The 57,671-nt window shown below is 58.1% G+C and carries 42 protein-coding genes (2 of these 42 cut by a window edge); 13 read left to right on the top strand and 29 right to left on the bottom strand.

All coding sequences use genetic code 11. The features are described 5' to 3' along the window. Positions 1–204: the beginning of a tRNA dihydrouridine(20/20a) synthase DusA gene (gene dusA / locus ABD815_RS12830; protein WP_344847648.1), read on the bottom strand. Its footprint begins 783 nt before the window's first position; the window shows 204 of its 987 coding nt (coding positions 1–204); the start codon lies at positions 202–204; the stop codon falls past the left edge of the window. A gap of 276 nt (positions 205–480) precedes the next feature. On the opposite strand from dusA, the gene ABD815_RS12825 reads away from it, so the two are divergent. Both ABD815_RS12825 and ABD815_RS12820 read left to right on the top strand, forming a co-directional pair. Beyond that, a complete protein-coding gene (locus ABD815_RS12825; RefSeq protein ID WP_344847647.1) occupies positions 481–1,752 on the top strand; it encodes a tyrosine-type recombinase/integrase in 1,272 nt (423 codons plus the stop codon). A 127-nt stretch (positions 1,753–1,879) separates the two neighbouring features. Then, positions 1,880–2,170 (top strand): pyocin activator PrtN family protein, encoded by a 291-nt coding sequence (locus ABD815_RS12820; RefSeq protein ID WP_344847645.1) that lies wholly within the window; start codon positions 1,880–1,882, stop codon positions 2,168–2,170. A 92-nt stretch (positions 2,171–2,262) separates the two neighbouring features. Here the strand turns inward: ABD815_RS12820 and ABD815_RS12815 are convergent, their stop codons facing one another. From ABD815_RS12815 to ABD815_RS12770, 10 genes are all read right to left on the bottom strand, one after another. Next, positions 2,263–5,352, bottom strand: coding sequence for a type I restriction endonuclease subunit R (locus ABD815_RS12815; protein ID WP_344847644.1), 3,090 nt, complete (start codon positions 5,350–5,352; stop codon positions 2,263–2,265). Next, on the bottom strand, positions 5,352–6,488 hold the full coding sequence (locus tag ABD815_RS12810) for a DUF4268 domain-containing protein (protein WP_344847642.1): 1,137 nt from the start codon (positions 6,486–6,488) through the stop codon (positions 5,352–5,354). The genes ABD815_RS12815 and ABD815_RS12810 overlap by 1 nt, the downstream gene beginning before the upstream one ends. Beyond that, positions 6,488–7,234 (bottom strand): hypothetical protein, encoded by a 747-nt coding sequence (locus ABD815_RS12805; RefSeq protein WP_344847640.1) that lies wholly within the window; start codon positions 7,232–7,234, stop codon positions 6,488–6,490. Before ABD815_RS12805 ends, ABD815_RS12810 begins: the two co-directional genes overlap by 1 nt. Then, positions 7,231–8,487, bottom strand: coding sequence for a restriction endonuclease subunit S (locus ABD815_RS12800; protein ID WP_344847638.1), 1,257 nt, complete (start codon positions 8,485–8,487; stop codon positions 7,231–7,233). Before ABD815_RS12800 ends, ABD815_RS12805 begins: the two co-directional genes overlap by 4 nt. Beyond that, on the bottom strand, positions 8,487–10,007 hold the full coding sequence (locus tag ABD815_RS12795; protein ID WP_344847637.1) for a type I restriction-modification system subunit M: 1,521 nt from the start codon (positions 10,005–10,007) through the stop codon (positions 8,487–8,489). Before ABD815_RS12795 ends, ABD815_RS12800 begins: the two co-directional genes overlap by 1 nt. Before the next feature lie 460 nt (positions 10,008–10,467). After that, on the bottom strand, positions 10,468–11,523 hold the full coding sequence (locus ABD815_RS12790; RefSeq protein ID WP_344847635.1) for an AAA family ATPase: 1,056 nt from the start codon (positions 11,521–11,523) through the stop codon (positions 10,468–10,470). Positions 11,524–11,964: 441 nt separating this feature from the next. Continuing rightward, on the bottom strand, positions 11,965–15,183 hold the full coding sequence (locus ABD815_RS12785) for a DEAD/DEAH box helicase (RefSeq protein ID WP_344847633.1): 3,219 nt from the start codon (positions 15,181–15,183) through the stop codon (positions 11,965–11,967). Next, the gene (locus tag ABD815_RS12780; RefSeq protein ID WP_344847631.1) at positions 15,180–16,493 is read right to left on the bottom strand and encodes an EH signature domain-containing protein; all 1,314 of its coding nucleotides are present in this window, start codon (positions 16,491–16,493) and stop codon (positions 15,180–15,182) included. Before ABD815_RS12780 ends, ABD815_RS12785 begins: the two co-directional genes overlap by 4 nt. Then, entirely contained in the window at positions 16,490–17,485 is a 996-nt protein-coding gene (locus ABD815_RS12775) for an OmpA family protein (protein ID WP_344847629.1), read from the bottom strand. The genes ABD815_RS12780 and ABD815_RS12775 overlap by 4 nt, the downstream gene beginning before the upstream one ends. Before the next feature lie 56 nt (positions 17,486–17,541). Next, the gene (locus ABD815_RS12770; protein ID WP_344847627.1) at positions 17,542–19,029 is read right to left on the bottom strand and encodes a hypothetical protein; all 1,488 of its coding nucleotides are present in this window, start codon (positions 19,027–19,029) and stop codon (positions 17,542–17,544) included. A 218-nt stretch (positions 19,030–19,247) separates the two neighbouring features. Between ABD815_RS12770 and ABD815_RS12765 the strand changes: the two genes are divergently transcribed. The 8 genes from ABD815_RS12765 to mprF all read left to right on the top strand — a co-directional run bounded on the left by ABD815_RS12765 (position 19,248) and on the right by mprF (position 30,016). After that, positions 19,248–19,784: a hypothetical protein gene (locus ABD815_RS12765; protein WP_344847625.1), complete on the top strand. Its 537-nt coding sequence runs from the start codon at positions 19,248–19,250 to the stop codon at positions 19,782–19,784. 288 nt (positions 19,785–20,072) lie between these two features. Beyond that, complete coding sequence (locus tag ABD815_RS12760) at positions 20,073–21,836, top strand: hypothetical protein (protein WP_344847623.1); 1,764 nt, start codon at positions 20,073–20,075, stop codon at positions 21,834–21,836. Then, entirely contained in the window at positions 21,833–23,215 is a 1,383-nt protein-coding gene (locus tag ABD815_RS12755) for a hypothetical protein (protein WP_344847621.1), read from the top strand. The genes ABD815_RS12760 and ABD815_RS12755 overlap by 4 nt, the downstream gene beginning before the upstream one ends. Positions 23,216–23,405: 190 nt before the next feature. Next, complete coding sequence (locus tag ABD815_RS12750) at positions 23,406–23,783, top strand: FAD binding domain-containing protein (protein WP_344847620.1); 378 nt, start codon at positions 23,406–23,408, stop codon at positions 23,781–23,783. A 79-nt stretch (positions 23,784–23,862) separates the two neighbouring features. Next, positions 23,863–24,279, top strand: a complete 417-nt coding sequence (locus ABD815_RS12745) for a hypothetical protein (RefSeq protein ID WP_344847618.1) — start codon at positions 23,863–23,865, stop codon at positions 24,277–24,279. Positions 24,280–24,752: 473 nt separating this feature from the next. Continuing rightward, positions 24,753–26,171 carry a cytochrome ubiquinol oxidase subunit I gene (locus ABD815_RS12740; RefSeq protein WP_344847616.1) on the top strand — a complete coding sequence of 473 codons (1,419 nt, stop codon included), beginning with the start codon at positions 24,753–24,755 and terminating at the stop codon, positions 26,169–26,171. Positions 26,172–26,174: 3 nt separating this feature from the next. Continuing rightward, a complete protein-coding gene (gene cydB / locus ABD815_RS12735) occupies positions 26,175–27,179 on the top strand; it encodes a cytochrome d ubiquinol oxidase subunit II (RefSeq protein WP_344847614.1) in 1,005 nt (334 codons plus the stop codon). Positions 27,180–27,394: 215 nt separating this feature from the next. Continuing rightward, positions 27,395–30,016 (top strand): bifunctional lysylphosphatidylglycerol flippase/synthetase MprF, encoded by a 2,622-nt coding sequence (mprF, locus tag ABD815_RS12730; protein WP_344847612.1) that lies wholly within the window; start codon positions 27,395–27,397, stop codon positions 30,014–30,016. Here mprF and ABD815_RS12725 read toward each other — a convergent pair. The 4 genes from ABD815_RS12725 to ABD815_RS12710 all read right to left on the bottom strand — a co-directional run bounded on the left by ABD815_RS12725 (position 30,005) and on the right by ABD815_RS12710 (position 39,354). Next, positions 30,005–32,515, bottom strand: coding sequence for a heavy metal translocating P-type ATPase (locus tag ABD815_RS12725; protein WP_344847610.1), 2,511 nt, complete (start codon positions 32,513–32,515; stop codon positions 30,005–30,007). The two genes, mprF and ABD815_RS12725, sit on opposite strands and share 12 nt — an antisense overlap. A gap of 113 nt (positions 32,516–32,628) precedes the next feature. After that, entirely contained in the window at positions 32,629–33,522 is an 894-nt protein-coding gene (locus ABD815_RS12720; RefSeq protein ID WP_344847608.1) for a transglutaminase family protein, read from the bottom strand. Between the two features lie 11 nt (positions 33,523–33,533). Next, on the bottom strand, positions 33,534–35,921 hold the full coding sequence (locus ABD815_RS12715; RefSeq protein WP_344847607.1) for a circularly permuted type 2 ATP-grasp protein: 2,388 nt from the start codon (positions 35,919–35,921) through the stop codon (positions 33,534–33,536). A 22-nt stretch (positions 35,922–35,943) separates the two neighbouring features. Further along, complete coding sequence (locus ABD815_RS12710; protein WP_344847605.1) at positions 35,944–39,354, bottom strand: transglutaminase family protein; 3,411 nt, start codon at positions 39,352–39,354, stop codon at positions 35,944–35,946. A gap of 252 nt (positions 39,355–39,606) precedes the next feature. On the opposite strand from ABD815_RS12710, the gene ABD815_RS12705 reads away from it, so the two are divergent. After that, on the top strand, positions 39,607–40,581 hold the full coding sequence (locus tag ABD815_RS12705) for a glycosyl transferase family protein (RefSeq protein WP_344847603.1): 975 nt from the start codon (positions 39,607–39,609) through the stop codon (positions 40,579–40,581). On the opposite strand, the gene ade is transcribed toward ABD815_RS12705, so the two are convergent. The 11 genes from ade to uxaC all read right to left on the bottom strand — a co-directional run bounded on the left by ade (position 40,578) and on the right by uxaC (position 52,342). Then, positions 40,578–42,272 (bottom strand): adenine deaminase, encoded by a 1,695-nt coding sequence (gene ade, locus ABD815_RS12700; RefSeq protein WP_344847602.1) that lies wholly within the window; start codon positions 42,270–42,272, stop codon positions 40,578–40,580. The two genes, ABD815_RS12705 and ade, sit on opposite strands and share 4 nt — an antisense overlap. A gap of 8 nt (positions 42,273–42,280) precedes the next feature. Next, positions 42,281–43,246 carry an NAD(P)-dependent oxidoreductase gene (locus ABD815_RS12695; protein WP_344848645.1) on the bottom strand — a complete coding sequence of 322 codons (966 nt, stop codon included), beginning with the start codon at positions 43,244–43,246 and terminating at the stop codon, positions 42,281–42,283. Between the two features lie 177 nt (positions 43,247–43,423). Further along, positions 43,424–44,620: a mannonate dehydratase gene (uxuA, locus tag ABD815_RS12690; protein WP_344847601.1), complete on the bottom strand. Its 1,197-nt coding sequence runs from the start codon at positions 44,618–44,620 to the stop codon at positions 43,424–43,426. Then, positions 44,613–46,061, bottom strand: a complete 1,449-nt coding sequence (locus ABD815_RS12685; RefSeq protein WP_344847599.1) for a mannitol dehydrogenase family protein — start codon at positions 46,059–46,061, stop codon at positions 44,613–44,615. Before ABD815_RS12685 ends, uxuA begins: the two co-directional genes overlap by 8 nt. 25 nt (positions 46,062–46,086) lie before the next feature. After that, positions 46,087–46,830 (bottom strand): 2-dehydro-3-deoxy-D-gluconate 5-dehydrogenase KduD, encoded by a 744-nt coding sequence (gene kduD, locus ABD815_RS12680; protein ID WP_425549860.1) that lies wholly within the window; start codon positions 46,828–46,830, stop codon positions 46,087–46,089. Next, positions 46,830–47,657, bottom strand: a complete 828-nt coding sequence (gene kduI, locus ABD815_RS12675) for a 5-dehydro-4-deoxy-D-glucuronate isomerase (RefSeq protein ID WP_344847597.1) — start codon at positions 47,655–47,657, stop codon at positions 46,830–46,832. The genes kduD and kduI overlap by 1 nt, the downstream gene beginning before the upstream one ends. 12 nt (positions 47,658–47,669) lie before the next feature. Further along, positions 47,670–47,987 (bottom strand): cupin domain-containing protein, encoded by a 318-nt coding sequence (locus ABD815_RS12670; protein ID WP_344847595.1) that lies wholly within the window; start codon positions 47,985–47,987, stop codon positions 47,670–47,672. An 8-nt stretch (positions 47,988–47,995) separates the two neighbouring features. Then, positions 47,996–49,309, bottom strand: coding sequence for a TRAP transporter large permease (locus ABD815_RS12665; protein ID WP_344847593.1), 1,314 nt, complete (start codon positions 49,307–49,309; stop codon positions 47,996–47,998). Beyond that, positions 49,309–49,827 carry a TRAP transporter small permease gene (locus ABD815_RS12660; RefSeq protein WP_344847592.1) on the bottom strand — a complete coding sequence of 173 codons (519 nt, stop codon included), beginning with the start codon at positions 49,825–49,827 and terminating at the stop codon, positions 49,309–49,311. Before ABD815_RS12660 ends, ABD815_RS12665 begins: the two co-directional genes overlap by 1 nt. 87 nt (positions 49,828–49,914) lie before the next feature. Further along, positions 49,915–50,895 carry a TRAP transporter substrate-binding protein gene (locus tag ABD815_RS12655; protein WP_344847590.1) on the bottom strand — a complete coding sequence of 327 codons (981 nt, stop codon included), beginning with the start codon at positions 50,893–50,895 and terminating at the stop codon, positions 49,915–49,917. 37 nt (positions 50,896–50,932) lie between these two features. Further along, positions 50,933–52,342, bottom strand: a complete 1,410-nt coding sequence (gene uxaC / locus ABD815_RS12650) for a glucuronate isomerase (RefSeq protein ID WP_344847588.1) — start codon at positions 52,340–52,342, stop codon at positions 50,933–50,935. 272 nt (positions 52,343–52,614) lie between these two features. On the opposite strand from uxaC, the gene ABD815_RS12645 reads away from it, so the two are divergent. Together ABD815_RS12645 and ABD815_RS12640 are read left to right on the top strand one after the other, a co-directional pair. Next, entirely contained in the window at positions 52,615–53,328 is a 714-nt protein-coding gene (locus tag ABD815_RS12645; RefSeq protein WP_344847586.1) for a GntR family transcriptional regulator, read from the top strand. Next, positions 53,325–54,230, top strand: a complete 906-nt coding sequence (locus ABD815_RS12640) for a sugar kinase (protein ID WP_344847585.1) — start codon at positions 53,325–53,327, stop codon at positions 54,228–54,230. Before ABD815_RS12645 ends, ABD815_RS12640 begins: the two co-directional genes overlap by 4 nt. A gap of 6 nt (positions 54,231–54,236) precedes the next feature. Here ABD815_RS12640 and ABD815_RS12635 read toward each other — a convergent pair whose 3' ends face one another. From ABD815_RS12635 to xylB, 3 genes are all read right to left on the bottom strand, one after another. After that, on the bottom strand, positions 54,237–54,905 hold the full coding sequence (locus ABD815_RS12635; protein ID WP_344847583.1) for a Rossmann-fold NAD(P)-binding domain-containing protein: 669 nt from the start codon (positions 54,903–54,905) through the stop codon (positions 54,237–54,239). Between the two features lie 131 nt (positions 54,906–55,036). Continuing rightward, positions 55,037–56,341 carry a xylose isomerase gene (xylA, locus tag ABD815_RS12630; RefSeq protein WP_344847581.1) on the bottom strand — a complete coding sequence of 435 codons (1,305 nt, stop codon included), beginning with the start codon at positions 56,339–56,341 and terminating at the stop codon, positions 55,037–55,039. Further along, positions 56,338–57,671, bottom strand: partial view of a xylulokinase gene (xylB, locus tag ABD815_RS12625; RefSeq protein WP_344847579.1) — the 3' portion only. Its footprint extends 106 nt past the window's final position; the window shows 1,334 of its 1,440 coding nt (coding positions 107–1,440); the start codon falls outside the window, past its right edge; the stop codon is at positions 56,338–56,340. Before xylB ends, xylA begins: the two co-directional genes overlap by 4 nt.

Raw genomic sequence — 57,671 nt, 5'->3', positions numbered from 1 at the left:
TTGAAGCGCAACAGGGTGTTCCTCGGGCGAGTAGTCGAGCAGATGCAGCGCGCCACCGCGCACAAGAGCCGGCGCCGTCACCATTTCTGTATAGAGCAGCGTATGCCGGCTCAGGACACGATGAAAATACCGACAATGGCGGTCGGTCCAATCCATCATGGGTGCCACACTTAAACGCGCAGCTTTTTGTGCGTTATTTTTCAAAGTGTTAGCTCAATTTTCCTGTAAATTTCGTGTAGCGCGATTTCCCGGGTTTCCACCGGATTTTCGGGGGTTTTCGGGGGTTTTCGATTCTGGCGTGCTACCGTGTAACACATCTTGGCAACACGAACAGCGTCCAGATTGGCAGCCCTTGCGCTGTCGAGATCCCCCTTCCCATTCGCTCGAAAACGGACACGGAAATCGGCCATCAAACCTCATTTTTCTTCTGATAGTTTGAACCGACTTCCCGATTATCAACAGCAAGATGGGAAGAAAACCATGACAGATATCGACGATAGCACGTTTAGAACGCTCGCAGAAATCAAGGCCGAGAGGGCCAAGTCTGCATTCGGCACCATGCCACAAGTCAAACAGCCAGTGGCAGATGCAAACTTTTTGAAAGCCACTCCACAGGCGCAGCCTGAAGTGAAAAAGTCTAAAGCAAAAAAGAAGATCGTGGTGGGTGAAAGTGACAAGTTCGACGAACCAAATATGACGCGACGCATCAGCAAATCAGGATGCGTCACCTACATGGTTCAGATCAGGCGTCGTGTGAACGGCAAACAATATAGCCTCAGCAAAACCTTTCGGCATCTCGGGAACGCCAAGAAGTTGCGTAACAAGAGGCTCTTGGAAATCGAAGTTGATGGGTTTCCAATTCAGATCGTCACCGAGACAACAATTGCAGACGTCATTCAAGATCGGCTTACACGCGGCAAACAAGTCGGGCGCTCTGCCATCCAGAACCTAAAATTTATTCGCGACAGCGAATTTGGAGACACCAAAGTTTCTACGCTTACTCAAGCGCAACTATACGACTTTTCAGACTTACTACTTGCCGGCGAGCGAAGCCCACAAACCGTCGCTGGTTACATGGTCCATCTGGCGGCAACTTTGAAATGGGCAAAGCGCAGAGGCGCGCTCATCCCTATCGCCGTTGTGATCGATGCCATGGAAGTGATGTGGGAAGACGAATTACTGGCGCGATCAGAGGAAAGGGATCGTCGCCCAGACCTCGGAGAGCTCGACAAGATCCTGAAAGCGATCGTTGCAAATAAGCGCCAAAAGATCCCTGTAGCAACTATTATGGTATTTGCGATCTTTTCCGCGCGGCGTCTCGGGGAGATCTGCAGATTGCGCTGGGAAGATTTAAAGGTCTCGGAAAGCAAGATTTGGGTGAGAGAGATGAAGCATCCTCGCAAGAAAAAGAAGAACAATGTTTGGTGTGACCTGCCACCAGAAGCATTGCAGATTATTCTTTCGATGCCGCGGACTTCTGAATTTATCTTTCCCTACAATCCTCGTTCCGTGGGAGCCGCGTTCCGGCGGCATCGCGACAAAGTAGGCGTGATCGACTTGCGCTTTCATGATCTTCGCCACGACGCAATTAGCCGCCTCAGTGAGATGGGAATACTCCAGAGTTTCGTAGCCAAAACCTCGGGGCACAAAGGTGAATCCTGCTTGGAGCGTTACACTCATGTTGAAAAAGTCGGCGACAAATACGCGGATTGGCCATGGCTGGCAGTTATTCTCAATATGAACGGGTTTTAGACCTTTTGACCTTGGTGGTCGCAACAAATGCTTGCGGCCACCCTCCCCACCAAAAATGCAATCAAACCCCTTTTCCGCAGATTGAGCGCCAAACTCATCTCTTCTTCACAAGCAAAAGGAGACACCCATGAAAACCATCGACATGCTGCTGGCCCACTTTGGCGGAAACCCAATTATCCCTTTGGAAACTGCGGCAAATTTTCTTCAGTATAAGCCAGACACTCTCAAGCAAAAAATCGACAATGGCGAAATTCGAATTCCCTACTTCAGTATCGAAGAAGACGGTCAAAAAGCTCGGCCAAGCCAAAAGGCGCAAAAATTCTTATACCTGACCGAAATTGCGGCCGTCATAGATCGCAAGCGCATCGCGTCTCGCGAAAACTCCGAAAGCGTTTGGGAAGAAGCGGATGCAGCATAGTCAGCGCATCGTCCTCGTTATAGATCTTGACCTCGGTATTCTCGGGGTCACACTTTTCTCGCTCTCTTCATAGCGCTTTGCAAACCGGCCGCTCAAGAAACAGCCGTCGCCAATGCTTCGGCTTGCCGCAAAACGGTTTTCACAGCGTCCATTGCGAGGTCTGGAGGAAAACCATGCCGTTGCAGGATTTTCTTAACGGTCACCCGCATCTTTGCCCTAACATTGTCCCGTCGCCACCAATCGGTGCCGGAATTTTTTCGAACAGTGTCAACGAGTTCTGTCGCAATGACCCGCAGTTCTTCATTGCTCATTATTTCGACGGCGCTGTCATTTAGGGCCAATGCATCATAAAATGCGCGCTCTTCCTGACTAAGTCCATCTTCTGGTTCATCCCGCAGGTCTTTTGCTATTTCGATGAGTTCTTGCAGGACCTGAAGCGCATCAACGCTTCGGTTGTGGTAATTTGCTATCGCCTGCTCGAGGCGCGACGAAAATTCCTCCTTCCGAACAACATTTGTTCTGGTCCTTGAGGTAATCTCACCATTCAAAAGCTTCTTGAGTGCCTCGACTGCCAGGTTCCGGTGCTTCATGTTCTGAATCTCAATCATGAACGCATCAGACAATACACTGATATCAGGTCTATCGAACCCACAAGCCTCAAGGATATCTACGACTTCCGTGGAAGCGACGGCTCTATTCACAAGTTGCTGGATCGCGAAATCTGGCGAGCCTGATTTATTCGCCCCATTCCCGGCTCCGACTTTTTCCAAGCCAGAACGAACCGCAGAAAAGAACGCAACTTCTTCGGTATGTGCTTTTGCCTGAGTGCTTCCTGATGCCAATTTGAAGGCTTTGACCAAGCTGGCAACAGCATCGTTGAACCGTTTGACGGCACCTGAGCCATCTCCTGCGTCACGTTCCTTTTGTAAGATGTGATCCAAAGCCGCTGGCAACACTTTTAGCCGCTCGGCGGGTGTGCCCCCAAGAGAGCTCGAATAGTCAAATCCGTGAAATTGTGAACGTGCAACATCCAACGTATCCAAGAATGCCGCGACAGCTTCTGCCTCGCTAATGCCTGTCTGTTTTTGATCCGATTGAGAGTAATGCGCCAGAGCGTTCTTCAGGTCTGCAGCGATGCCGATATAGTCAACAATTAGACCTGCAGGCTTGTTCTGGAACACTCGGTTCACTCGAGCAATGGCTTGCATTAACCCATGTCCTTTCATGGGTTTATCCACATAAAGCGTGTGCATGCATGGGGCGTCGAAACCCGTAAGCCACATGTCCCGCACAATAACGATCTTCAACGGATCTTCGGGATCTTTAGCGCGGTTCCTGATCACTTCCTGGCGCGTCTTGGATCGGACATGGGGTCGGAATTCGGCCGGATCTGTGGCATTTCCAGTCATGATGACCTTTACCGCACCGCGGTCATCGGTATCGCTATGCCAATCAGGGCGAGCCGCAACGATGCGTTCATAAACTTCGACGCAGATGCGGCGGCTCATGCAGACGATCATGGCCTTCCCGTCGATCGCCTCTATGCGCGCGTCAAAGTGGCTGAGAATGTCTTCGACAACAGTATCCAGACGTTTCTCAGCCCCAACCAGTGCTTCCACGCGCGACCATTTTTTTGCAACTGCGGCAGCGTGGCTGTCTTCCAGAGTATCGGTTGCTTCATCAAACTCTTCATCAAGCTCCTCGCTTAGATCTTCGTCCAGTTCGATCTTTGCGACTCTGGCTTCGTAATAGATCGGAACAGTGGCACCGTCTTCCACAGCCTGCGCGATATCGTAGACATCAATGTATTCCCCGAACACACTTCTGGTATTTGCACCGACAAGTTCAACAGGCGTCCCCGTGAACGCCACATAAACCGCATTAGGAAGCGCCTGACGGAGCTGATAGGCCAAACCGTGTTGAACTTCGCCCGTGTCTTTTTTCAGCTTAGCCTCGAAGCCATATTGGGTGCGGTGTGCCTCATCAACCATTACGATCACGTTGGAGCGCGACGTGAGTTCCGGGAACACCTCGCCCTTTTCAGGGCGGAATTTCTGGATGGTCGAAAAGACGATTCCCCCAACCTCACGATTCAAAAGCGCCTTTAGATCGGAAATGCTTTCAGCCTGAACCGGTTCTTCTCCAAGCAGATCCTTGCAGCGACCGAAAGTTCCGAACAATTGATTGTCCAGATCATTCCGGTCAGTCAGGACAAGTAAAGTTGGATTTTCAAGCCCAGAGTGGTGCATCATCCGCCCGGCAAGAAAGGTCATCAAAAGCGACTTGCCACTGCCCTGAGTGTGCCAGATCACCCCACCTTTGCCATCAGTGCCCCTCGCTCCCAATACCGTATCGACAGCTTTGCGCACTGCGTGGAACTGGTGATAGCCGGCAATCTTCTTGATTGGCCCCTTGCCTTCGTCCTCGAACACCACGAACCATCGCAACATGTCCAAAAGCATCTCTGGAGTTAGCAACCCCTGTGTCAACGTCTGCAATGCAAGGGTCGAATTCTCCGCAACGATCGTTTCACCATCCACAGTTCGCCACCGCATGAAACGGTCCAGACCTGCCGACAAAGAGCCGTAGCGCGCGTTGAACCCGTCAGAGATCACGGTCAAAAGGGTTGTCCGGAAAAGGTCAGGAATGTCTTCCTTATAAGTATCGATCTGCCGATACGCCGCGTCGATGTCCGCACCTTCTGTGCCTTTCAGCTCAACGACAACCAACGGCAACCCGTTCAAGAACAGAACGACATCCGGAATGCGTGGGTTTTTTCCTACCACGTCGACCTGATTGATGGCGCGCCAGTCGTTGTTTTCATTCGACCAATCAACAAGCTGCACCCGAGCGTTCCGCTCTTCCCCGTCCGCGAAATAGGTCAGTGGCACTCCATTGACGATCAGATCATGCAGCCGGCGGTTCTCCTGAACTACATCCGTTGCGAACACCACGTCATGAACGCGCGCAGCTGCCTCCTGAATTGCTGTATCAGGGAGTTCAGGGTTCAACCGTTTGAGAGCGTCAAAGAAAACCGGAAGCAGAAAAGTCTCGCGAAAGCTGGTGCGCATCGGCTTGCGCATTTCCGGTGAGATTTCAGCGCCGTGATGCAAGGCATACCCGAGCTCCCCCAGATCCTCCATGAACACCACTTCAAGGTCCGCTTCACTTGCCCAGGCCATCAGATCAGATTCTCCCCGGACTTGAGGCCTTGGTTCAGCTCAGCCAACGGTCCTCTTAGCGCACGCTCCCATTTCTGTATGTGCTCAACATGCCAAGCAACGTATTCAGGCCAGCCTTCGCGGTTATACCCTTCGCACGGGCGCCCAAACTGCAGGCGACTGGCTTTCTTGTTGTCCAGACGCAGCCACTCGATCTCATGGCCGAAAGCAGCTTCGATCTCGTCCTTTTTCTCAATCAACCGATCGAACAACCACTTGTTTTCGGCGGCATCTGCCCGACCGAAGGTGAATTCAACCCTGATCTCGGATTTAGCAAAGATCAGCGCATAGGGGCATGAGCGCAGCCCTGAACCAGCGCTCAGCCAGTGGTCCTTTCCCGGGCTGATGTTCTGATACAGCGTATCACCCGCCTCTTTCAGCGCATCGAGCGTCATCTCCCAGTAGTCGCGCCGCAATTTGTGGCGGCTCTTCTGCTCGCCTTGAGCCCCGCGTGCCTCAGTCTCTTTCTCTGCCATTCCGATCATGAAGTCCGCAGCCTCAGGCGTAGGGATCACGGGCTGTATGTCGACAAATAGCTCATCTCCAAACACATAGGGCACGACCTTAAAGCAGCGCGCGTCGATCCGGTGTTCACGCAACCACAGAACAGTCGCCGTCACCTCTTTGCGGAAATGGGCAGCGATGAACATCAAACGCTGATCGTTGCCGGGGTTCAGCACGACCTCGTCCAGCTCCTCAACCTCCAGAAACTCGCAAATCAGCCCGGCGGCGTTCCCGCCCCCGCAGTAACGCTCCAGATATTGCTGATAGATGTCGATGATCTGTGTCTTGGTCAGACTTGAAACATAGGCCGTATATTTCAACGCCTGCCACGCCACATCTCGGCCGCTGTCATCCAGCTTGTTCTCGATCACGACCAGTTGCCCGTCCTTGTCGAGCGCCAGCAGATCAAGCCGTTCGCGGGTATCCGCGAAGCCGTCGAATTCCTTCTGAATGATCAACAGCTCTTCACCCAAAGCATCCGGCTGATTGGCCAGCCACTCCTGCAAGTGCTCCCGCTCACGCAGGTTGAGGTCGGCAAAGCGCTTTTCTTCAAGCTTCTTAAGGCGGTTTTCAGATCGGTTTACTTGGAACATTAGACTGCAGTGCCTCCGCTTGCAGCGCCTTGGCCAGGGGACTCCATTTCATTGGTCAGGCCATCGACGAGTGTAGCAATTTCTGAAACCCCTCCCGTCAACGCAGCAAGACCGAGCCTGACTGCTTTGCTGCCAACTTCTTTACCTGCTCCTTGCGCAACGCTTTCCAAGAAACAACGCCAAAGGCTCTTGCCGCCGCTCTTTTTGATTTTTGTCTCCACTTTCTTCAGTTCAGAATGGAGCGCTTCCTTTTTCCTTTTATCAAAGAGGCTTGCTATCAGTGATAGGAATTTTGCGCCGGACAGAGTGATGATGGTTCGATCGAACGATGTGTCGACAATCCCAAAATCGGTTTGAACTAAGCTTTTTGCATAGTCACGAAGGAAGCCGTCTTCAATTTGCAACCGGATCGACCCAGCATGTGTGATAGCGTCACCTTCGTTTTCACACTGCTTTAAAATGAGAGCGCGGAGGCGCGCCTTGGCATTATCCTCACTTGCAAGCATTCGGAACGAAAGCTCATCCATCATAGATCGGATTCTGCTTCTTTTTGCTCGCAGGTCTCGCGACATTTCGAATGCCGTCGGAGGTGTGTCCCAGTCCCAGATTTCACGGTGATCCACGAGCAAGCGCAGGACCAATAGATCGATCTCGCGCTTGGTCATAGTTGTGAAACCGTTTTCAAGATATGCTTCCAAAAATTCCTCGGTGAACTTTTCTTTGTTCAAGTCTTCAAAATTACTCATGAAAATTCCTCAATATCTTCGCGGGTCTCGCCCACGCGCAATTCGCCGGACATCAGGCGAGGCAGGAGCGTGTCGCGGAGGGTGGCGAGGGTTTGATTTTCGTAGAGCGTCAAGCAATATCGATCGAACATTGGTTCAATCTCATTCTCAAAAACCTCCATGATCTCAGGTGGAGCAATTCTCACCGAAAATGCATCAAGGTCTTTCCGCGTGATATGACCTAAACCCGTGGTCTGCTTATTTCGCGCAATCTCAGCGAACTCAGGCATGTAAAACTTGAGAATAGTGAATAAAGCCGCTTTGCTCATCTTGCCGTTCGGACGAACCGCAAAAATATGCTGATTGAGCCATGCATCTTTAAGCGCCCAAATGAAGGCATCTATCGAAGTGTCCGGATTGCCCGACCACGAGAATAAGAGATCCCCCCGACCAATCCGGAACTTCTCTCCAAGATCCGTCGCCGTAAATTTTGTATTTCCTGTAACGCCAGCTTTGAGTTCGGCAATCTTGACCACCGGTAGCGCATCAGGCGTTTTTGCGAAGTGCATTTTCTTGTAAGCCGCGCCATTCACCCAATCTGACTGGGCAATAATCGGCTCTTCGGTCCACCCCTCCGGCAGGCCATCCTCGCCGAAGCTGTCGGGGAAGAGGGCCGCGGTGGCGGCGTCCATGTGGGCGGCGGCGCGGCCTGCGGCTTTGGCGTGGACGGGGTCGAAATCGACGAACCAAGACCGATAGAGCGCCCGCGCCATCTCTTCCAACGTCGCCGCCGTCTTGCGGTTCACCTCGATCTTGTCATCCAACGCCCCGAGGATCGCAGCGATCTCGCGTTGCTCCCATTCTTCATGCTCTGGAACCTCTAAACAATGAAGTTGATCTTTAGAGACATTTGGAAAGGTCGAGCCAGTTGCGGCGACCAAAAGGTCATCAAGCTGATATTCAATAACGCCGCGCAACCAAGGTTGATATTGTGCGCCGCCCTTGTGTCTAAGCGCGGCAATGCCTCGTCCAATGGCATAATCCTGATCCGCCCAGTTCATGCGCCCAGTTGTCGAGCCACGAACACAGAAAAGCAGATCATCAGGCTGGGCGTATCGCTTCGGATCGGTCGTCCATTGAGTGGGAAGCGGATGGTGCGACCCAAACTCGGTAGGCCCATTCAATAATGGCAACCCAGCCGGTGAATTTGAGCATGCATCTCCCTTGGGAGATTGGCCCATGACGATTTCTGCAACATCGGATAGTTGGCCCATTATTGCAACGCCCCCAGCCGATCCTCAATCTCCTTTTCCAGCCGTCGCCCCTCGGCAAACTGACCGCGCAATTCCCCCACCAGGCGGGTGAACTTCTCTTCAAATGGTTCGCCGTCATCCTCCACGGCCCCAGCCCCCACATAGCGGCCCGGGGTCAGAACGAAATTGTGCTTGGCGATTTCATCCGTTGTGGCGGATTTGCAGAAGCCCGCAACATCCTCATAGGCGCCTGCGTCCGGCTCCCCCCGCCATGCGTGATAGGCGGTGGCGATCTGGACGATTTCATCCGGCGACAGCTCTTTCTGCTTGCGTGATCCGGGCACCAGCGCGCCCATCTTGCGGGCGTCAATAAACAACACCTCACCGCGACGATCGCGCAGCTTGGCGTCCTTAGCTACCCCGTTAGATTTGTCCTTGGCCAAGATCCACAGGCAGGCCGGAATCTGTGTGCCATAGAACAACTGCCCCGGCAGGGCGACCATCGCATCGACCGCGTCGCCCTCAACCATCGCGCGGCGGATTTCGCCTTCGCCAACCGACATGGACGACATCGACCCATTGGCCAGCACGACGCCGCCAATCCCCGTTGACGACAGGTGCGCGTGGATATGTTGGAGCCATGCAAAGTTGGCATTGCCCACCGGCGGCGCGCCGAACTTCCACCGCGTATCCTCGCGCAGCAGATCACCGGACCAGTCCGAGATGTTAAAAGGCGGATTGGCGAGGACATAGTCGAACCGCTCATCGGGGAAGGCATCCTTGAGCAGTGTTCCTTCGGAGTTCCAGCGGATTTCAGCAAAGATGCCGCGGATCGCAAGGTTCATCCGCGCCAGACCATAGGTGGTGTGGTTGCGTTCCTGCCCGTAGATGGCGATGTCGTTCTTCTGGCCCTTGTGAGCGTCGATGAACTTTTCCGACTGAACAAAGAAGCCACCCGTGCCGCAGCAGGGATCATAAACGCGGCCCCTTGTCGGCTCGATCATCTCGATCAGCGTGTCGACGACGGGTTTCGGGGTGTAGAATTCACCGCCGCGCTTGCCTTCGGAGGATGCGAATTCGCCAATGCAGTATTCATAGATGCGCCCGATCAGGTCGAAATCGGCCTTGCTGCCTTCGAGTTTGAGGTTCGAGAACAGATCCATCAGGCCGGTAAGCATAGCGCGGTCAATGCTTTCCTTGCCGAATACCTTGGGCAGAGCGCCCTTGAGGGTTTCATTGTCCGCCTCGATCGCGCGCATAGCATCGTCAATCATGATGCCGATCTTGGGATCCTTGGATTGCTTGGCGAGGGTGGACCAGCGCGCCTTTTCCGGCACCCAGAAGATGCTCTCGGCCAGGTATTCATCGCGGTCCTCGGCGTCGGAATACTCATCCTCGCTCAGCTTGGTGTGTAGCCTTTCGAAGGACATCGAGACGTAGCGGAGGAACAGGAGGCCAAGTGCAATGTGCTTGTATTCGCCGGCATCCATCGACCCACGCATTTTGTCGGCTGCTGCAAATAGTGTTTTTTCAATGCTCATACTCGTCCCCAAATGTCTTTTTGTTCTTGTCCGATGAATTTCGGAAGCAACCTATCCGCAAATAGTGGCGGGTTTCCGGCATCTTTTCAATGGTCTGGCTGGGCAAAGTGAGAACTTCTGGGGTTTAGCCGACTGGCGGAATAGTAGAAAATACAGGAACTTACCGTCGGCTATGTGCCGGCGCCAAAAAGCTCAGCTTAGTCTACTAAGATCAGGCACTTTGGAGAAATGGCGGCTGTCAGTCTCCAACCGGTTTGTCATCAGAACTTGGGATTAGATGCACAACTCGCATGTCCACCGTCGGGATTGTGCGAAACGTAATATAGGGATCTTCCAGCTGAGCGCCTACGCCTGATGGCAGATATCATCCGACAGGATTCTCACTCTTTGGCTTAGACTGGATCACAAGAATACCTTGTGATCCAGAAACTGACTGTGGATGGCTTTCAAAGCGAGGATTTCAACTGGCCTGCGGCAATGACCATGCCACCTCCTTGCCAATCTTCACCTTGCTCACAAGTCCTTTAGTTTCCAATCCGCTAAGCACATTGCGAAAAGCTGCGAGCTGGGCCTTTTCGTCTGCATTAGAAGTCCATTCAGCCACAGCAATTAGCGGCTTAAGTGCCGTGGTTGGAAGCGGTCTGACGCCGCCAGAATTGAGAGCGCGCAGCACAGAAAGGATCGCAATTTGGTGCGCGTTGAGCGTCGGACTGCAATTCGCCATCCGCGATGAACCGTCAATGAGTTCGGCGACGACAGTCGAACGTTCGTAATTTTCATCATCAAATCCGAGCAAGACTTTCTTCAAGCGGTATGAGAACCGCATCCCGTTCTCCATATTCCGCTGTTTGGTCGTGGTCAGAATGACTTCCTGCGTCTCGTCATCCTTTCGGACCGAGAATTCGCTATCGACATTTGATCGGATCGCTGAGGAACCTCGCCCGCCGCGATCCTCCTCTCGCCCAGTATGGTGCACGAGAAGCACGTGAGCGTCGAGCGCCTCTGCTATTTCCTGGGCACCAGAGACGACAAGCGCCATTTCGTTGGAACTGTTCTCATTCATGTCGCCTATCGCGTGGATCAGGGTATCAACAATGATTAAGCTGACTGGCCCCCCCGCGGCACCAAGATGGGTGCGAAGACCCTGAATGAATGCGGCTATCTGTTCTGGGTCGCCAAGTGCGAAACGGTCCTTAATGACAAGGTAGTCTTCAGCATCGGTTGCGCCTTTCAACGCTGCGTGAATGCGGTCTTTCACCGCGTCGCCTCCCTCACCACAAATATGCACGACGACGCCTTTTCGGGTCGGCATGTCCAGAACGGGCAGACCTTGCACAACTTGTGCGCCAAGTGTCACGGCCAGAGCAGTCTTGCCGACATTGCTTGGCGCAACCATGATGCCGACCTCCTTTCGACGGCAGAAACCCCGAATGACATGATTACTTTTCATGCTTGGGACATGGTCGTTAACACGGTTAAAGACGAACTTTGGGCGGATATTTTCCACTGCTCTCATTTTGGGTCCTTTCAATTCACGCCGGAGAATTGCCCTCGCGGCTAACCGGGACGTGCGATCGAGAAGGACATCAAAGAAGCAGGGTTTGATTGCTTAAGATTTTTCTGGAAAGGAGGGCTATCAAACTATTTTCGGCGATTTATTTCCGTCGTCTCGAGGAAGGACACAGATAAGAAAAAGGCTTCGCAGGCGAGCCTTTTTCTTATCTGTGTCTCTTCCGGACTTTGCTGTGTGTCTGGTTTCAAATCTGAAGCGCTCACCGGCGATCCCAGCTCAAGCAGGATCAAGATTTTTGTGCTTCGCCGGATGAACCCACCTCCTCGCCAGTTAGACGACAGGCTTTTTGGGAGAGGACGGCTCCCCGAGCAATTGACTATCTGCTCCAGAAACACCCAGGATTAACTACTATCTTCTCCTATTCTTGGAGGGCCACTCACATCACTACTCCGGCAAAACGAATTCTGGCCACAAAGTCTGCTCGTTAAGAAAAGAAACTGGAACGGAGAGGTTGCTCCTCCATTTCTCGCGTTCCGACAAGACGATGGCCGCCGCGTCGCTTTCAAACTTCAAGACCCCTGCGTTCAAAGCAGTGTCTTGTAGAGCTACCACAACCGAAGCCCCTCCACGTTTTGGGCGGACGCGGAGGATGTCTGGGCCCAATCTTTCAACGTCAAGATCGGGGCGGTCGACGAGCGTCAAATCTTCAAAATCAGGTCTTTCTTCGCACTCAACCTCATCTGATACAATTGCATCATAAAGGGCGCGGACTTCGTTCTCGTCGCCTTCAGGCGGCCATAAAACACTGTCGGCAAGCGTCCGCTTTCGTTTCATCAAGGATTGCAGAAGACAATCAAAAGACTGGCGTTGAAGGCGAGGATGGATTGCCAAAGGGATGTGAACTGTCACGGGGCGAGATTGACCAATCCGGTGCGTGCGATCATTACACTGCTCTTCGACTGCGGGATTCCACCACCGGGTCAAATGAATGACATGATTTGCGGCTGTCAGTGTGAGCCCCGTGCCGGCAGCGCGCGGGCCCAAGATGAGAATATCGAAACCTTCATCACTATCGATATGCCGTTGAAACCGATCCGTGATCGCCTTTCTACGCGAAACCGGGGTAGCTCCGTTGATAATATCAACACGTGAGAGACCGAACTCGATTTTGAGAAGCTCTGCCAGCCATGTCTGCACATCAAGGTTTTCGACAAAGACCAAAGCGCGTTCGTTCTTGGCCTTGATGGAATGCAGAATATCTACTGCTGCCGAAACACGAGCGGAAGCGTGAACGAAGTTTTCAGGCTCTTCCCCGTCAAGCAGCCCTGGGTGAAGCGAAGTTCTTCGGATATGATGCAGCAACCCGAATAGTGACTGACCAGGTTTTCGCGCTTCATCATATCTGAGTGCCTGCACGTCCGGCATGATCCGAGGATGAAGAACCCTGACCTTGGGTGGTAAATCGGATGCGGCAAACTCTTTCGTGCGACGCAATCCTAAGCTCGGGTAACCTTGGTTAGACATGAAAATTGCTTGGTGCAACTGCTTCATGTTCCCTTGTTTGGGAACATCAAAGGCGATCCTAAAATCATTGAGAGAACCCAAGGCACCAGCGAACAACTGATCCATGACCGCCCAGATGTCGCGCGTAGCGTTTTCAACTGGAGTGCCGGTCAAACCAATGCGAAAATCGGCATTAACAGCCTTTGCCGCATTGGAACGTAAGGTCGCTGGGTTTTTCAAGTTTTGTATTTCGTCAAAAACAGCGACGGCAAAATTGGTTTCGGCAAAGGTAACAGCATAGTTTGCCAACGTCTGGTATGTGGTGATTACCAATCTGGGAGCGGTTCCGTCATTCAAGGATGATAAGTCGAGCTTTGAACTCCCATCCTGAATGTCGCGCCCTCGCGAACCTCGAACTCTCCAGCTTTTTAACCCATTCCCGTATAGCCGAACTGGCTCACCCCAGACCCCTTCATCAAGATGAATTGCAAGTTCATCTTCCCAATTTCTCAGCAAAGACGTAGGTGCAACGATAAGAAACGGAAGAGTTTCGGTTATTCCTTCCTCCATCTGATTACTCAACCAACTTAAGAAAGAAAGGGTCTGCAAAGTCTTTCCCAATCCCTGTTCATCAGCATTGAGCACACCAGGCAGACCGGCAGACCAAGCCTCGCATTGCCAGTGAAACGCTGCAATTTGGTGAGGCCGCAATTCGGCTTTCACTTCGCGAGGGAGGTCGATGGTCCCAACGTCAGGCCGTTGACGCAGCTTTTCTTGAAACTCAAGCTCCCAGAAGTTGTCATGAGTGACAGGAAGAATTGCTGTAACCTCCGGCGCTTTATCCTCACGCGTCTCAGACCGGTTGAGATAGAGCTCCAACCGACGTGAAACCGCTTGAATTACGGTGTCAACAACCGGAATTACCCCAAGTTCAATCAGGACTTCTTTTTCGCAGTCATTTTGAGCAACCAATAGCTGATCCAAAACTGCGTGTAACTTTTCGTCGGGAATAGAGCCCAGCAGTTCTCCTAAAGCTGCATCAATATCCTGTGGAAGCCAATTTGTTCCCGATCCCTCAAGGATCTCTAAATCGGGCTTGGTCCACTGTCGGATCTCAATCACCCGCTCGCTCCACTCTCGTGTCTCCGCCCATGCGTTCTCAAGTGCGGTTTCGACTGCTTCGACTTGATCCTCACTTGGCACCGAGTCGTTTAGTTTACCATCGTCAATCAGAGCCTGTTCGATGGCGTCAGCAACAATGCGGTCCGCATTTTCCAGAAAATTACGCTTCTCTTCGTCAGATCCAGCAGCATGTTTCGCGATCACGTCGACTATAGGAACAACTGAACGATCGAGGATCACAAACCGGTTTTTGCCTACCCTGTATGCGGGTTGCGATCCACGAGCATTTGCTTCGCTTTTGAATGCCTCAAGTTCGCTTCCCGAAAGCGCGGCAGATGATTCCGATGGTTGTTCATTAACATCAAGTCGCGCGCCAACGAACGGCAAAGGGGCGAAGCCAAGTGGATCGTCAGGGACAAGTGCCAGGCCCACTTTGTCGCAGGTCACAATCTCGACCTTTCGCAAATAACCATCAGGGCGAGCCAAACCTTTTTCCTCAACAGCACCAATCGCGGCGCGAAATTCGGAAAGCGCGCGCCAATGCTCTGGCAATGGCCTGCCATTGTCAAACGCACCTGAAAGAACGATCGCATCATAGATCGGTCCCGGCAGCCTCATCAGGCTACTGCCATCGTCGACTATCGCGCCCGTTCGTGTGAGCCGAATTGTGCGCCCGGCGCGATCCCATCGCCAATCCAGAGAAAATCGGTCACTTCCGATATTCCCGTTCATTTCGGCATGAAATTCGACTCCCGACAGGCGCTTTGGTAATCCAAGGACATTTGCGGAAAGATCGTCGAGCCTGGACACCATCCAATGATCGAGCCAGAGCCCCTCGGCATTCAGGCGATGATGTTTGTCTTCGCAGTCAATCGCGCGGATACGTGATAGGGCAATCGCAAGAGTCCTTTCACTGCCCGCGAGTTGCGTAAGATCAATCGCCTCTCTCTTTTGAAACAGGCCAAACAAGCCATCTTTTTTTCCAGAGGCGCGAATGCAAACACCTTCATTCTCTATATCGAATTGGAAATCTGTCATGTTGAGATCCGTCTTTGGATCCAACTCATCCAGTTGCCACCTGAGTCGTGGACACGTGCGTCCGGGTGCTGTTTAGGAAGCATGATGTCATCAAGATCATAGGCGTCGGCGTAAAGTTCGGGCGTCACACGCGTTGGCGTCGGAAACACATGAACTCTAAAATTATGGCTACCCTCGACAATCGTTTTGTCATTTATTTTCATGAGCAAGAGACAGGTATCTCTTCGGGCCTGACGACCAAAACTGAGAAATGAGGGGTCTGAAGTCTGACTGTATAGGTCTTTCGCATAGGGTATCGCCTTTTTCCCTAATGCAACCCAAGCTTCATCAATTTGCCCTTTATCGTAAACCCCCATCCAGAACCGCTTACGCTTGACCCATTGATGACCGTGCTCGGTCCCTTTCTCAGCCTGGGTAACAATCTCAAACATCGCCTCCATACTTTTGCGTGCCAGCCACTTCAGCATCACCCTGCGATGGGGTATGCCGATCTGCGACCAGAAGGCTGGATGTTCGGTTCGAGGGTCACCAAAACGGTTCACCAATTTGTCAACGCAATGCTCACGCAGACTTTCGGGGCAATCGGAGTTCATCCAAGGAGCAAGGATCTTTTCGACAACTTCAGCTTCACGGCTGCCAAACTCTTTCTGCTTTCCCGTAGGTGTCACCCAAGAAACCAGCTTGTCGACAATTCTTTCCGACCTTGGATCAGGGGTTTGACGCAGAAACTCTTGATGAGCGAAGCGCATGAAACCATCATCATGCGGAGAAGGCATACCAATTCTCTTCAGCCATTCAAACGGCGCGTGAGCATCAACCATGCGTTCACCAACACGGAAACTCCCTCGCTCGGCATCCAAAAATTCAGGACACTCGTTAAACAAGTTCTTCCACCTTTCTGGAAGTAGGGCTGCCTTTTGAATGAGCATATTGGACAATGATTTAGTTTTTTCAGAATTCTCGGCCCAACTGACGAGATATCCCCTGGCCACTGCATCCAGCAATGTTCGATTTGTGGTCACGCTCAACTCTTGACTGATGAACTCTTGAAGCCGCTTTGAAATGACCGAATGCCCTCCAATCTCAGCAAATACCGCGACACTTACATCTCCGGCCGAAACACCAGACCAGTCACCTGATTGAAGCGCGGCTTCGACTTTTTTCAAGATGACCGGAACATCTTCGGGTGCACGTTTCTCCACGCCGGGAAAGGCTTGCTCAATTCGGTCAACAGCAACATCTAATGCAACCGCCCTACCAGTCCGGACCTTGAACTCCGGTGAAAGAACAAGCCGATCCGCAAGGCTCATAGGCGTTCACCACTCAAAAGAAGATCGCGTATGCGTGAGAGATCGCTAACGTCGGCTGGTATCGATTCCTCGTCAGCGGGAGAGAACATAATGAATCGGATATCGATCCGCCTGTTGGCGTCCTTGCCGCCGGGTAGCGTTTCGTCTGCGATTGGCCTCCCCTCTCCGTAACCCGCGACCGAGAGGACCGGTTGCGTCTTGAAATTCACAAACTCAAGCAAGTCAGGGCTTGCAGAAATCATCTCTCGATAGATTGCCGAACCACGCTGTGCGCTTAAGTCCATGTTGGAGACGTCCAGCCCATCACTATCTGCGTGACCCTCAATCTGAAGGGCATCAAGGATCGCTATATGCTCATTACACGACTGCTCAATATTGGACCTTTCACCAAAAGAAATGCACCCAATCACGTCTCGCAAAATTTCTGCGATAAGCCGCATTTTTTCTCGTCCTTGACGGGATGGGACGGGTGACCCTGAAGCAAACAGCCCATCTCCTTTGAATTGCAAAGCATCTTGATCCCGAGAAATCCCAACTTCGATACTCGGGTCCGCTGCGACAATCCTATCTCGCAGATCCTGCAGGATCTGGGCTCGCTGTATTGAAACAAGTGTATTGTAACGCTCGATTCTGTTCTCGCCCCCGCTGTTGGCAAGAATTTCATGAAGTCTACTCAGCTCTAATCGTAGCTGAGCGATTTTTTCCACTGCATCATTTGCTTCGGGGATACCGAGTTCCTGTGTAATTGCCTGTAACGTCACTTCCAGTTCTTGAACTCTGCTTTGAAGAATTTGGTTTTCACTCTGAAGTCTTGGAATGAGACTATTTTCTTCGGATCGATAGCTTTGCAACTCTTCAATGAGCTGCGCCACATGTGCGTCGCGCTCATCCAGTAGCTCCTTTGGAACGGTCTCACCGGGTGCAATTTGCGTTGCGAAGAACGCAAGCAAAATCATGACAATGAAAAGGAAACTAACCGTCATGTCAGTCATGGAAACGAAAACGGACTCTTCGTCTTCCTCCTCGCTCCTTTGGCGAACAGCGTGCCTCATTCCGCAGCGGCCTCATGAGCAAGGTCGGGGATGCTTTCCGGCTCAAAGGCTTTCGCATTTTCGATCACAGCCTGGAGGGTGGATAGCGCGTCTGCAAAGCGCTCCTGAACGCCACTCCCGTGCTCTTCCAAACGATCGATAGTTTTTCCAACTTCGAATTGGTATGTTTTGAAGGCGTTTTCCAGTTGCCCGTCGTATGCAGCGGCTCTGCTTTCGAAAGCTTCAATCAGGCTCTTGATTGAGGACATAGCCTCCAACACAATCCGCTTTTCTTCTGATATTGCACTCTTCGCTGCCTGGACCATTTCTGTGGCGCCTTCTGCCACTCGCATATTCGCTGTGTTGCCTTGTTTAACCGTTTCCAAAACAGTCGGAGCCATTACTCCAACCGCATCACTCGCCACGGTCAACCGTTCGGACACAGCTTCAAGTCGTGTTAGCGTTGATTCCAATGCGTTGGTAGAAGACGATAATGCGTCATCAAATTTGTCCGCCGCAGCAGTCAAGTTGTCACCCATAGACATCAAGGATTTCGCGGCCTCTTCCATTCGATCCGATACTGCATCCAATGACTCCCCAATTCCCGAAGTGATATCGGTGCCGAGCTGAGTCACCATCGACCCGACGTTTTCCAGCGAACTTTCAGTGACTTTCTTCAGTGGTTCGCTCAGCGCCACGATCAAGTTGGTGTTCAACTCATGCATATCACTTGTCTGTTTCTGGATTTCCTTGAGTTGACGATCCGCGAGCCCCTCAAGGCTGATGAAATCCATTCCCCTCTCGAGTGAATTTGCCAAGCGTTCCGTTGCCATTTCAACGCTTCTGGACCAATATTTCAGCCAAAGGTTCAATATTATTGAACAAGCGAGGCCAGTTAGGGACATGATAAATTTGGCCGATGCCTGCTCCAAAAGTTTCTTCAGGGCCGTTGTGGTATCATCGGGACTCAACATAGTTTGGGTAGTATTCAGAACCGCAACCAACCCCAAGAATGTAAGCAACAAGCCAACAGACACAAAAATGCCGGGCGCGAAACGCCACCCCTTTAGGGAGTATCCCAAATCATCGGTGTTCAAGAATAGCGACGGCCGGATAGAGTTCCTAAGGCCAGAACTCTCTCGTTCGCTTGGCTCGAGAAGGGTCTCGCGAAACTCAGAAAAGGCTAAAGCCAGCCTTCTTGCCGGCGCACCCTTTTGCTTCGACAAGTCTCCTTCCAATTTACCAACATTGAGGTCCCCTCCATGATCCACGCGACCTATTGAGGACTGCGCATATTTCAAGGCTCTCAACCTGGTCGAGGAGGTAAACCAAATTAGCAGCGCGCACACAAAAAGAGCGAGTATCAGCATCGCGCTGATAAGCCCTGGCCAATGCTCAGCCACAATCGAATTGGCAGCGTTAAGGATCAGATCCCGAACCCAAATCCCTAACATTCGACCGGAAGCGTCCAAATTTTCGAAATCCAACTCTTTTACCTCAATCACTTACACCCAACCAGACTGGGACCTTATTCAAATTTTATCTTCTCAGTTCGCCCTACTCTTCGCAACCAGTGAGTGCGTTAGATTGGCCCGCTTCGCTTTCACACATTTAGGACTGAAAACCGTGGGACGAACTCCTTCGGGTGTCACGATTCTTCGTTCATGCCTTTGTGGTTTCAGCCATGAGACCAATCTCCTCGCCAGACAGCGGGGAGGACATAATGTCGAACAAAGAGGTCGCAGAAGGCGCAGTAGAACTTATTTCGACCAAGGAAGTCGCCACTTTCTTCGGCAGTTCGCAAACATTTGCACGCGAGCTAATGCGGCGTCTCGACATTCCAAAGCGCGGAGGCGGATACTCTCGGGCGCGGCTTCTGGCGGCCATGGGGTTTGCTCATCCGTATCCCCTCGACAATTCCGAGGTATGGAAACCGCTGCTCGATGCGTCAGCTGTAGGTAAAGCAACGGGGCAATCGGCAAAGACCATTGGACGAATGTTTGACGGCACCCATGCAGACAAGTCCTTCACGAACCGGTTTTACCTCGGTCCGCGCAAGCGGCTTGTGTTCTCGTTCGAGGTCAAATCGTGGCAACTGTGCCTACCGCCATTGTTCAAGCGCGATGTATCGAGGATGCATCCTGAGTTTCTGAAATCAGCGACGACTGACATCAAGAACGAGCCGGCCAGAATGCGCACCAACCGAACAGAGCCGGGCTCTGTCGCGGCCCTGTTCCAGCCCCCAAAGAAGGCGGAATAAAACTGAGAAAAAGTTTTCCGGGAACTGTCATCGGGACCCATCTCCCCTTCAGCGGTTGAGACATCTTTCTTTAACGTGATGCGCCAAATCCATGAACGATAATCCGTTCGCAAATGACATTCCGGCGCGGAAATTGGGCTTTAACGGTCAATGACACCGTTAGCGGACAAAATGACAAACTCCACCGGATATTCGGGTCAGGAAAACCCATGGGTTTTTGTCATTATTCGCTTTGGTTTCGGCGATATCGGCCAATTTGTCATTTAGCGGACAAGCAAAGGGCCTCAAATGAGCTTTCAAAAACCAATAACGGCAATGACCCTGCAGGACGTCCAGACATGGGCGTTGAATGCCAATAACAGCGATTACGCACGAGCCGTTGGGCGTTATCCACATCTGACAGACAACCTGGATCTAAGCCAGGTCCCTGCCGATCTGGTGATGATCAAGCAACAACTTCCGCTCGACGGGTTCAATCCGTTCCTCAGCAAATCGGAAAAGGCTTACAAGGCGACGCGGCGAAAAATCATTGCGGCCGTGAAAGGCGCTACGGGCGAAGTCGCAAAAGCGAAGGAACGACGCGCCCGGATGGATGAATGGGCAGAGCTCCTTATCGCTGCGGAGCCGCACGCTGTCACGTCCGGTGCAGACCGCAAACCCGCTCAGCAGATCCTCGTTCCCATCAAGAAGCTTGCGGATATTGCGCGAACGCAGGGGGTGAAACCTTCAAAGGTTGGTCAGGATTGGCTCGACAGCCTGTCGTCGCAGCTTGAGACCAATGAGTGGACAACCCTACAGAGGGCGCTGAAAAGGTTGAACAGATTGCGCCACGACGAAAAGGTGCTGCGCTTCCTGCCACCCGAGCCGTTCCTGGCCGCCAAACCACGCCGGACAGAGAACCTGCACGTAATCCCGCCGCATCTTGCTGAGGAGATTAACGTATGGGTGCACAATGCCACCCTGACCGAGTTCGATCCAGTCGAGCAGGAATATGTCAATCAGGTTTCGAAATCAAATGTAGATTTCAAGCTGGCTGGCATGCGCAAGTTTGTCAGCACTTTGGTGCGCAGCGGTGAGTTCAGCGGAGATCTTCACAAGCGGCTTCAAGACATCATGACCCCCGAACACGCGACCGCAGTCGTTCGCTATTGGGTAAGGCATGAAGGTCAGAAGAGCCACATTTCCGCGCGCACTGCTTATGATTACCTAAGGTCGAACTATGGCGTCATGGCGCACAATTGCGTCGACCCTGAGCCGATGAAATCCCATCTAAAGGCCAACAGGTTCCTTAGAGAAGGCAAAAAGGCCAGCAACGACATGTCGCCGGAATGCCGCAAATTCTGCGAGCGACTTTTAAACTCGCCGCAGCAAATCACGACGTTTCTGTCGATGCATGTTCAACTGCGGAACGAAGCGCAGCGCCTGCTTGAGGAATTATCCAGCGAAGGTCGGGATCCAACCTCCTCCGAAATTGACAGCATCAGGCAACTTGGCACTGTTGCTGCCATTTGCGCCATCGAGACACGTGGCGCGCCGATCCGGATCAAAAGTGCGTTGAAACTGGTATTTCGTGGCCCCGGTTCAACGTTCCATTTGCCATCCGGTAAGACTAAACACGCAACGATCGATCTGGCGCCTGAGCACACCAAGAACAAAGTTGATATCTGGGCCCCCATCGAGCCCAACAATCTGAATGGGCTGGAGGTAATCCTTTGGTATCTCGACAAAATTCGACCGCTTTATGAGAACCACGAAGCAAGCGTTCATCTGTTTCCCGGCTTCCAGATTGGCGATGCGCTGAAATACAGAACGTTTTTGAGCTGGTTCAAGCGCCATACCCGGGCGGCCGGCCTGCCGATGACACCGCACAAATTCCGCCACGGGCTGGCGTCGCTGCTACTGCAACGCAACCCTGGCCGTTGGGATCTGCTGGAACGACTGCTGGATGATAAGGCTGTCACCGTGCGAAAAAACTACGCCTGGGTGAACGAGCGCGCCAAACGCGCGGAAGTGCAGAAGTTCATCTTGGACCTCTCGGGCGTGCCCCAATGAAAACGCCCGACTACCGCACCAAATTTGAAATTCTGCAACAGGGCCGTTGGGATCCCTTGATCGGAGACCCTAATCTGGAACAGGCGACAGTGCATGAACTTCGAGTGCTGGATGATTTCCTCGCCTTTCTCGAAGCGCGTCAGATCGCATCCTTCACTGATATCTCCGCTCAGGAGTTCCATCGCTTCAACCACGGCAGAACCGCAGCAACCATGCTCCGGCTGCTAAAAAGGGCAATAATGACCGTCTTTTCGGGCCATCCGTGCATTCTGGCATTGGAAGAGGCTATTCGATCACTCGAAAAGGGACGCGTCCGATCACGCGGCAAAAGGCACAAGTCCCCATCCAAATCGGTGCCCTTTGATCAACTTCCAAAAGACTGGCAGACTGCCCTGCTGCACATGGAAGAGGGCTTTGATCGCAATGGGCAATTGCCACCAGCATCCGGCATGATGCCGACCCACAAGATGAAAATGCGCCAGCTGCTTTGCTCCGCTCGTGCGGCTGGTTTGCCTGATGTGTTGTCGGCTGAGAGCGTGCGTGCCTATGCCCGTGATTTGCGTGACCGCGATCTCGCGCCAGCAACGCTCCGATCCTCATTCGCTGCCGTGCAGAAGGTCGCGCGTTACATCGCTGCGGATGACGAAACCCTCAGTCTTCTGACCGATCTCACCCGTCTCTACGAAACAGAAGCGCTCAAAGCCAAGAGCAAGAAATTCCAGCACTTGCAAAGGACCGGTTACTCACCTGTTGCCCTGATCAATCAAGCGCATGGCATTCTCGACGAAGTGGACGAATTGCTGAGCCCGCGCAGCAGGCAGGAACGGCGCAATCGTGCGGCGGCGCTGGCATTGTTCTCGATCATGCCGGTGCGTCTTGCCGACACTCGCTTCGTTTTTGGTGAAACTCTGTTCTGGAACAGCGGGCGTTACAGCATCGAGACCAGGCTGTCGAAAAGCCACTATCCATGGGCCACCGAGGTCGATCCAAGGCTCAACATCTTCATTGATACACTGATCCTGCGTGGTGCAGATCCCGTCTGGATCGATCATATGCGTGACGCGTGTTTCGAGAAGAAGCGCGCGCTGTTCGTCACAAGCACCGGTGACCCAGTGGCATATGGCTATGTTTCCGATCTCTGGCGCTCGGCTGTGGGCACGGGCGAACACATCGCCAGAACGATCCTGCATACCTTCCTCGGGATCGAATTGGGTCAGGCAGGCACTGACATGGCAATGGCCGCAACTGGCCAGCGCCACCACGCAACCGCCAAAGCCTATCAAGATGATGCGCTCGGCATGGCGCAGCGCCTAAAAGGGCAAGCCGAACTGACTAAAATCGCCACCCAAACGGAAATGGAGATGTTCGTGTTCCAATAGGTCATGGCCCGTCCGAGTTTGATATTCCGTGCGATCCCTCTGGTGAGACCGCACAGAATACAAACCCGGGCGGGGCAAGAAAACCACAGAGAGATCGCAGCCTCTCAAATAGAACCCCGCGCACACGGAAAGGAAATCAGCCGTCCTTGAAGCCAAGGCACATTGCCGCGGCGCTGCAGAGGAGAACACCATGTTCGACTTCACAAAAGACCCGCTCATGGATTTGCGGGCATTTGCATCGTTTCATTCCGAAGCTTTGCAGAACGCATCTCTTTTACTGGGTGGACAGCCAGCATTGCGGTGCACTCACAGCCTTCTGGATGATATCTTATCAGCCCCGCAGCTGACACACCGTATCACGCGGGCACTGATTGACCTGCACCGGTTGCCTTCTTTGCAAAACGTGCATGATCCGGATCGGATCAAAGCGACGTGTTTTGCCGATATCGACCCCGCTTCGCCCATCATCGCGGACCTGTGTCTTCTGAGCGAAGCTCTGAAGGACCAGCTCGACCGTTTGCGTAACAAACACCCCTTCCAAGACTTCGACCTCCTCCTCGCGGCCTGAAATGGCCGCAGCGCCAGGCACCGGCCGCTTGGCGTCTTGAGAACCCGCATTCCGCCGGTTCGTGACCAAGGAGACTCCGATGCATACTGAAATCGAACGTGAACTTCATAACCTCACTCTGAATACCGTGACTCATGGACGCCGTCTTTCCGAAGAATGGTTTGAGACGGGTTGTGTTCCGAAAGGAAGCACCAAGCATGTCATACACGAGACTCTGAAAAGGCTGGGCCGCCGCGAAGGTTTTGAGAGCGTCACGGACGATTTCATCGCCATTATGGGCAATGAAATCCGCCGAGCCCTCAACGAACATCGCGACGGTATCGGCGATCGTGCCGTCACCGGAAACGTCGACACTGATTGGGAGCAGGACAAGGACGTTATCAAGCTCGTGAACCTCGCATGGCGCTGGAAAGAGTTTGGCGCCGCCAAACGCACGCTCGACGACAAGCTCGCGGCGGTAAGGCAAATGGATGTGATGCTCTCGGGCGTGATATGAGACACGGGGTTGTTGCGGATCGCTGGTTGCTGCATCCTGCAAGCAAGAAATGCACCATGCTCCGTCAGGAAACAGGACCGTTGCTACACGTGTGCTACACGCTAAAATCACCTATGAAAAACCAAGCCTTTTCAGAAGGTTATACTCAGTCGCACAAATCCATCATCGGGGCAACCGATAGTCTCGCGCTCTGGTCTATGTGCATTTGTCTCGTATCTCCAATCGGTTACTCACCAAACTGGCCACTCGAGGATGCGCGCGTATATCACCCGACCTTCCCTAAGCGACGACTCAGCGCGTAGAATCCGGCCACTATAAACAAGCTTTCCCGTGGTGAACACCAAGTCTGGATCGCAGGCTTCCCGCATGTGGTCCGCACGGACAGATTGTCCAATTGAAATGGAAAACTACAACAGACTAACGTTGAATGGTGCCAGCGACCCCGAAGGACCGACGTCAATGCGAGGTTTCAAATGTTAGACACGTTTAGCGCAATTGAACTTGCCCGTATCCAGTTTGCTTTCACGGTCTCCGCCCACATCATCTTTCCCGCCTTCACCATTGGCCTCGCCAGCTATCTGGCGGTCCTGAATGGACTATGGCTAAAAACGCGGGACGAGGTCTATTTGCGGCTATTCGAATACTGGAAAACGATCTTTGCGGTCGTGTTCGGCATGGGCGTGGTTTCGGGCATCGTCATGTCCTACCAGTTCGGTACAAACTGGTCGGTATTCTCGGACAAAGCCGGTCCCATCATCGGTCCGCTCATGGGTTACGAAGTGCTCTCGGCCTTCTTTCTGGAGGCAGGGTTTCTCGGCATCATGCTATTCGGGCGCGAAAAGGTCGGGGATCGGCTGCATATGATAGCGACCGCGATCGTGGCGGTGGGCACGTTGTTCTCGGCCTTCTGGATTCTGAGCGTGAATAGCTGGATGCACACGCCACAAGGGTACAGCATCAATGCGGTCGGCCAGTTCGTGCCAGAGGATTGGTGGGCAATCATCTTCAATCCCTCCTTCCCCTATCGCCTCGTGCATATGGTGCTTGCCGCCTATCTGACGACTGCCTTTGTGGTCGGCGGCGTGGGCGCATGGCACCTTTTGCGCAGCCCCGATAGCCGCGGCGCCGCGATCATGTTTTCGATGGCGATGTGGATGGCGTTGATCGTGACGCCGATCCAGATACTCGCAGGTGACGAACACGGGCTGAATACGCTCGAACATCAGCCCGCCAAAATTGCCGCCATGGAAGGCCATTACGAAAGCTACCCCGACGGGCGCGCGCCACTCATCCTGTTTGGCCTGCCTGATGACGCGTCCCAAACGACCCGTTTCGCCGTGAAGGTGCCCTTGGTCGGCTCGCTGATCCTGACCCATGGCCTCGACAAACCCATTCAGGGGCTGGACGCCTTCCCCGAGGATGAACGCCCGCCCGTGGCGCTAATCTTCTGGACGTTCCGCATTATGGTTGCGGTCGGCTTTGCGATGTTGGGCATCGGCCTCTGGTCTGCGCTCGCGCGCTGGCAGGGACGCCTTTTGCAGGCACGTTGGTTGCACCGCGCGGTTGTTGTGATGGGGCCATCGGGGTTTCTGGCCGTTCTGTGTGGATGGATCACCACCGAGGTCGGCCGCCAACCCTACACGATCTACGGCCTTCTGCGCACCAGCGACAGCGCAGCCCCTTTGCAGGCCGAAGCGGTCAGCGCATCGCTCTTGGCCTTCATCGTGGTCTATTTCTTCGTCTTTGGATCGGGGACGCTTTACGTTTTGCGCCTGATGGCGAAGCGACCAAAAGAGCGCATCGACATAGATGAAATCGGACCGACACGGGCGGCGGGCATTTCGCCGGTTGCCGCCAACCCGAGCGCCCCACATCACACGCGGGAGGAATGAGCCATGATTTTTGATCTCGCACATATCTGGGCCGGTTTGATCGCGTTTGCGGTGCTGGCCTATGTGCTCCTCGACGGGTTTGATCTGGGCATCGGGATCCTGTTTCCGTTTCTCAAGGACCGCGAAGAACGCCACCTCGCCATGAATACCATCGCGCCGGTTTGGGACGGCAATGAAACGTGGCTGGTGCTCGGGGGTGGCGGCCTGTTTGCGGTTTTCCCCCTCGCCTATGCCATCGTCATGCCCGCGCTTTACCCGTTGATGATTGCCATGCTTTTGGGGCTGGTTTTTCGCGGCGTCGCCTTTGAATTTGTGCATCGCTCGGTTCGAAACAAGGGACTTTGGGAGGTTGGCTTTTGGGGCGGGTCGCTTGTGGCAGCCATCGCGCAGGGGATGGCGCTCGGCGCATTGGTGCAGGGCATTGCCGTTGATGGGCGTGCCTACGCGGGGGGCGATTGGGACTGGCTGACGCCGTTTTCGGCCCTGACCGCGCTGGCCCTTGTGGTTGGGTATGCACTTCTCGGGGCAACGTGGCTCATCGTTAAGACCGAAGGGGAAACGCTCGCGCGCGCGATGCGTCTAGCACAGCCCTTGGGTGTCGCGCTGCTCGCCCTGGTCGGGGCTGTCAGCCTCGCCACACCTTTCCTGCGGCCCGAATATCTCGACCGGTGGTTCGGTTGGCCGTCGGGCGCGTGGAGCGCCATCGTCCCGCTTTTGCTCGCCGCCTGTGTGTGGCAACTCTGGAAAGGTCTGCGCGACCGCGACCATCTGCGCCCATTTCTGGCGAGTGTGGCGATTTTCGTCGTGTCCTACGCCGGCCTCGGGGTCAGTTTCTATCCCAACCTCGTGCCACCATCCCTGACGATTGCCGAGGCCGCAGCACCCGATAGCTCGCTTAAATTCCTGCTCGTGGGCGCGGTTGTCCTGATCCCGATGATTCTGGCCTACACCGCCTATTCCTATTGGGTGTTCCGCGGCAAAGTGCGGCCCGGCGATGGGTACCACTGAGATGCGGCGATGGGCGTGGTTTTTCGGGCTCTACATCGCCGCAATCGTGGCGATGGGGACGATTGCGTTGGTGATCCGCGCCGCGATCCTGTGAGTGCGACGCGCGCCTATGCGACTGCGCCACGCACTGCGCCAATGCTGTGATGTTGCGCTGCGTAACGGGCGCGAGCGCAGTTGAAAAAACCTGACACATGGCGCATTGAACACGAACCCTAATGAAAACCGGGAAACTCGCGTTGAATGATGTGACTGGTCTCACCCGAACGGGGCTGTGGCAAAAGTTCAGGCCAATCATGCCCTATCTGCTCACGGCGACGCTCTTTGCGATGGGCGCTTTCGCGCTCTACCACCTGTTGGCACCGGTCAACCTGAACGACGTCATGGTGCAGGTTCGCGGCACGCCATGGCATATCATTGTCCTTGCCCTGCTGGCGACGGGGGCAGGATACGCCACCTTGATCGGATACGATTGGTCGGCCCTCAAATATCTGGGTAAAACCCTACCCTTCCCTGTCATCGTGACGGGTGGATTTCTGGGCTACGCGCTCGGCAATACCATCGGGGCCGGACCGGTAAGTGGTGGCGCGGTACGCTACCGGATCTATTCGTCGCTGGGTCTAAGCGGCTACGACATCGCCGCGATCGCCATATTCGGGTCGGTTGCCTTTGGACTGGGCGCGACGATCATCGGGTTCGCGGCCATCGCTCTGCACCCCTACGCTTTGCAATCGCTCACAACGATCAGCCCGTCGACCCTGCGCTGGATTGCCAGTGTCGCACTTGTTGTCGCCTTGGGGCTGGTTGCCGCAATTGCCCTGCGCAAGAGCGAGTTGCGCATTGCCGGTCACGGGTTCAAAACCCCGTCGCTGGGGTTGATGAGCGGGCAGCTCTTGTTCACTGCGGTGGATATCCTGTTGGCGGCACTGGTGCTCTATCTCCTCCTGCCGCCCAACGAGATGGGCTTTGTCGCGTTTCTGGCGGTCTTTGCCGCCGCGATCCTCGCCGGTGTGGCGAGCCATGTTCCCGGCGGCGTCGGGGTCTTTGAAACCGTCATAATCGCCGCGCTGCCCGCATCTGTGCCTGCGGTAGAGGCGGCGGCGGGGCTGCTGCTTTTCCGGCTGGTCTACTATCTGGTCCCGTTTTCGCTCGCGCTGGTTCTGCTCGCCCTGAGCGAGCTGCGCATGGCCAGCACCAAGGCGCCGACGCCCTTCATCCGCGCGCTGGCACCCGTTTTTGCAGCCGTCAGTTCAACCGTTCCGCTGGCCATGGCCGCGATGATCTTTGTCTCCGGTATCTTCATGTTGCTATCGGCGGTCATTCCGGCCTCCAGCGAGTTTGCCGAAGACATGGAGATGCTCCTTCCGCTGATATTTGTCGAGGGCGGCGCGCTCTTGTCGAGCGCAATCGGCGCGGCCCTGTTGATGGTCGCGCATGGCATGTTGCGGCGCATCGAAGGGGCCTATTGGCTCGCCGCCGGTGCGCTGGTGGCGGGGATCGTCGCCTCCCTTATGCAGGGTCTGGATTTCTCGCGTGTCATCGTTCTGATCCTGATGCTGCTGGTGTTGCTACCCTGTCGGCGCGAGTTTTACCGGAGCGCGCGATTGACCCGTAACCCCCTCTCTTTGCGATGGGTTTTACTGCTCACCTCGATTGTGGGCGCAGGGGCTGCGGTGTTTTTCTTTGCCCATAAAGCGACCCCCTATGACACCGAACTCTGGTGGCAATTCGCCCTCGACCAATCGGCTCCACGGGCCATGCGGGCGGGCCTCATCGGGGCAGTCCTCGTCACCCTCCTAGCGCTGTTGACCGCCCTGCGCCCGCCCCGTGTTGATACAACCCTGCCGACGCCGGACGATATGGCGCGCGCGAGATCCATCATCGCCGCGCGCAGCAACGCCAACGCCAACCTCGCCCTGACAGGGGACAAATCGCTGCTGTTTTCGCAGAGCGGAAAGTCATTTCTGATGTACCGCGTGCAGGCCAGATCGTGGATCGCACTCGGTGATCCTGTCGGAGAACGGTCAGAAGCGGCCCAATTGGCGTGGGAGTTCGTCGATGCAGCCAATGCCGCCAACGCGCGACCGGTTTTCTACGAAGTCGGGACCGAGAACCTGTCGCTCTGGGCCGAGATGGGTCTGGCGATGCACAAAATGGGCGAAGAGGCCGTCATCCCGCTGACCTCGTTCACGATGGAGGGCAGCGATCGAAAGAAACTGCGCACGGCATATAATCGCGCGGGGCGGGATGGTTTGAGTTTCGAGTTGGTCCCTGCCCCCGCAAGCGACGCATTGCTCGATCGCCTGCAGGAAATTTCCACCGAATGGCTGACCCAGAAAAGCAGATCGGAAAAACGGTTCTCCGTGGGTCGTTTTGATCGTGACTATCTGCGCGGCTTTCCGATTGCTGTCGTGCGCCATAATGACCGCATCGTGGCATTTGCGAATGTGTTGACCACCGATCTGAAAACCTCCGCCACCATCGATTTGATGCGCCACGTCACGGACGCGCCTGCGTGTCTGATGGAGTACCTTTTCATGGAACTGATCCTGCATCTGAAGGCGCAGGGGTATAGTGAATTCAGCCTCGGCATGACGCCTCTGGCCGGATTGGAAAACCGTCGCGGCAGCCGTTGGACCATGAAACTCGGCGCTCTCGTCTATCGCCACGGCGGCCATTTCTACAATTTCGATGGGCTGCGTAATTTCAAAGGCAAATTTGACCCCGAATGGCGCCCGCGCTTTTTGATCGCCCCGCCCCGCGCCAATATCGTTCTCATCGCGACCGATGCGGCGACGCTCATCGCGGGGGGCATTCGCAATGCCACGTTAAAGGGCTGAGGGGGCGGGCCCCTGCGCATGATCGGCCAGCGCAGGCGTGGCGCGGCGCAATCTCAGCGCATTGGTCAACACAAAGACCGACGACAGCGCCATCGCACCCGCCGCAAGGACTGGTGACAAAAGGATCCCAAATGCGGGAAAAAGAACCCCCGCCGCAACCGGGATCAGCGCGGCATTATAGCCAAAAGCCCAGCCGAGGTTCTGTTTGATATTGGCCATCGTGCGGCGGGACATATCGACTGCATTCACGACCCCCGCCAGTTGGCCCGAAATCAGGACAACATCGGCGCTCTCGATGGCCACATCGGTGCCGGTCCCGATCGCGACACCGACATCGGCATGTGCCAATGCGGGGGCATCGTTGATACCATCACCGACAAAGGCCACCGGCCCCTGCGCGCGCAAATCATCCAAAGCGGCCACTTTCCCTTTTGGCAGGACTTCAGCCACCACGTGATCTATCCCGGCCTGCTGCGCGATTGCCTCAGCCGTTTCGCGTTTATCGCCCGTGATCATCGCGGTGTTGATACCCAGCGCATGGAGGGCGGCGATGGCTTCGCGGCTACCCTGTTTGATCGGATCCACGACCGCCATTGTGGCTGCAATTTTGCCGTCTATGGCCGCAAAAATCACGCTGCGACCGGTCTGCGCCCAGCCTTGCGCGGTCTCGATCAACAGACCCGCATCCACGTTTTCGCGGGTCATCAATTTCTGCGTTCCCACCAATATTTCGCGGCCCTCGATCGTGGCGCGCAGCCCGTGACCCGTCACACTTTTGAACTCCTGCACGGGCTTGATCGCCAATCCTGCATCGCGCGCGCCGGCAATGATCGCGCAGGCCAAAGGATGCTCGGACCGGGTCTCTGCGCTGGCAACGAGTGCGAGAACATCGTCGCGCTCGAACCCGTCCGCGCAGAGGTAATCGGTGAGCTTCGGCTTACCCTCTGTCACCGTTCCGGTTTTGTCGAAGGCCACCGTGCGCACTGACCCAAGTGTCTGCAATGCCTCGCCTTTGCGGAACAGGACCCCCATCTCCGCGGCCCGCCCCGTGCCGACCATGATCGATGTCGGCGTGGCCAAGCCCATGGCACAGGGACACGCGATGATCAGAACCGACACACCCGCCACGAGGGCGTAGGTTAGTGCCGGATCAGGACCGACAAGCAACCAGATCAACACCGTGAGGAGCGCCACACCCATCACTGCCGGGACAAACCAGTAGGTGATTTTGTCGACCAGAGTCTGGATCGGCAGCTTGGCCCCCTGCGCCTCTTCGACCATGCGAATGATCTGCGACAAGGTCGTATCCGCCCCAACGCGGGTTGCACGGAACGTAAAGCTGCCGGTGGTGTTAATGGTGCCACCGGTGACCGCATCGCCGGCACTTTTCACCACCGCGAGAGGTTCACCGGTGATCATGCTTTCATCAACGCGACTCGTGCCTTCTGTGACCTCTCCGTCCACCGCGATACGTTCGCCAGGGCGGATAACGATGCGGTCGCCCACCTCGAGACTGTCGATGTCGGTTTCCACCATCCGCGCGCCTTTGAGCACGCGGGCGCTGCGTGGCTGCAACCCGACGAGTTTGCTGATCGCAGCACCCGTGCGCCCCTTCGCGCGCGCCTCGAGCCATCGACCAATCAGGATGAGGACGACGATGACCGCCGCCGCTTCGAAATAGACAGCGCGCACATCGGCGGGAATGAGCGTGGGCAGGAATGTCGCGATGACGGAATAGACATAGGCCGCGCCTGTCCCGACCGCCACGAGGCTATTCATATCCGGCGCGCCTTTGAAAAGCGCAGGGATGCCCAGCCGATAGAATTGCCGACCGGGTCCGAGAAGCACGGCCGTGGTCAAAACGAACTGGATGATCCAACTGGTCTGGCGCCCGATGGTCATCTCGATCGCGTGGTGAAACGCGGGGATCAAATGTCCGCCCATTTCCATCACGAAAACGGGCAAGGTCAACGCAGCGGCGATCAGGACGCGGCGCGCCAGTGCGGAGGCCTCGGCCTCTTTTCGCGCGACGTGGTCCTTTGTGTCAGTTTCCTGTGACAGGGTTGCCGGGTAGCCCGCCTTTTTCGCCGCGCTCAGGAGAGCCGCAGGTGTGGTAACCCCGTCGAGATAGGTCACACGCGCGGTTTCGGTGGCCAGGTTCACATTGACCTCGCGCACACCATCGACGGCCAAGAGCGCGCGATCCACCCGTCCCACGCAGGAGGCGCAGGTCATGGATTGCACGTTCATCGTCACCTTCGCGAGGCGCGTCGGGTAGCCGAGCTTGGCGAGAGTGTCGATGGCCGTATCGAGCGCATCCGGCGAGCCGGTTTTAAACCGCGCCGTTTCGGTCGCGAGGTTCACCGTCACATCCGACACCGCATCAAGCGCGCTCAGCCCACGTTCAACCCGCCCGACACAGGAGGCGCAGGTCATGCCCTCTATCGACAGGGTGTGCATATCATTTGAGGGCTCAGGGCGTTCGGATGGATTTTCCATAGGTCATATAGGAGCCCAAGAGGCGGAAAATTCAAGGGATCACCCGATGGAATCTGCGGGCAACCGGGGAATCTGCGCGCAACGGACACTGCACCCGCGCACTGGGTCCCCCGTCATATCCGCGAGGCGGTCTCGTCCACCGGCACAACATCGACGACATGCGATGTCTTGTGACTGCCTTGCGAGCGCAGAGACCCTTTCGCGGGCGCCACATCGGAGTAATCGCGCCCGAACGCCACGGTGATATGGTCAGTTCCGACGTCGATTGCATTGGTCGGGTCGACTTCGAACCAACCGATTTCGGGGCCGCACCAACACCGCACCCATGCGTGCATCGCATCCGCCCCCTCCAAACGCGCCTGCCCCTCTGGCGGCACGGTGCGCAGGAAACCGGACACATAGCCCGCAGGGATACCAATGCCGCGCAGCCCCGCGATCATCACATGGGTGATATCCTGACAGACCCCGCGCCGGTTGCGAAACGCCTCAATCGGCGGCGTGGAGACATCTGTCGCGGTGGGGTCAAAGTCGAAAGTGTCATGCAGCGCGGTGCTCAGCGCGCGTGCGGCCGTCAGCGTCGACATGTTTTCGTTCACGACACTGCGGGCAAATGCGGTGATTTCCTTTTCCATCGGCACGCGCGGCGAGGCGGCGATGAAATGGTGCGGGGAATCCGGTCCGATATCGCGGTAGGCGGCAATATCACGCGGCAGGTCGAAGAACTTTGAACTCAGATCAAGCCCCGCGAAAGGTTCGCTACGCCGCACCCGCCCGCGAAACTGGAAGCTCAACTGCGAGAGGGCCATATCATGGGACAGATCCGTGGTCGGATTGCCAAAAAAGTCCACACCGTCACGACGGCGCGAGGGGAGAGGATCGGCCTCGATAACGCCCTGTATCAGGGATTGATAGGGCAGCGTGCGCGGCAACATGCGCAACAAGGTGCGATGGGAATCTGCGGAGGTCTCATAGGTGTAGCTGATCCGGAGCTTTACATTGTAGAGCACTGACCGACCCCCTACCCGAAGTACTGCTGTGACACGGCGTTCGAAATCTCGATCAACTCCTGATGGATTTCATCGAGGCGCGCGGCAGTCAAATTCGACGGTCGCGCCACAGCCAGGGCCGTGCGCAAGGCGAGGATTTTGCGCGCCGCGTCGCCAAGCGGTCGGTTGACCTGACCGCGTGAAAGGCGTTCTTCGGCCTGTTTGATGCGATCGACCTGAAACAGCAACGAGCGCGGGTTATCACCGTCGAGCGCCAACAGATCGATGACGGTATTGCGGTTGGTCGCCACGGAGTAGCGCCGCCGGTGGGTCATCACGCTATCCCCCACCTCCACGGCGAGGTCATACCCCCCCACGGGACCGGTCTTTTCCCCGAAAACCGACAAAAGCCGCGCCATCTGCCCGGAGCGTTCGATCGCGGCCCCCAAGGTGAGAAAACGCCAGCCATCAAAGCGGAACATGTTCTCATGCACCAAACCGTGGAAACCGGCGATTTTGCGCAGAAGGTCACTCATCGCGCGCGCGGCATCATTGCCGGCGGTGACCTGCGAGGCCATGTCATGCGCGGTCTTTGACAGATCGGTCAGCGCCATCCACCCGTCGGGCGAAAACCGGTCGCGGACCATGCCCGCGCAGCCGCAGGCCGCATCGAATAGCTGCATCAAGGCGACCGGCACCGGTTCGCCGGTGTCGACGCCAAAACTCTCCAGATAGGATTCGAGCGCCTCGGATATCAGGAGTTTGTCGCCGCCATACTCGGACTGGCGCAAGTGATAGGCGCGAAGCAGGCGCACCACCGTTTCCGCCCGCTCTGCATAGCGGCCGAGCCAGAACAGATTGTCGGCGGCGCGCGCAGGCAAGAGTGCGGGCAAGCGTCGCGAAAACGTGCCATCATCAAGATCGCCGGTGAGCGTGTCAGGGGCCACTGGTTTGTCCGATACAATCCACACATCGGCCACCGAGCCCCCCGACTGCATCCCAAGAGCGGTCGGATCGCTGGTGCGCCCGATGCGGGCATAGCCACCGGGCATGATGGTCCACCCATTGGGCGTGCGGGCGGCAAAGACGCGCACGACCATGGGACGCGCGGCCAAGGTGCCGTCAATCATCGCCGGCGTTGTAGAGAGCGTCACCGCCTCCTGCCCGACCAAGGTCGCCCCGTCACGATCAATCCACGCGCGAACGGCCTGATCGGCATTTTCGCGCAGATTGCCCCCGAGGGTTGTCGAGGCATCAATGTCAAACGGCAGGCGTGTCGATTGCGCAGGGCCAATCAGCATCCGTTCGAGATTATCGCGCACATAGGCGCGTTCTTTTGGCTGCCCGCACCACCATGTCGCGATGTTGGGAATGGAGAGCGGTTTGCCCAACAGGTGGCGCGCGATCTGGGGCATGAAGGCCATGAAAGCGCGCGATTCCAGAACGCCGGACCCCAACGCATTGACCATCGTCATCTGGCCCGCACGCAACGCCGCGGCGAGACCGGGCGTGCCGATGGCACTGGCGTCGTCAAATTCGAGGGGATCGGTGCTGCGGGAATCCAGCCGGCGCCACAATACGTCAACGGGCACGGGGCCATGTGTTGTCTGCACGCTCATGCGGTCGCCGTCGGTGCGCAACTCGGCCCCTTCGAGTAGCATAAACCCGAGGTAGCGGGCGATATAGGCGTGTTCGAAATAGGTGTCCGTGTGCAATCCGGGCGTCAGGATCGCGACCCGACCGTCGCGGTTCTCGCGCAAACCGTTGAGTGCGTCGCGAAACCCGCGGAAAAATCCCGCGAGGCGTTCGACATTGGCCGATGGGTGGAAATCACTGAACATCCGCGTCGTGGCCATCCGGTTTTCCAAGGCAAAACCAGCGCCCGACGGGGCCTGTGTGCGATCACCCAACACGAACCACGAGCCATCGGGAGAGCGCCCGATCTCAAAGGCAAGATGGTGCAGGAAATGCCCCGATTTCGGTTTGAGGCCGACCATTTGATGCAGCCACTCGGGGTTTTGAGCCACCAGTTCGGCGGGCAGTTTCCCATCGCGCACCAGATTGGCGGGGCCATAGAGATCGGCCATCACCTGTTCGAGAAGGTCTGCTCGTTCTACCAATCCCGCCGACACACCCGCCCATTCCTCCTGAGAAATCAGCACAGGAATATGGCTTAGCGGCCAACCGCTCTCCGTCGATCCGGTTGCGGTGTGTTGGCGAAAGAACACGCCCGCATCGCCGAGATACTGGTTACCTGCGGCGAACCGTTGGGCCAGAGCCTGAGGCGGCTCCACCGCGAGGCGTCGGATGAATTCGGCCCAAACAGGTCGCAACCTGCCCTCGCCCTGCATCAACTCGTCGGCCACCCCCGCGGGCGGGCGGTAGTTCGCAAGGAACCGCGCAAGGTCTTCGTCCTGCATGGTTGTCTCCCTTTGCCCCATCCTAAACTCCGGGGTTCCTGCGCAGATCGAGGGTCATGGGGAACTCCGGATGGGGCACTTCTTCGGCTGGCCAATAGGTGCCCACGGTGTGACCGGTTTTCTCGAAACGTGCGAGACGGCGCGCGTCCGCTTCGTTGGTGTTGACGGGGAAGGTGTCGTAATTGCGCCCGCCGGGGTGGGCGACGTGATAGGTGCACCCGCCGAGCGCCCTGCCCGTCCAAGTGTCGAAGATATCAAAGGTCAGCGGCGCGTTGACCGGCAAAACCGGATGGAGCGCTTCGGCGGGTTGCCATGCTTTGAACCGCACGCCCGCGACCGCGACCCCGCTTGCGCCGGTTTTGGTCATCGGCATTTTGCGTTGATTACACGTGACGATGTAGCGGTCGGGATCGGCGGTGGTCAGTTGCACCTGCATGCGCTCAACGGAGCTGTCGGTGTAACGCACCGTGCCCCCGATTGCGCCGCGTTCGCCCAGCACATGCCACGGCTCCAACGCCTGACGCAGTTCCAGATGCACGCCCTCATGTTCGATCTCGCCTGCAAAGGGAAAGCGGAACTCCCACTGCGCCTCGTACCAGTCCTTGCGGAACTGGAACCCGTGATCGCCGAGGTCGCGCAGCACTTCGAGGAAATCCTGCCACACGAAATAGGGCAACATGAAACGATCGTGCAAAGTCGTGCCCCACCGCACCGGATTGCCTTTGACCGGATTGTCCCAGAACCGCGCCAAGAGCGCACGGATCAGCACCTGCTGGGCAAGGCTCATCTTGGCGTCCGGCGGCATTTCGAAACCGCGGAATTCTACCAGTCCGAGCCGCCCTGTGGGCCCATCGGGCGAGAACATCTTGTCGATGCATATCTCGGCGCGGTGCGTGTTGCCGGTCACATCAATCAGGATATTGCGCAGCAGCCGGTCGACGAGCCATGGACGTGGCTGTTCGCCTTCACCCGGCGCGGGGATTTGCGACAGTGCGATTTCCAACTCGTAGAGCGTGTCGTTGCGCGCCTCGTCGATGCGCGGCGCCTGAGATGTCGGGCCGATGAACAGGCCCGAAAACAGGTAGGACAACGACGGGTGGCGCTGCCAATGCAGGATCAGAGAGCGCAACAGGTCGGGACGACGCAGGAACGGGGAATCCGCAGGCGTGTCGCCCCCGACCACCACGTGGTTGCCCCCGCCGGTGCCGGTGTGTTTGCCGTCCACCATGAATTTATCCGCACCCAGTCGGGATTTGCGGGCCTCCTCATAGACGGTGTTGGTGATGTCCTTGCAGTCCTGCCAATTGGCGGCCGGATGCACGTTCACCTCGATCACACCGGGATCGGGCGCGACCTTGATCACGTTGAGGCGGGGGTCATGGGGGGGCGAATAGCCTTCGATATGGAGTTTCAGGCCCAATTCATCTGCCGTTTCTTCCGCCGTCGCCAAGAGGTCGAGATAGTCCTCCAGACGTTCGACAGGCGGCATGAACAGGCATAGCTTTCCGTCACGCGGCTCGATTGCGATCGCCGTTCGCACGCTTGCGCCGGAGAGGTCGATGGCCTGTTCGACGACTTCCTGTTGCGCGCCGCCTTCGGCCTCTTTGACGCTCGACACAGGCTGCGCGCGGCGGTCAGACAATTCCGGCTCGCCTGCACCCTGTTCGCGCACAATCTCGTCGATAACCTCGGCCACGCGGCGGCGGCGTTCGTCTTCACCGGCGTGGAAATCAGGCAATTCACCGCGCGGCTCAGCCGGGTCGGCGGGGTAGACATAGGGGTAATCGGCGGCTGGAATATGCGGCAAGGTCCCAAGCGGCAGGCGGAACCCGACAGGGCTATCGCCGGGTACGAGGAAGAGATGCCCGCGGCGCGTTTTCCAGCGCTCCGATTTCCACCCGGAGGTCGATTTGGCCTGCCAGCGTTGGACCGGCAAGACATAGCCCGCCGGTTCGGTGAGCCCTCGGCTAAACACCTTGGCGATGCGCGCACGCGCCTCTGGGTCTTTCAGTTTGGGATCTTCCGGCGTCACATTGACCGGCAAATCGGCCTCTTTGAGAACCCATTCGGCGGGATCCTCATAGGTCGGTTGCGCGTGATCGGGTTCTATGCCGAGGCGCTGCGAAAATGTCGACATGAATTCCCCGGCCTGCGTGATCGTGGCGGGGACATCGGGCTCTTCGCGGGCAATCAGGTCGGGGTTTTTCCAAACCGGTTTTCCGTCTTTTCGCCAGTAGAGCGCAAAGGTCCATCGGGGCAGCGTTTCGCCCGGATACCATTTGCCCTGCCCGTGATGGAGAAAACCGTTCGGCGCGAACCTGTCACGTAGTTTTCGGATCAGCGTGTCGGCCAGACCGCGTTTGGTCGGCCCCACGGCGGCAATGTTCCATTCATCCGCCTCGAAGTCGTCGATCGACACAAAGGTCGGTTCGCCCCCCATTGTCAGGCGCATGTCCTGGCGTTTGATCGCGTCGTCAACTTTGTTGCCCAGATCATCGAGCGCCTGCCAGCTCTCTTCAGAGAAGGGTTTGGTGATCCGCGGATGTTCGGCAGTGCGGGTCACGGTCATATCGAAGTGGAAGGAGGTTTTGAGGTCCGCAGGACCGGTGAAGCCGCCGACAATCGGGGCGGCGTTGCTGTAATGCGGGGTGGAGGCCAGCGGGATATGGCTTTCGCCCGTCAAAAGGCCGGAGGTCGGGTCCAGCCCCACCCAGCCCGCGCCGGGCAAATAGACCTCGCACCACGCGTGCAGATCGGTGAAATCCTTATCCGTGCCCGCCGGACCATCGAGGGAGACCAGATCGGGTTTCAACTGGATCAGGTAGCCGGATGTGAAACGCGCCGCATAGCCGAGATTGCGCAGGATCTGCACGAGCAGCCATGAGGTGTCGCGGCACGATCCCTTGGCAGAGGTCAGCGTTTCCTCGGGCGTCTGCACGCCGGGCTCCATGCGGATGACGTAGCCGATGTCTTGTTGAAGCTGCGCATTGAGCGCGACCAGCATGTCGACGGTGTTCATGGATTGGCGCGAAATCGTCGCCAGATATTGTTGCAGCTTTGGACCCACGGGTTCGGGCGTGCGGTAGATCGACAGGTCGGACAGGATTTCCTGTGGATAATCAAAGGGCCAATCTTTGGCGACATCATCCACAAAAAAGTCGAACGGGTTGTAGACGGTCATATCGGCGACCAGATCGACCTCGATTTTGAACTCGCGAACGGGGTCGGGAAACACAAAACGCGACAGCCAGTTGCCGTATGGATCCTGCTGGTGATTGACGAAATGGCCTGCGGGCGACACCTTGAGCGAATGGGAAATGACACGCGTGCGCGAATGGGGTGCCGGGCGCAAACGGATGATTTGCGGTCCGAGATTGATGGGCTGATCGTACTCGTAGTGCGTGAGGTGATAAATGCCAGCGGTGATCGCCATTTTGATGCCCGTCCTTTTGCTACATTTCCATAAAGACCGACCAGACCAAGGAATGTAAAGCCACCTGCGCACCGCACGGGCCCTGCAGGCCGATTGGAGGTGTTTGGGGCGCATTCCTGCGTAGATTTCCACCACTTCGATTGCACACCTGAGGCGGGCGCAAACGCGCAGTCACGCCTTGCTGCCGTGCTGCAACCGTGGCTTGATAGAGCCAAGGTGCCACGACCGGCGAACCAACCAGAGGACTGCCCGATGAAGACCGCTCTTGCCCCCTACGTCCGCATTCTGGGTCGCGGACCTTCGTTTTCGCGCTCTCTGACGCGTGAGGAAGCCGAGGCGGCAATGGGCATCGTTCTGGCCGGCGACGCCGCGCCCGAGGCCTTGGGCGCGATGTTGATGTTGATGCGGATGAAGGGCGAGACGGCGGATGAAATCGCGGGGTTTGCGACGGCTGCGCGGGCCGCCGCCCCTGTTTCGGGCGCGCTTTCGGGCGAGGTAGCGCTCGATTGGCCGTCCTATGCGGCGGGTCGCACGCGTGGGTTGCCGTGGTTCCTTTTGGCGGCGAAACTGGTGGCATCGGCGGGGCATCCGGTCCTGCTGCATGGGTGGAACAGCCATCAGGGGTCGAACGCCTCTGTGCGCGCAGCCCTTGGTCCGCTCGGCATTCCGGTCGCGCAGGATCGCGATGTGCGCGAGCTGGCAACAGGTATCGCCTATCTGCCGCTCGAAACCCTGTCGATGCCGCTGTTTGATATCCTCGGGCTGCGGGCGGTTTTCAACCTGCGCTCCTGCATCAATACCGTGCTGCGGGTGTTGAACCCTGCGGGGGCCGCCGCCTCGGTTCAGGGCGTTTTTCACCCGCCTTACAGACAGTTACAACAGGACGCCTGCCTCGCCATGGGTCAGAAAAACCTCACCGTTCTAAAAGGCGGCGGGGGTGAGTTCGAGCGCAACCCCTCCAAAGACATCGCCCTGTTCGGGCTGCGCAACGGGGTCGCCTTTGACGAGGTTGCCGCGCCGATGGATGCGGCCCATGTGCGCCTCGCCGATGGCGCTCAGAGTAGTGATCCCGCCGCCCTGCCCGCGCTATGGTCGGGTGAGTTGGAGGATGCTTTTGCGCTCTCTATCGTGCTGGGCACGGCTGATCTGGCGCTGCAAACGCTGGGCGTGACGACGCCTGCAAGCGAACTGTGGCAGGCGCGGGATCGGTCGGCGATTGCGGCCTAGGAGATGATTTCAAAGCGGGTCACGTCGACCATGCCGCGATCGGTGATTTTGAGCGCGGGGATGACGGGGAGCGCGAGGAAAGCGAGCTGCAAAAACGGCTCGTGCAGCACCACGCCGAGCGATTTGGCCGCCGCACGCAGATCGACGAGGGCATCATGGACCTCCTCGAAGGTCCCAAGGCTCATCAACCCCGCAACCGGCAGCGCCAATTCGGCGAGGATGCGCCCGCCCTCGGTGACCACAAAGCCGCCCTCGATTTCGGCCAGCCGGTTCGATGCCATGGACATATCGGCATAATCCACGCCCGCACACACGATGTTGTGATGGTCATGGCACACGGTGGAGGCAATCGCGCCCTTTTTCATGCCGAAACCGCGCACGAAGCCGCTGGCGATATTGCCGTTCTTGCCGTGGCGTTCGATCACCGTGATGCGGGCCAGATCGCGGGCGGGATCGGGGCGTTTGTCCCCGTCGACGATGGCGATGTCTTCGTGGAGGTGCTCGGTGATGATTTTGCCTTCCATGATCCCGATGACATCGGTGTCCTCATGGTTGCCACCGCTGCGGAAGCTTTCAGGGGTCACTTTGGGCGCTTTGACCGAGTGGCGGCCTACGGGGTCGACGGTTCCACGGGTGGCGAAGGCTGTGTCATTCACTTCACGACCGCCTGCGAACACTTTGACAATGCTACATTTTTCCAGATCATCCAGAACCACGATATCGGCCCGTTTGCCCGGCGCGATCATGCCGCGATCTTTGAGACCAAAGGCTTCTGCCGCCGACAAAGACGCGGCGCGATAGACCGCGAGGGGTGAGGATCCGAGCGAAATCAGCGTCCGGATCATGTAGTCGAGATGGCCCTCCTCGGCGATGTCGAGCGGGTTGCGGTCATCGGTGCACAGGCACATGTAGGCGCAGGTCAGATCGGTGAGCAGCGGTTGCAGGGCGTGCAGGTCCTTGGAGACCGAGCCTTCGCGGATCAGGATACGCATGCCTTTGCGCAGTTTTTCGCGGGCTTCCTCGACGGTGGTCGCCTCGTGTTCGGTGCGGATGCCGGCGGAGATATAGGCGTTGAGGTCGCGACCCGACAGCTGCGGGGCGTGGCCATCGATATGGGCATCCTCGAAAAGACGTATCTTTTCCATGGCTTGCGGGTCGGTGTGAATAACACCGGGGTAGTTCATGAACTCGGCGAGGCCAATGCCCGAGGGGTGGCCCATCAACTCGCGCAGGTCGTCCGCGAGCAGTTCGGCACCGGCGGTTTCCATATGGGTCGAGGGCACGCAGGAGGACAGTTGCACGCGCAAATCCATCAGGGTGTGGGCGCTGGCCTCCTGGAAATACCGGATGCCCGGCGCGCCGATGACATTGGCGATTTCATGGGGGTCGCAGATCGCGGTGGTCACCCCGTGGGGCGTGACGCAGCGGTCGAATTCAAAGGGCGTGACCAGTGAGCTTTCGACGTGCAAATGGGTGTCGATGAAACCGGGGACGAGGATTTTTCCGCTGCAATCAACCTCTTTAAGACCCTGATATTCCTCACAAATACCGACAATGCGATCGCCACAGATTGCGACATCGCCGTCGAGCATCTCGCCGGTCATCAAATCGAAAATGCGCCCGCCTTTGAGCACCAGATCGGCGGGTTCATCGCCTTTGGCCTGACGGATACGGGTTTCCAGATCACTCATGACACCTCCTAAACCCGCACGGCGGGTACGCGTTCTACGTCTTCTGGCAGGCCAAGAGCGGCCCGTTCGGCGTCGCGGCGCGCCACCAGCCAAACCACCCGTTCTCCGGCGGCGTAGCGGTCGAGCGCGAGTTTGCGCTGATCGGACAACAGCCACCCTTCGGTGCCAATGTCACGGCCCACCACCACGCGGTCGGCATCGCGCCGCGCGAGTTCGAGGATGGGCATAAATTCCTTTTCAGAACAGATCACTAGATCGCATTCCTGAAGTCTTTGAACCGCGCGTAGCGTCATCAGATCGGCGTCATTTGCGCCCACGGGACAGAGCGCGACGGAGCCGTTTTCGCCATCATCAGGCGCGCTGCCACGGGCGATTGCGGATTTGATCAATTCGGCGGCTTCGCGTTCGGCACCACGGGCGAAAAGGCGACGGGGGGCGTCGGCGTAGACCCAGCGCCAGAAAGCGCGGCGTTTGTCTTTGTGAACAGCCTGTGCGACGGCGGGTCTAAGGCGTCCACCGAGGGCGACGAGATCGCCGAGACGCGGTTCAAGCACTTGTTCTAAATGGGTTTTTATCTGGCGGGCCAGCACAGGTGCCGCGCCTTCGGAGCCGATGGCGACAACGAGAGGGTCGCGGTCGACGAGGCTCGGGGTGTTGGCTTCGCACAACTCGGGTTGGTCGACGACATTGACCAATGTGCGCGCCTCCATGGCCAGCGCATGCAGGCAGGCATCCGCCCCCGGCGATCCGGTGCCGATGAAAGTTAGTTGAGCGTTTTCAAAGCTTTGCGGGGTGATCCGGTCGTTGATCCATGTCGCGCGACCCTCCTCTACAAGGGCGCGCAATTCGGGATCGAGGTCGGGCGCGAGGAAGGTGATGCGGGCATCGGTTTTAAGGAGCAGGCGCGCCTTTTGCGCTGCGGTTTCCCCGCCGCCCGCGATCACGACGTCGCGGTCGCTCATGCGGAGAAACATCGGGAAGAACTTCATGCGCTTGGGCCTTTTGGCTGTTTTGGCAAAAGTGGTCCAGCGGCGCGCGATTGGCAAGGGCGGGCGAAATGTTTTGCGTCTCTTAAAGACTTTGTGGCGCGTGTTTGCAGGGTTTTACATCGCGCGAAATCGCCGTTTTACATGTTTTACATGTTTTACAACTCAGCCGAGGTGGCCCCGAGGGTGACTAAGCGCCGCGATCACGCCGCGCATTTCGGCCAGACCGCGCATCCGCCCGATCAGGGGGTAGCCCGGATGTGTGCCCCGCCCTTCGTCGCTGAGCAATTCGTGGCCATGGTCTGGACGCCACGGGATGGTGGTGTCGGTGCGGGTGGCGTCGCGGGTGCGGCGGGCCTCTTCGGTGAGGAGCACATGCGCGAGGGCGACCATGTCTGTGTCGCCGCTCAGGTGGGCAGCTTCCTGAAACGAGCCGTCGGGTTCTTTGGCGACATTGCGCAGGTGGGCGAAGTGGATGCGTTCGGCGAAACGATGCGCGATGGCGGGCACGTCATTGGCGGGGTTGGCGCCGAGCGAGCCGGAACAGAGCGTCAGGCCGTTTTCGAGCGCCTCCTGTTGGTCAAAGACCCATTGGATGTCGTCGGCATTGGAGACCACGCGCGGCAGGCCGAAGATATCGCGCGGCGGATCGTCGGGGTGGACGCAGAATTTGACGCCGAGCTCCTGAGCGGTGGGGATGACCTCGGAGAGGAAGCGGGCGTAATTGGTGCGCAGGGCGTCGCGGTCGATGTCGGCGTAGCCATTGAGCGCCTCGCGCAGGGCGGGCACGTCATAGCGGTCGTAGGCGCCGGGAAGGCCGGCCATGATCGCGTCGATGAGGGCGGATTTGTCGTCCGGCGTGGCGGCGTCGACCCAGTCCTTTGCGCGCGCGATGATGTCGTTGGTGTAGTCTTCGCTCGCCCCCTCGCGTTCGAGCATGAAAACATCGAGCGCAGCGCATTGCGCGGCGTCAAAGCGCAGCGCGGTGCCGCCCTGTTTGAGCGGGTGGTAGATCGCGGTGCGCGTCCAGTCGATCAGCGGCATGAAGTTGTAGCAGATCGTGGTCACGCCCTCGGCGGCGAGGTTGGCGATGGATTGGCGGTAGGATGCGAAAAGCGGGCCGAGATCCCCGTCCCCGCGTTTGATGCGTTCGTGGATCGGCAGGCTTTCGACCACCACCCATTCCTGCCCGTAGCCGGCATCCGCGATCAGGCGTTTGCGCGCAGAGATGGCCGCGCGGCTCCAGACCTCCCCATAGGGGATTTCGTGCAGGGCGGTGACAATGCCGAGCGCGCCGGTTTGCGCGATTTCGGGCAGGGTTATTTTGTCGAGCGGGCCATACCAGCGCCAGCTTTCACGCATATTGGGCCTCCACCATCGCGATTGCGCCTTTGGCGATCAGGCCTTCGTAGGCGGCGATCAGATCGGATGTGAATTTCGCGTTATCGCGCAGTGCGGGGGAGAAAACCTCCGCCACAGTGAGAAGCGCGCGCACTTTGTCGGCGGGGGTGTCTGCGGCGTCGGAAAGCGTCTTGAGGCGCTCGGCCATCGGGTCGCGCACGTCGATGGGGTTGCCGTCCAGATCGGTGCCGCTGACGTAGCGCATCCATGCGGCCACGGCGAGCGTGAGGCCGGGTAGTTTGCGTCCCTGTGCAAAGCCCTCTTCGAGTTGGAAGAGGATGCGTTGGGGCAGTTTCTGGCTGCCGTCCATGGCGATTTGCCATGTCAGGTGGCGGATGACGGGGTTTTCGTAGCGGGTGAAGAGCGCATTGACATAGGCGCGCAGATCGACGCCCGGCGGGGGTGTCAGGCCGGGGATGATTTCGTAGCGCCAGAGCGATTTGACGAAGGTCGCATAGGCGGGATGGGCGACGGTTTCGGCGATGGTTTTGAGGCCGCCGAGGTAGCCCAGATAGGCCAGCGAGGAGTGGGTGCCGTTGAGGCAGCGCAGTTTCATGTCCTCGTAGGGGGTGACGCGGGCGACCATTTCGACGCCCACGGTGTCGAGCGGCGGGCGCGTGCCGGGGGCAAAGTCGTCTTCGACCACCCATTGGCGGAAGGGTTCCATCATCACCGGCGAGGCATCGTAGTGGCCGGTGAGTTTTCCAACGGTTTCAATGTCTTCGGGTTTGGTGGCGGGCACGATGCGGTCGACCATGGAGGCGGGGAAATGGGTGTTTTCGCTAATCCATGTCGCCAGATCAGAGTCGATGAGCGTGGCGAGTTCCAGCGTCACACCGCGCAGCACATGGCCGTTGTCGGGCAGGTTATCGCAGGTCAGCACGGTAAAGGGCGGCGTGCCTGCCGCGCGGCGGATGGCCAGCGCGCGGGTGATGAAGCCGAGCGCGCTCGCGGGGGCGTCGGGATTTGCGAGGTCGGCCACGATATCGGGGTGGTCGCGGTTGAGTTTGCCGGTCGCGGGGTTATGGCAGTAGCCCTTTTCGGTGACCGTGAGGGTGACGAGTTTCACCTGCGGGTCGGCCATGGTGGCGAGCACGGCGGCGGGATTTTCGGGGGCGACGAGCACATCGCGGATGATTTCCACGTGGTGCACTTTGGGCCCGTCTGGGGCCAGTTCGAGGGCGGTATAGACGCAGTCCTGCGGTTTGAGGCGTTCGGCCTGTGTGGGGGATTTGAGCGAGACACCGGTGATGCCCCAGTCCCCGCCGCCCTTTGCCATGACTTCGGCGAGGTAGATGGCGCCGTGGGCGCGATAGAAGGCCCCAAGGCCGAGGTGGACCACGCCAAGCGCCGGTTTGGGGGCGCTCGAGCGGGTCAGGCGGGGCAGGTTTTCAGGACTCATCAGGTGTCTTTCAGGTAAGGAGAATTCAGCGCGCGAGCCAGCCGCCGTCGACGTTCAACACGGCGCCGGTGACGTATTTGGCGGCATTCGAGCACAGGTAGGCAGCGGTGCCCGCGATGTCTTCGGGGTCGCCCCAGCGGCCTGCGGGGATGCGATCAAGGATGGATTTGTTGCGGGCGGGATCGGCGCGCAGGGCCTCTGTGTTATTGGTCGAGATATAGCCCGGTGCGATGGCGTTCACGGTGATATTGTGGGGCGCCCATTCGTTGGCGAGGATTTTGGTGATGCCTGCGACGGCGTGTTTGGAGGCCGTGTAGGCGGGCACGCGGATGCCGCCCTGAAACGACAGGAGCGAGGCGATATTGACGATCGCGCCGGGTTTTCCGTCCGCGATCAGGGCGCGCCCGAAGGCCTGACAGGTGAAGAACAGCGCCTTCTGGTTGACGTCGATGACGGCGTCCCAATCGGCCTCTGTGTAATCCGTGCTATCGGCGCGCCGGATGATGCCGGCGTTATTGACGAGGATGTCGTAGCCTGCGCCCTCGAAGATGTCGCGGGCGGCCATCGGGTCGGCGAAATCGAGGAGCACAGAGCGGGCTGTGCCGCCCAGATCGGTGATGATCGCCACGGTTTCATCGCAGTCGCGACGCCCCGCGCAGGTGACGTCCGCGCCCTGCCCTGCGAGCGTGACGGCGATGGCCTGACCGATGCCTGTATTGGCACCGGTCACGAGGGCTTTGCGCCCTTTGAGCGAGAAGAGGTCGGACATCAGCGCAGCTCCGCAGGTTGCACGAAGTCCATGTCGGTATAGTCGACGTTGTCGCCTGCCATGGCCCAGATGAAGGTATATTCGCCGATGCCTGCGCCCGCGTGGATCGACCATGTGGGGGAGATCACCGCCTCTTCGTTGGCCACGAAGAGATGGCGGGTTTCGGTGGGTTCGCCCATCAGGTGCAGCACGCGCGATTCCGGTGCCATGCCCCAGTAGAGGTAGGCCTCCATACGGCGGTCGTGGACGTGGGCGGGCATTGTGTTCCACACCGAGCCTTCTTCGAGGGAGGTATAGCCCATCACCAGTTGGCAGCTTTCCATGACCAGCGGGTGGACGAACATCTTGATGGTGCGTTTGTTGGAGGTCGCGGTCTCGCCCATCTTGACCTCTTTGCAGTCGGCCACGGTGATGAGGCGCGAGGGGTATGTGTGATGGGCGGGGCAGGATGTGATGTAGAAGCGTCCCTGCCCTTTGAAGGTCACAGCGCCGCTACCCATGCCGAGATAGAGCACGTCGCCTTTGTTCATCTCGTAGGTTTCGCCTGCGGCCTCGACGGTGCCGGTGTCGCCGATGTTGACGATGCCCATTTCGCGCCGTTCAAGGAAGGTTTCGGTGCGGGTTTCGTCGACTTTGCCCAAGGTCAGCGATCCGCCATTGGGCACAGCGCCGCCGACAGTGAAGCGGTCGTAATGGGTGTAGGTGAGGCGGATTTCGCCCTCTGCGAACATGCCCCCTGCGAGGAAATGTTTGCGCAGCTCGGCGGTATCCATGCCCTTGGCGTGGTCTTCGTGGACGGCGTGGCGGGTTTCAACGGTGAGGGTCATGGTAAGGTTCCTTTAGAGAAAATCGTCACGGCGGGGCGTGAAGGTATCGACGAGGCGTCCCGCTTCGAGGCAGGTGCAGCCGTGGACGGCGTTAGAGGGAATGACAAAGCTGTCGCCGGCGGCAACTTCGAAGGTTTCATCCGCAATGGTAAAACGGAAACGCCCGCTTTGAACATAGGTGGATTGCACATGGGGGTGATTGTGGAGCGCGCCCTGCCCGCCTTTGGCAAACGAGAAGGCGACGACCATCAATTCGGGGCATTCGGCGAGCACCTGTCGGGTGGTTTTTTCGTCCACTTTGACAGCGGGAAAGGATGTGACGTGGGGCATGGGAACTCCTATCGGAAGGCCGCGGGCAGCCAAAGCGACAGCGCGGGGATGTAGGTGACGAGCATCAGGGTGAAGACGGCGGCGAAGTAGAACGGCCAGATCGTGCGGATCGCGGTCCAGACCGGAATTTTGCCGACCGCGCAGCCCACAAACAGGACCGCGCCGACGGGCGGTGTGCACAGCCCGATGCCGAGGTTGAGGACCATGATGATGCCGAATTGCACAGGATCGATGCCAAAGGCGATGGCGACGGGCAGGAAGATCGGCGTGGTGATGACGATGAGCGGCGACATGTCCATGAAGGTGCCGAGGAATAGCAGGATCACGTTGATCATCAGCAGGATCACGATCGGGTTGTCGGAGATGGTTTGCATGAACGCGACGAGTTGGGCGGGCACGCGCAGGTAGGCGAGCAGCCAGCCGAACGCACCCGCGCAGCCGATCACGAGCAGCACCATGGCGGTGGTGCGCACCGCGCCTTTGACGGCGAGGACGAATTCGGAAAACGACAGAGAGCGGTAGACAAAAAAGGTGATCAAGAGCGCATAGACCACCGCGATGCAGGAGCTTTCGGAGGCGGTGAAGACGCCCGAGCGCACGCCGCCGAAGATGATTGCCACGAGGATCAGACCCGGTGTGGCGGCGATGAGCATGGCGATGATGGCGCGACCGCCCGGAAAGGCTTCGAGTGGGTAGCCGCGCCGTTTTGCGACGATCCATGCGGCGACCATGAGCGAGAGGGCGAGCACGATGCCGGGGATGATGCCGGCGGTAAAGAGATCGGCGATGGAGATTTTGCCCCCCGCCGAGATCGAGTAGATGATGAGGTTATGGCTGGGTGGCAGCATCAGCGCGATGATCGAGGAGACCACGGTGATGTTGACGGCGTAATCGGCGTCATAGCCGCGTTCCTTCATCTGCGGCACCATGAGGCCACCGATGGCGGAGGCGTCGGCGGCAGCAGAACCGGAGATGCCGCCGAAGAGCACCGAGGCCATGATATTGACCTGACCGAGGCCGCCACGGAAGTGGCCGACCAATGCGCCTGCGAGTGCGACGAGGCGGCGGGCGATATCGCCGCGCACCATGAGTTCACCGGCGAAGATGAAGAACGGGATCGCCATGAGCGCAAAGATCGACACGCCGGAGTTGAGGCGTTGGAAGACCACCACGGGGGGCAGTCCGATATAGGCGATGGTGGCAAATGAGGACACGCCGAGGCAGAAGGCCACGGGCGTTCCGATCAGCAGCAGGAAGGAAAACGTGCCAAAGAGCACGGCGAGTTCGTGGCCGGGGCCAATGAGGGCTGCGATATCGAGCATCAGAGATCTTCCTCGGGGAGTTCGGTTTCACCAAAGCGCGCGGTGACGAGGCCACAGGCGCGCCGCGCGAGGCGTTCGAGCGAGAAGATCACCATCAGAAAGCCGCCGAAGATCAGCGACAGAAAGGCGATCCCGCCGGAAAACCCGAGGTTGGGGATTGTGGAGGGCCATGTTTTTTCGGCCAGAAGGTAGCCGTAGTACATCATGCCGATCCCGAAGGCGACGACGGTGATGTCGGAGACCGAGTAGAGGATCTTTTTCACCCGATCGGGCAGGATGTAGAGCAGCACGTCAAAGGAGAGGTGGTAGCCTTCGCGGATGCCCACGGCGGCGCCCAGAAAGATGAACCAGCCCATGATGATAACGGCGGAGCTTTCGGTCCAAGTCGGGGTATCGTTGAGCACGAAGCGGCCCCAGACCTGCCATGCGATGAAGGCGGTCATAAGCACGAGCCCTGTGCCCGACACCCAGAGCGCGATGCGCGCCACGATGGCCAGCACGCGGGCGACTTTTTTCATAAACTGCTGCATTCCCTGCCCTTATCCCCGTTTTTGCGTAACATGGCCCGCCCCCGAAGTGCGGGAAACGGGCCATGCGCCGGGAGTTTATTCGGTCGCCTGAATGCGGGTGACCAGATCTTTGAGTTTGTCGGTGGTCACGTATTTTTGGTAGACCGGAACCATGGCTTCGATGAAGGGCGTTTTGTCGATATCGGTGATGATTTCGACGCCTGCAGCGCGCACTTTTTCTTCCGATGCGGCTTCGCGGGCGGCCCACATGTCACGCATGACGGGAACGGATGCCTTGGCGGCGGCTTTCACAGCGGCCTGGTCGTCGGCGGAGAGTTTGTCCCATGTGAGTTTGGACATCACGAGCACTTCGGGCACGATCAGGTGTTGATCGAGGGTGTAGTAGCCTGCGACCTCGTAGTGGCCCGAGGATTCAAAGGATGGCCAGTTGTTTTCGGCGCCATCGATCGCGCCGGTCTGGATCGAGGAATAGACTTCGCCGTAGGGCATCGGGGTGGCGTTTGCGCCGAGCGCGTCGACCATATCCACGAAGAGGTCGGATTGCATCACGCGGAACTTCAGGCCGGCCAGATCGTCCATCGAATTGATCGGTTTCTGGCTGTTGTAGAAGGAGCGCGAGCCGCCGTCATAGAAGGCCAGACCGATGAGGTCGTGGGCTTCGAAAGCGGCGAGGATTTCTTCGCCAACGGGGCCGTCCATGACGTTATGCATGTGCTCTGTGGAGCGGAAGATATAGGGCAGCGACGGGATTTTCGTCTCTTCGATGATGTTGTTGAATGGCCCGAGCGAGACGCGGTTGAGGTCGATCACGCCGAACTGGGTCTGTTCGATGGTGTCTTTTTCCTCACCGAGCTGGGCGGAGTGGAACACTTCCACGCAGAGTTTGTCGCCGGTGGCGGCGCTGAGTTGTTCGCCCATGTATTTGACGGCTTCCACGGTGGGGTAGCCATCGGGGTGGGTGTCCGACGAGCGCAGGGTCATTTCGCAGGCGCTGGCCGCGAGGGTGCCGGATGCGAGGACCGCGAGGGTCGCGGTGAACATTTTGAAGTTAGTCATTTGAAGTCTCCTCCCTGAGACATCTGATTTAGCCTGATCAGAGCTTGTAGGCCTTTTTGACCAGGTCGTAGGCGAGGTCGCGGGCGACCTCGTGGGCCTCGTCCATCCCCAGACGCCCTGTGGCGACGAGGTTGGCGAGGAACGCGGCATCCACGCGGCGGGCCACATCGTGGCGCGCGGGGATCGAACAGAAGGCGCGGGTGTCATCGTTGAAGCCGACGGTGTTGTAGAAGCCGGCGGTTTCGGTGGTGTTTTCGCGGAACCGTTTCATGCCCTCGGGGCTGTCGTAGAACCACCAGGGGGGGCCGAGTTTGAGGGCCGGATAGACGCCCGCGAGGGGGGCGAGTTCGCGGCTCTGCGTGGTTTCGTCGAGCATGAAGAGGATGACGGTGAGGTTTGGTTCCATGCCGACCGCGTCGAGCAAGGGTTTGAGATTGTTTGTGAAATCGGTGCGTGCGGGGACATCAAAACCCTTATCGCGGCCGAATTTGGCGAGCATGGCGGCGGAGTGGTTGCGATGGGCGCCGGCGTGGATTTGCAGCACGAGGCCGTCATCAAGCGACATCTTCGCCATCTCGGTGAGCATCTGGCCGCGGAAGGCGTCGCGCTCGTCTGCGGTGGCGCGTCCCGAGAGCACGGTTTGGAACAGTTCGGCGGCCTGCGCGGGGTCGAGGTTTTCGGTGCGCGCGGTCGGGTGGCCGTGGTCGGAGGATGTGACGCGGCCGACCTCTTTGAAATAGGCGCGACGGGCGCGGTGGGCATTGAGGTAGCCCGTGTAGGAGGCGGTGTCTTCGCCGGTCAGTTCGCCGAGTTTGAGGATGTTGTCGGTGAAGCCCTCGAAATCGGGATCGACGATAGTGTCGGGGCGATAGGCGGAGATGACGCGCCCGCCCCACCCGCTTTCGGCGATCATGCGGTGGTATTTGAGGTCGTCGAGCGCGGGTTCGGTGGTGGAGATCGCTTCGATGTTGAAGCGTTCGAACAGCGCGCGCGGTTTGAAGTCGTCGCGTTTCAGGCAGGCGTCGATATGGTCGTAGATCTCGTCTGCGGTATCCGCCGTGAGAGGCGTGTCGAGGCCGAAGACCTCCTGAAAGGCGTGTTTGAGCCACATGTCAGAGGGCGTGCCGCGCAGGAGGTAGAAATTCTCTGCGAAAATGCGCCAGATTTTGCGCGGGTCCTGTTCGACCTCTGTGCCATCGGCGCGCGGCACCCCGAGCGTGTCGAGATCGATGCCCTGCGAGCAGAACATGCGAAACACGTAGTGGTCGGGTTGCACGAACAGGCGCGCGGGATCGGGGAAGTTTTCGTTGAGCGCGAACCATGACGGGTCGGTGTGGCCGTGGGGCGAAATGATCGGGAGGTCGCGGATCCCCTCGTAGAGGTCGCGCGCCATCGCACGCACCGATTTTTCGACAGGAAACAACCGGTCGTCATCCAAAAGCGCCATGCGCATCTCCCCCTCATGCGAACCAGAAACCCGCGCGCTGCGCCGTTGATCGGGGCTTGTCGCGGGGGTTGGTTTTAACCTAGTAAACTAATATGCTAGTTGAAAAGGTGAGTCAACGCGGGTTTGCCCCTGATTGCGCTCGCATAGCGAAGAAGGCATAAAGCCATATAAATGAATGTGTAGAGCGCCCTTTTGGGGGTGAAATCTGCGCTAATGTACGACACGCACAGGGTGGCCCTCGGTCGCAGGGACGCAGGAAAAGGACGCGGGAGATGCAAAAAGAGGCCAAGCTGTCCAGTCTCGGCGCGCTCGATCAGGCGCGTGTGCCCTCTGTGACCGATATGGTTTATGACGAATTGTACCGCCGGATTGTCGATCTCGATCTGGTGCCGGGCACGAAGTTGTCGGAGGCCGAGGTGGCCAGCCGTCTGGAGGTTTCGCGCCAGCCCGTGCGCGATGCGTTCTATCGCCTGTCCCAGCAGGGGTTTTTGTCGATCCGCCCGCAGCGCGCCACCACGGTGACGCCGATTTCGCCCGATGCGGTGTTGCAGGCGCGCTTTATCCGCATGGCTCTGGAGGTGGAGATCATCCGCGAGGCGGTGCGGTTGATGACGCCTGCGGCGATGGCGCGTCTCGAGGCGATTGTGGCCGCCCAGAAACCCGCCGTCGAGAGCGGGGATCGCGAGCGGTTTCACGAGCGCGACGATGCGCTGCATATGGAGCTGTGCGAGATTGCCGGTCAGCCGCAGGTGTGGCAGCTCATCAAGGATAACAAGGCGCATATGGATCGGGTGCGGTATCTGTCGCTCGAGGATGGGGCGCGGTTGGCCTATGACGAACATCTGTCGATCCTTGAGGCGGTGAAGGCGCGCGACCCTGATCTGGCGGTCAGCAAGATGCGCGATCACCTGATGCGGATCGGGGACGTGATCCCTGATATCCGCGCCAAACATGCAGAATATTTCGAGCAGGATCTCCAGAATTGAAACATAAAAAGCTTCTCGCGATTGGCGAATGCATGGTCGAAATGGCGCCGGACGGGGCGGGCAAATACGACATGAATTTCGCCGGTGATACGTTGAATACCGCGTGGTATGCGCGCCGGTTGCTGGACGGGGTCGAGGGCGCCGAGGTGGGGTATTTCACCTGCGTCGGTCAGGATGCGATTTCGGAGTCCATGGTGGGTTTTTTGCAGGGCAGCGGCATCGGGACGGCGCATGTGCGCGCCCTGTCTGAGCGCACCGTTGGCCTCTACATGATCCAGTTGCGCGACGGCGAGCGCAGCTTTGCCTATTGGCGTGAAACCTCTGCGGCCAAGATGTTGGCGGCTGATCCCGACCGTATGGCGGCGGGGTTCGGGGGCGATCAGGTGTTGTTGTTTTCGGGGATCACGCTGGCGATCCTGTCGCCCGATCACCGCGCCAATCTGATCGCGGCGCTTGCGGATGCGCGTGCGCGCGGTGCGGAGGTGGTGTTTGACACCAATATCCGTCCGCGCCTGTGGGAAAGCGCGGCGGCGACCAAGGAATGGTTGTCGCGCGCCGCCGGTGTGGCCGATGTGATGCTGCCCTCCTTTGACGAGGAGGAGGCGATGTTTGGCGATGCCAAGCCGCAGGATACCGCGCTGCGCTACCGTGATCTCGGCGCGCATTCGGTGATCGTGAAGAACGGCGCGCAGGACCTCTATGCGTGGAGCGCGGGGGATGGCGGCATGACGGTACATCCCGACCCTGTTCAGGCCGTGGATTCAACCGCCGCGGGCGATAGTTTCAACGCCGGATATCTCGCCGCGCGGATGCAGGGCGCCTCGATGAGCGATGCGCTGCGCGCGGGCATGGCGCTGTCGGCGCAGGTGGTTCAGCATCGCGGGGCCTTGGTGGCGCTGTAGCTTTTCCTATCGCGCGGCGGCGGCGGCGCGTTGGATATCGCGCGGCTCCATCACCTGTGGCGACCACCCTGCCCGCGTGACGTGCAGCATGGCGGTGCCGACCTCTGTGGAGGTCAGGACATAGCCGCGCGCGACGGGGCGCAGCAGGCGCAAAAGCCATCCGATGACGCTATAGACGCGGCGGTAGATTTTGGTCTTTGACTGCTCGCCGTTGAGCGACAGGATCGCGCCGGGGCGAAACAGGTAGACGCCTTTGAAGGGCAGCGCGCGCAGGGCGTTTTCGGTGCGCCCTTTGACGCGGGCCCACATGGTTTTGCCCTGCTCGGAGCTATCGGTGCCAATCCCCGAGACATAGACGAAGGTCATCGCGGGGTTGAGGGTGGCGAGTTTGGTGGCGATGTCGAGGGTGAGGTCGTAGGTGAGTTTGGTATAGGCGGCCTCTGACATTTGACCCGAGAGCGCGCCGAGGCAGAAATAGCAGGCATCGAAACCGTCGAGCATCTGCGCGTCGAGCGCGAAGAGATCGGGCGTGGTGATGTCGTGCAGTTTGGCGTGGGTCTGGCCCAGAGGCGTGCGGCCAATGGTGGTGACCGATGTGACGTCATCGGCCAGCAGGCATTCGCGCAGCACGCCAAGGCCGACCATGCCTGTCGCACCGAAGATGAGGATTTTCACGGGGACTGGACCTATATTGGGGCGGTTGATTGCGCGTCAGTATAGGGCGGGCACGCGGGGGGTGCGAGGGGGAATGCGGGCATGAAAAAGGGCGGGATGGACCCGCCCTTTTGTCGTTTTGGAACAGGGAGTTAGAGGTAGCTGTTCACGAGGTTTTCGAGGCGTTCCTGGCGGCCCGAACGGGGCTCTGGGTTGATGTTGTCGGCCAGCACGCGTTCCTGGATCGAGGTGAGATCACCGGACTCCAGCATGGCTTTGTTCACCGGTTTGTCCCAGTCGGCGTAGCGCGCGTCACGGGCGGCTTCGAGTTTGCCGTCCTCGAGCATGGCGGCGGCGGCTTTGAGGCCGCGCGCACAGCAATCCATGCCGCCCACGTGGGCGAGGATCAGGTCCTCTGCGTCGAGCGATTGACGGCGCACGCGGGCGTCGAAGTTGGTGCCGCCGGTGGTGAAACCGCCCGCCTTGAGCACTTCGTAATAGGCCAGCGCCATTTCGGGGACGTTGTTGGGGAATTGGTCGGTGTCCCAGCCCGATTGGTAGTCGTTGCGGTTCATGTCGATGGAGCCGAGCAAGCCGAGCGATCCGGCCAGTGCCAACTCGTGTTCGAACGAGTGGCCTGCGAGGATGGCGTGGCCCTGTTCGATGTTCATTTTGACTTCGTTTTCAAGGCCGTAGCGTTTGAGGAAGCCATAGACCGTGGCGACGTCGAAGTCGTATTGGTGTTTGGAAGGTTCTTGGGGTTTCGGTTCGATCAGGATCGCGCCGTACCAGCCCATTTTGTGTTTATAATCGACCACCATTTCGAGCATTTTGGCGGCTTGGTCGGCCTCTTTGCCGAGGTCTGTGTTCAGCAGGGTTTCATAGCCTTCGCGACCGCCCCAGAGGACGTAGTTGGCACCACCCAGTTTGATGGTGGCATCCATGCAGGATTTGATCGTGGCGGCCGAATAGGCGAAGACGTCGGGGTCGGGGTTGGTGGCGGCACCCGACATGAAACGGCGCTCGGTAAACAGGTTGGCCGTGCCCCAGAGCAGTTGGGTTTTGTGGCTTTCGACCTTTTCGGCGAAGATATCGACGATGGCTTCGAGGTTCTTTTTGTTTTCCGCAAAAGTCGCGCCTTCGGGGCGCACGTCGAGGTCGTGGAAGCAGAAGAACGGGGCCTGCAGGATGTCGAACATCTCGAAGGCCACATCGGCCTTCATTTTCGCGCCTTCCATGCCGCTGTCATACCACGGGCGATCAAAGGTGCGCCCGCCGAAGGGGTCGCCGCCCTCATAGGCAAACGAGTGCCAATAGGCGACGGCGAAGCGCAGGTGCTCCTCCATCCGTTTGCCCATGATGATTTCATCGGGGTTGTAGTGTTTGAAGGCGAATTCGTTGGTGGAGTCCGCGCCTTCGTATTTGATTTGGGGGATACCCTTGAAGAAATCGGTCATGTCAGTCCCTTGATCGCAGTTTGGGCGGCTTTGTAGCGGGCGAACCCGTCCTCGAAGGCCGCGGTGAGTTTCGTGTTCGGATTGATGGTTTTTTCGGTTTTCGGTGCGCTGGCCAATTCGGCCCCGCCGCCGGTGGCCGCCATCTGGCCGAGGCGTGCGGCCCCGAAGGCACCGCCGAAATCGCCCGAGACGGGCAGATCGACGGGGGTGTTCAGGGCGGTGGCGATGGCTTCGACCCAGTAGTCGGAATTGGAGCCGCCGCCGACCGCGAGGAGGCGGTCGATTTTGGTGCCTGTGGCGGCGAGTGCGTCGGCGCAGTCGCGGATCGCGTAGGTGACGCCTTCGAGGACGGCGCGGGTGCCCGCGGCGGTGTCTGTGGCGTGTTCGAGGCCGACAAACGCCCCGCGGATGGCGGCGTCATTGAGCGGGGTGCGTTCCCCGCCGAGGTAGGGCAGGAAGCGGGTTTTGCCCGGGGCCTGAAGCGCGCCGAGGTCTTTGGTCAGCGCCGATGCGCCCTGCCCCACGAAGCGTCCGTACCAGTTGAGCGCGTCTGTGGCCGCCAAGATCACGCCCATCTGGTGCCATGTGTTCGGGAGCGCGTGGCAGAAGGTGTGCACGGCTGTGCCCGCGTCGGGTTGGTAGCCGTCGTTGGCCGCGAAAAGCACGCCGGAGGTGCCCAAGGAGACAAAGGCCTGACCGGCGTGGACCACGCCCGCGCCGATGGCCGAGGCCGCGTTATCGCCCCCGCCGCCTGCGACGACGCAGGTTTGTGACAGGCCCCATTTGGCGGTGAGTTCGGGGCGGATTTGCCCGCTGACCTCAGACCCCTCGACAAGGCGGGGCATGTAGGAGCGGTCCATATCGGTGGCCGCCAGCAGGTCGTCGGACCAGTCGCGCGCGCCGGTGTCAAACCATGCGGTGCCCGCGCTGTCGGACATCTCGCCGACGAACTCGCCGGTCAGATAGAGGCGCAGGTAGTCTTTGGGCAGCAGGACTTTTGCGACTTTTGCGAAGATATCGGGTTCGTTGTTTTTCACCCATGCGAGTTTGGGCGCGGTGAAGCCGGGGAAGACGATGTTGCCGGTGATGTCGCGAAAGCGCGGGTCGGCGTCCAGTGTGGCGGCCTCTGCGTGCGAGCGGGTGTCGTTCCACAGGATGCAGGGGCGCAGCACGTTGTCGTGGTCGTCGAGCAATGTCGCGCCGTGCATCTGGCCCGACAGGCCGATCCCGCGCACGGCATTGAGATCGGATTTCGCTCCAAGGGCGGCCATGACATCGTCACAGGCGGCAAGCCAGCTCTGCGGGGATTGTTCGGACCAGCCGTCGTGGG

The sequence above is a fragment of the Celeribacter arenosi genome (assembly GCF_039539485.1).
Classification (GTDB): Bacteria; Pseudomonadota; Alphaproteobacteria; order Rhodobacterales; family Rhodobacteraceae; genus Celeribacter; species Celeribacter arenosi.
This window is presented reverse-complemented; position numbering and strand designations above follow the sequence as displayed.

What these genes read in the sequence shown, in the direction of transcription:
- ABD815_RS12825 (WP_344847647.1), top strand. Translation starts at nt 481, where the DNA reads ATGACAGATATCGACGATAGCACGTTTAGAACGCTCGCAGAAATCAAG.
- ABD815_RS12820 (WP_344847645.1), top strand. Translation starts at nt 1,880, where the DNA reads ATGAAAACCATCGACATGCTGCTGGCCCACTTTGGCGGAAACCCAATT.
- ABD815_RS12815 (WP_344847644.1), bottom strand. Translation starts at nt 5,352, where the DNA reads ATGGCCTGGGCAAGTGAAGCGGACCTTGAAGTGGTGTTCATGGAGGAT.
- ABD815_RS12810 (WP_344847642.1), bottom strand. Translation starts at nt 6,488, where the DNA reads ATGTTCCAAGTAAACCGATCTGAAAACCGCCTTAAGAAGCTTGAAGAA.
- ABD815_RS12805 (WP_344847640.1), bottom strand. Translation starts at nt 7,234, where the DNA reads ATGAGTAATTTTGAAGACTTGAACAAAGAAAAGTTCACCGAGGAATTT.
- ABD815_RS12800 (WP_344847638.1), bottom strand. Translation starts at nt 8,487, where the DNA reads ATGGGCCAACTATCCGATGTTGCAGAAATCGTCATGGGCCAATCTCCC.
- ABD815_RS12795 (WP_344847637.1), bottom strand. Translation starts at nt 10,007, where the DNA reads ATGAGCATTGAAAAAACACTATTTGCAGCAGCCGACAAAATGCGTGGG.
- ABD815_RS12790 (WP_344847635.1), bottom strand. Translation starts at nt 11,523, where the DNA reads ATGAGAGCAGTGGAAAATATCCGCCCAAAGTTCGTCTTTAACCGTGTT.
- ABD815_RS12785 (WP_344847633.1), bottom strand. Translation starts at nt 15,183, where the DNA reads ATGACAGATTTCCAATTCGATATAGAGAATGAAGGTGTTTGCATTCGC.
- ABD815_RS12780 (WP_344847631.1), bottom strand. Translation starts at nt 16,493, where the DNA reads ATGAGCCTTGCGGATCGGCTTGTTCTTTCACCGGAGTTCAAGGTCCGG.
- ABD815_RS12775 (WP_344847629.1), bottom strand. Translation starts at nt 17,485, where the DNA reads ATGACTGACATGACGGTTAGTTTCCTTTTCATTGTCATGATTTTGCTT.
- ABD815_RS12765 (WP_344847625.1), top strand. Translation starts at nt 19,248, where the DNA reads ATGTCGAACAAAGAGGTCGCAGAAGGCGCAGTAGAACTTATTTCGACC.
- ABD815_RS12760 (WP_344847623.1), top strand. Translation starts at nt 20,073, where the DNA reads ATGAGCTTTCAAAAACCAATAACGGCAATGACCCTGCAGGACGTCCAG.
- ABD815_RS12755 (WP_344847621.1), top strand. Translation starts at nt 21,833, where the DNA reads ATGAAAACGCCCGACTACCGCACCAAATTTGAAATTCTGCAACAGGGC.
- ABD815_RS12750 (WP_344847620.1), top strand. Translation starts at nt 23,406, where the DNA reads ATGTTCGACTTCACAAAAGACCCGCTCATGGATTTGCGGGCATTTGCA.
- ABD815_RS12745 (WP_344847618.1), top strand. Translation starts at nt 23,863, where the DNA reads ATGCATACTGAAATCGAACGTGAACTTCATAACCTCACTCTGAATACC.
- ABD815_RS12740 (WP_344847616.1), top strand. Translation starts at nt 24,753, where the DNA reads ATGTTAGACACGTTTAGCGCAATTGAACTTGCCCGTATCCAGTTTGCT.
- cydB (WP_344847614.1), top strand. Translation starts at nt 26,175, where the DNA reads ATGATTTTTGATCTCGCACATATCTGGGCCGGTTTGATCGCGTTTGCG.
- mprF (WP_344847612.1), top strand. Translation starts at nt 27,395, where the DNA reads ATGAAAACCGGGAAACTCGCGTTGAATGATGTGACTGGTCTCACCCGA.
- ABD815_RS12725 (WP_344847610.1), bottom strand. Translation starts at nt 32,515, where the DNA reads ATGGAAAATCCATCCGAACGCCCTGAGCCCTCAAATGATATGCACACC.
- ABD815_RS12715 (WP_344847607.1), bottom strand. Translation starts at nt 35,921, where the DNA reads ATGCAGGACGAAGACCTTGCGCGGTTCCTTGCGAACTACCGCCCGCCC.
- ABD815_RS12710 (WP_344847605.1), bottom strand. Translation starts at nt 39,354, where the DNA reads ATGGCGATCACCGCTGGCATTTATCACCTCACGCACTACGAGTACGAT.
- ABD815_RS12705 (WP_344847603.1), top strand. Translation starts at nt 39,607, where the DNA reads ATGAAGACCGCTCTTGCCCCCTACGTCCGCATTCTGGGTCGCGGACCT.
- ade (WP_344847602.1), bottom strand. Translation starts at nt 42,272, where the DNA reads ATGAGTGATCTGGAAACCCGTATCCGTCAGGCCAAAGGCGATGAACCC.
- ABD815_RS12695 (WP_344848645.1), bottom strand. Translation starts at nt 43,246, where the DNA reads ATGTTTCTCCGCATGAGCGACCGCGACGTCGTGATCGCGGGCGGCGGG.
- uxuA (WP_344847601.1), bottom strand. Translation starts at nt 44,620, where the DNA reads ATGCGTGAAAGCTGGCGCTGGTATGGCCCGCTCGACAAAATAACCCTG.
- ABD815_RS12685 (WP_344847599.1), bottom strand. Translation starts at nt 46,061, where the DNA reads ATGAGTCCTGAAAACCTGCCCCGCCTGACCCGCTCGAGCGCCCCCAAA.
- kduD (WP_425549860.1), bottom strand. Translation starts at nt 46,830, where the DNA reads ATGTCCGACCTCTTCTCGCTCAAAGGGCGCAAAGCCCTCGTGACCGGT.
- kduI (WP_344847597.1), bottom strand. Translation starts at nt 47,657, where the DNA reads ATGACCCTCACCGTTGAAACCCGCCACGCCGTCCACGAAGACCACGCC.
- ABD815_RS12670 (WP_344847595.1), bottom strand. Translation starts at nt 47,987, where the DNA reads ATGCCCCACGTCACATCCTTTCCCGCTGTCAAAGTGGACGAAAAAACC.
- ABD815_RS12665 (WP_344847593.1), bottom strand. Translation starts at nt 49,309, where the DNA reads ATGCTCGATATCGCAGCCCTCATTGGCCCCGGCCACGAACTCGCCGTG.
- ABD815_RS12660 (WP_344847592.1), bottom strand. Translation starts at nt 49,827, where the DNA reads ATGAAAAAAGTCGCCCGCGTGCTGGCCATCGTGGCGCGCATCGCGCTC.
- ABD815_RS12655 (WP_344847590.1), bottom strand. Translation starts at nt 50,895, where the DNA reads ATGACTAACTTCAAAATGTTCACCGCGACCCTCGCGGTCCTCGCATCC.
- uxaC (WP_344847588.1), bottom strand. Translation starts at nt 52,342, where the DNA reads ATGGCGCTTTTGGATGACGACCGGTTGTTTCCTGTCGAAAAATCGGTG.
- ABD815_RS12645 (WP_344847586.1), top strand. Translation starts at nt 52,615, where the DNA reads ATGCAAAAAGAGGCCAAGCTGTCCAGTCTCGGCGCGCTCGATCAGGCG.
- xylA (WP_344847581.1), bottom strand. Translation starts at nt 56,341, where the DNA reads ATGACCGATTTCTTCAAGGGTATCCCCCAAATCAAATACGAAGGCGCG.